This window comes from Micromonospora endolithica (genome assembly GCF_003626595.1).
Taxonomy (GTDB): domain Bacteria; phylum Actinomycetota; class Actinomycetes; order Mycobacteriales; family Micromonosporaceae; genus Micromonospora; species Micromonospora endolithica.
This window is the reverse complement of the sequence record NZ_RBAK01000002.1, coordinates 569,831-626,473: the sequence shown is the minus strand read 5'-3', so window position 1 is coordinate 626,473 and position 56,643 is coordinate 569,831. Positions and strand designations below refer to the sequence as shown.

Annotated in this window: 55 protein-coding genes (2 of these 55 only partly in view); 35 read left to right on the top strand and 20 right to left on the bottom strand. The window is 73.1% G+C overall.

The genetic code is table 11. The features are described from left to right. On the bottom strand, positions 1–204 hold the 5' end (the start) of the coding sequence (locus tag D7223_RS08795) for an ABC transporter ATP-binding protein (RefSeq protein ID WP_120726877.1). The gene continues 699 nt to the left of window position 1, outside the view; the window shows 204 of its 903 coding nt (coding positions 1–204); its start codon is at positions 202–204; the stop codon falls past the left edge of the window. 111 nt (positions 205–315) lie between these two features. On the opposite strand from D7223_RS08795, the gene D7223_RS08790 reads away from it, so the two are divergent. The 4 genes from D7223_RS08790 (at position 316) to D7223_RS08775 (ending at position 4,302) form a co-directional block, all read left to right on the top strand. Beyond that, positions 316–1,551 (top strand): sensor histidine kinase, encoded by a 1,236-nt coding sequence (locus D7223_RS08790; RefSeq protein WP_120726875.1) that lies wholly within the window; start codon positions 316–318, stop codon positions 1,549–1,551. Further along, a complete protein-coding gene (locus D7223_RS08785; protein WP_120726873.1) occupies positions 1,530–2,237 on the top strand; it encodes a response regulator in 708 nt (235 codons plus the stop codon). Before D7223_RS08790 ends, D7223_RS08785 begins: the two co-directional genes overlap by 22 nt. A 69-nt stretch (positions 2,238–2,306) precedes the next feature. Continuing rightward, a complete protein-coding gene (locus tag D7223_RS08780; RefSeq protein ID WP_120726871.1) occupies positions 2,307–3,731 on the top strand; it encodes an ATP-binding protein in 1,425 nt (474 codons plus the stop codon). Positions 3,732–3,876: 145 nt separating this feature from the next. Continuing rightward, positions 3,877–4,302 carry a hypothetical protein gene (locus D7223_RS08775; protein ID WP_238161721.1) on the top strand — a complete coding sequence of 142 codons (426 nt, stop codon included), beginning with the start codon at positions 3,877–3,879 and terminating at the stop codon, positions 4,300–4,302. A gap of 98 nt (positions 4,303–4,400) precedes the next feature. Here D7223_RS08775 and D7223_RS08770 read toward each other — a convergent pair whose 3' ends face one another. Continuing rightward, complete coding sequence (locus D7223_RS08770; RefSeq protein ID WP_120726867.1) at positions 4,401–5,177, bottom strand: D-Ala-D-Ala carboxypeptidase family metallohydrolase; 777 nt, start codon at positions 5,175–5,177, stop codon at positions 4,401–4,403. A 307-nt stretch (positions 5,178–5,484) separates the two neighbouring features. Here D7223_RS08770 and D7223_RS08765 point away from each other — a divergent pair, with 307 nt between their 5' ends. Together D7223_RS08765 and D7223_RS08760 are read left to right on the top strand one after the other, a co-directional pair. Continuing rightward, the gene (locus tag D7223_RS08765) at positions 5,485–6,126 is read left to right on the top strand and encodes a DUF6642 family protein (protein ID WP_120726865.1); all 642 of its coding nucleotides are present in this window, start codon (positions 5,485–5,487) and stop codon (positions 6,124–6,126) included. Positions 6,127–6,236: 110 nt separating this feature from the next. Continuing rightward, positions 6,237–6,701 carry a PPOX class F420-dependent oxidoreductase gene (locus tag D7223_RS08760; protein ID WP_120726863.1) on the top strand — a complete coding sequence of 155 codons (465 nt, stop codon included), beginning with the start codon at positions 6,237–6,239 and terminating at the stop codon, positions 6,699–6,701. Between the two features lie 21 nt (positions 6,702–6,722). Here the strand turns inward: D7223_RS08760 and D7223_RS08755 are convergent, their stop codons facing one another. Together D7223_RS08755 and D7223_RS08750 are read right to left on the bottom strand one after the other, a co-directional pair. Further along, a complete protein-coding gene (locus tag D7223_RS08755) occupies positions 6,723–7,364 on the bottom strand; it encodes an NAD(P)-dependent oxidoreductase (protein WP_120726861.1) in 642 nt (213 codons plus the stop codon). A 59-nt stretch (positions 7,365–7,423) separates the two neighbouring features. Then, positions 7,424–8,656 (bottom strand): serine hydrolase domain-containing protein, encoded by a 1,233-nt coding sequence (locus D7223_RS08750; RefSeq protein ID WP_120726859.1) that lies wholly within the window; start codon positions 8,654–8,656, stop codon positions 7,424–7,426. Between the two features lie 72 nt (positions 8,657–8,728). Between D7223_RS08750 and D7223_RS08745 the strand changes: the two genes are divergently transcribed. The 4 genes from D7223_RS08745 to D7223_RS08730 all read left to right on the top strand — a co-directional run bounded on the left by D7223_RS08745 (position 8,729) and on the right by D7223_RS08730 (position 11,805). Continuing rightward, on the top strand, positions 8,729–9,322 hold the full coding sequence (locus D7223_RS08745; RefSeq protein ID WP_120726857.1) for a pentapeptide repeat-containing protein: 594 nt from the start codon (positions 8,729–8,731) through the stop codon (positions 9,320–9,322). 63 nt (positions 9,323–9,385) lie between these two features. Next, entirely contained in the window at positions 9,386–10,153 is a 768-nt protein-coding gene (heR, locus tag D7223_RS08740; RefSeq protein WP_120726854.1) for a heliorhodopsin HeR, read from the top strand. A 160-nt stretch (positions 10,154–10,313) separates the two neighbouring features. Further along, complete coding sequence (locus D7223_RS08735; protein ID WP_238161718.1) at positions 10,314–11,273, top strand: hypothetical protein; 960 nt, start codon at positions 10,314–10,316, stop codon at positions 11,271–11,273. Between the two features lie 94 nt (positions 11,274–11,367). Next, positions 11,368–11,805 (top strand): nitroreductase family deazaflavin-dependent oxidoreductase, encoded by a 438-nt coding sequence (locus D7223_RS08730; protein WP_120726851.1) that lies wholly within the window; start codon positions 11,368–11,370, stop codon positions 11,803–11,805. 10 nt (positions 11,806–11,815) lie between these two features. Here D7223_RS08730 and D7223_RS08725 read toward each other — a convergent pair whose 3' ends face one another. Beyond that, the gene (locus tag D7223_RS08725) at positions 11,816–12,532 is read right to left on the bottom strand and encodes an MIP/aquaporin family protein (protein ID WP_120726849.1); all 717 of its coding nucleotides are present in this window, start codon (positions 12,530–12,532) and stop codon (positions 11,816–11,818) included. A 321-nt stretch (positions 12,533–12,853) separates the two neighbouring features. Here D7223_RS08725 and D7223_RS08715 point away from each other — a divergent pair, with 321 nt between their 5' ends. Continuing rightward, positions 12,854–13,135 carry an adhesin gene (locus D7223_RS08715; RefSeq protein ID WP_120726845.1) on the top strand — a complete coding sequence of 94 codons (282 nt, stop codon included), beginning with the start codon at positions 12,854–12,856 and terminating at the stop codon, positions 13,133–13,135. A gap of 6 nt (positions 13,136–13,141) precedes the next feature. Here the strand turns inward: D7223_RS08715 and D7223_RS08710 are convergent, their stop codons facing one another. Then, complete coding sequence (locus D7223_RS08710; protein WP_186832269.1) at positions 13,142–14,245, bottom strand: beta family protein; 1,104 nt, start codon at positions 14,243–14,245, stop codon at positions 13,142–13,144. Positions 14,246–14,625: 380 nt separating this feature from the next. Here D7223_RS08710 and D7223_RS08705 point away from each other — a divergent pair, with 380 nt between their 5' ends. Both D7223_RS08705 and D7223_RS08700 read left to right on the top strand, forming a co-directional pair. Continuing rightward, positions 14,626–15,018 carry a cupin domain-containing protein gene (locus D7223_RS08705; protein ID WP_120727133.1) on the top strand — a complete coding sequence of 131 codons (393 nt, stop codon included), beginning with the start codon at positions 14,626–14,628 and terminating at the stop codon, positions 15,016–15,018. Between the two features lie 107 nt (positions 15,019–15,125). Beyond that, the gene (locus tag D7223_RS08700; RefSeq protein WP_120726843.1) at positions 15,126–16,922 is read left to right on the top strand and encodes a glycoside hydrolase family 15 protein; all 1,797 of its coding nucleotides are present in this window, start codon (positions 15,126–15,128) and stop codon (positions 16,920–16,922) included. A 4-nt stretch (positions 16,923–16,926) separates the two neighbouring features. On the opposite strand, the gene D7223_RS08695 is transcribed toward D7223_RS08700, so the two are convergent. After that, positions 16,927–18,120, bottom strand: a complete 1,194-nt coding sequence (locus D7223_RS08695) for a threonine synthase (protein ID WP_120726841.1) — start codon at positions 18,118–18,120, stop codon at positions 16,927–16,929. A gap of 36 nt (positions 18,121–18,156) precedes the next feature. After that, entirely contained in the window at positions 18,157–19,200 is a 1,044-nt protein-coding gene (locus D7223_RS08690; RefSeq protein WP_120726839.1) for a DNA polymerase ligase N-terminal domain-containing protein, read from the bottom strand. A 49-nt stretch (positions 19,201–19,249) separates the two neighbouring features. Between D7223_RS08690 and D7223_RS08685 the strand changes: the two genes are divergently transcribed. Beyond that, positions 19,250–20,038, top strand: coding sequence for an aldo/keto reductase (locus tag D7223_RS08685; RefSeq protein ID WP_120726837.1), 789 nt, complete (start codon positions 19,250–19,252; stop codon positions 20,036–20,038). Positions 20,039–20,042: 4 nt separating this feature from the next. On the opposite strand, the gene D7223_RS08680 is transcribed toward D7223_RS08685, so the two are convergent. Next, a complete protein-coding gene (locus tag D7223_RS08680) occupies positions 20,043–20,558 on the bottom strand; it encodes a GNAT family N-acetyltransferase (RefSeq protein WP_120726835.1) in 516 nt (171 codons plus the stop codon). Between the two features lie 289 nt (positions 20,559–20,847). Between D7223_RS08680 and D7223_RS32995 the strand changes: the two genes are divergently transcribed. Both D7223_RS32995 and D7223_RS08670 read left to right on the top strand, forming a co-directional pair. Then, positions 20,848–21,000: a hypothetical protein gene (locus D7223_RS32995; protein ID WP_186832267.1), complete on the top strand. Its 153-nt coding sequence runs from the start codon at positions 20,848–20,850 to the stop codon at positions 20,998–21,000. Further along, positions 21,000–21,965: a golvesin C-terminal-like domain-containing protein gene (locus D7223_RS08670; protein ID WP_120726831.1), complete on the top strand. Its 966-nt coding sequence runs from the start codon at positions 21,000–21,002 to the stop codon at positions 21,963–21,965. The genes D7223_RS32995 and D7223_RS08670 overlap by 1 nt, the downstream gene beginning before the upstream one ends. Positions 21,966–22,019: 54 nt before the next feature. Here the strand turns inward: D7223_RS08670 and D7223_RS08665 are convergent, their stop codons facing one another. Beyond that, complete coding sequence (locus D7223_RS08665; RefSeq protein ID WP_120726829.1) at positions 22,020–23,162, bottom strand: glycoside hydrolase family 12 protein; 1,143 nt, start codon at positions 23,160–23,162, stop codon at positions 22,020–22,022. Between the two features lie 218 nt (positions 23,163–23,380). On the opposite strand from D7223_RS08665, the gene D7223_RS08660 reads away from it, so the two are divergent. Continuing rightward, positions 23,381–24,487, top strand: coding sequence for an FAD-dependent monooxygenase (locus tag D7223_RS08660; RefSeq protein WP_120726827.1), 1,107 nt, complete (start codon positions 23,381–23,383; stop codon positions 24,485–24,487). Positions 24,488–24,681: 194 nt separating this feature from the next. Then, positions 24,682–26,442, top strand: coding sequence for an aa3-type cytochrome oxidase subunit I (ctaD, locus tag D7223_RS08655; protein ID WP_120726825.1), 1,761 nt, complete (start codon positions 24,682–24,684; stop codon positions 26,440–26,442). 314 nt (positions 26,443–26,756) lie between these two features. Here the strand turns inward: ctaD and D7223_RS08650 are convergent, their stop codons facing one another. The 4 genes from D7223_RS08650 to D7223_RS08635 form a co-directional block, all read right to left on the bottom strand. Further along, positions 26,757–27,968 (bottom strand): MFS transporter, encoded by a 1,212-nt coding sequence (locus tag D7223_RS08650; protein ID WP_120727131.1) that lies wholly within the window; start codon positions 27,966–27,968, stop codon positions 26,757–26,759. Between the two features lie 71 nt (positions 27,969–28,039). Further along, positions 28,040–28,621, bottom strand: a complete 582-nt coding sequence (locus tag D7223_RS08645; protein WP_120726823.1) for an isochorismatase family protein — start codon at positions 28,619–28,621, stop codon at positions 28,040–28,042. Between the two features lie 14 nt (positions 28,622–28,635). Beyond that, the gene (locus D7223_RS08640; RefSeq protein WP_120726821.1) at positions 28,636–29,922 is read right to left on the bottom strand and encodes a nicotinate phosphoribosyltransferase; all 1,287 of its coding nucleotides are present in this window, start codon (positions 29,920–29,922) and stop codon (positions 28,636–28,638) included. Positions 29,923–29,938: 16 nt separating this feature from the next. Continuing rightward, complete coding sequence (locus D7223_RS08635; protein ID WP_120726819.1) at positions 29,939–32,617, bottom strand: LuxR C-terminal-related transcriptional regulator; 2,679 nt, start codon at positions 32,615–32,617, stop codon at positions 29,939–29,941. 198 nt (positions 32,618–32,815) lie between these two features. Here D7223_RS08635 and D7223_RS08630 point away from each other — a divergent pair, with 198 nt between their 5' ends. The 16 genes from D7223_RS08630 (at position 32,816) to D7223_RS08555 (ending at position 48,465) form a co-directional block, all read left to right on the top strand. Beyond that, on the top strand, positions 32,816–34,375 hold the full coding sequence (locus D7223_RS08630; protein WP_120726817.1) for a P-loop NTPase family protein: 1,560 nt from the start codon (positions 32,816–32,818) through the stop codon (positions 34,373–34,375). A 94-nt stretch (positions 34,376–34,469) separates the two neighbouring features. After that, positions 34,470–34,760 (top strand): ATP-dependent Clp protease adapter ClpS, encoded by a 291-nt coding sequence (gene clpS, locus D7223_RS08625; RefSeq protein WP_120726815.1) that lies wholly within the window; start codon positions 34,470–34,472, stop codon positions 34,758–34,760. Beyond that, positions 34,757–35,257, top strand: coding sequence for a DUF2017 domain-containing protein (locus D7223_RS08620; RefSeq protein ID WP_120726813.1), 501 nt, complete (start codon positions 34,757–34,759; stop codon positions 35,255–35,257). The genes clpS and D7223_RS08620 overlap by 4 nt, the downstream gene beginning before the upstream one ends. A gap of 54 nt (positions 35,258–35,311) precedes the next feature. Then, positions 35,312–35,800, top strand: a complete 489-nt coding sequence (locus tag D7223_RS08615) for a M67 family metallopeptidase (RefSeq protein ID WP_120726810.1) — start codon at positions 35,312–35,314, stop codon at positions 35,798–35,800. A 68-nt stretch (positions 35,801–35,868) separates the two neighbouring features. Further along, a complete protein-coding gene (locus tag D7223_RS08610) occupies positions 35,869–36,243 on the top strand; it encodes a MoaD family protein (protein WP_120727129.1) in 375 nt (124 codons plus the stop codon). 11 nt (positions 36,244–36,254) lie between these two features. Continuing rightward, entirely contained in the window at positions 36,255–37,220 is a 966-nt protein-coding gene (locus tag D7223_RS08605) for a PLP-dependent cysteine synthase family protein (RefSeq protein WP_120726808.1), read from the top strand. A gap of 260 nt (positions 37,221–37,480) precedes the next feature. Next, complete coding sequence (locus D7223_RS08600) at positions 37,481–38,227, top strand: MBL fold metallo-hydrolase (protein ID WP_120726806.1); 747 nt, start codon at positions 37,481–37,483, stop codon at positions 38,225–38,227. 90 nt (positions 38,228–38,317) lie between these two features. Next, on the top strand, positions 38,318–39,463 hold the full coding sequence (locus D7223_RS08595; protein ID WP_120727127.1) for a glycosyltransferase family 4 protein: 1,146 nt from the start codon (positions 38,318–38,320) through the stop codon (positions 39,461–39,463). Beyond that, positions 39,460–40,599, top strand: a complete 1,140-nt coding sequence (locus tag D7223_RS08590; RefSeq protein WP_186832266.1) for a glycosyltransferase — start codon at positions 39,460–39,462, stop codon at positions 40,597–40,599. The genes D7223_RS08595 and D7223_RS08590 overlap by 4 nt, the downstream gene beginning before the upstream one ends. Positions 40,600–40,652: 53 nt before the next feature. Next, positions 40,653–41,381, top strand: coding sequence for a ribonuclease PH (gene rph, locus D7223_RS08585; protein ID WP_120726803.1), 729 nt, complete (start codon positions 40,653–40,655; stop codon positions 41,379–41,381). After that, positions 41,378–41,995 carry an RdgB/HAM1 family non-canonical purine NTP pyrophosphatase gene (gene rdgB, locus D7223_RS08580; protein WP_120726801.1) on the top strand — a complete coding sequence of 206 codons (618 nt, stop codon included), beginning with the start codon at positions 41,378–41,380 and terminating at the stop codon, positions 41,993–41,995. The genes rph and rdgB overlap by 4 nt, the downstream gene beginning before the upstream one ends. Before the next feature lie 147 nt (positions 41,996–42,142). Continuing rightward, positions 42,143–43,408: an alginate lyase family protein gene (locus D7223_RS08575; RefSeq protein ID WP_202864605.1), complete on the top strand. Its 1,266-nt coding sequence runs from the start codon at positions 42,143–42,145 to the stop codon at positions 43,406–43,408. Positions 43,409–43,572: 164 nt separating this feature from the next. Continuing rightward, positions 43,573–44,985, top strand: coding sequence for a hypothetical protein (locus D7223_RS08570; RefSeq protein WP_120726794.1), 1,413 nt, complete (start codon positions 43,573–43,575; stop codon positions 44,983–44,985). Further along, entirely contained in the window at positions 44,982–45,938 is a 957-nt protein-coding gene (locus D7223_RS08565) for a glycosyltransferase (protein WP_120726792.1), read from the top strand. Before D7223_RS08570 ends, D7223_RS08565 begins: the two co-directional genes overlap by 4 nt. A gap of 83 nt (positions 45,939–46,021) precedes the next feature. Then, positions 46,022–47,308, top strand: a complete 1,287-nt coding sequence (locus tag D7223_RS08560) for an oligosaccharide flippase family protein (RefSeq protein ID WP_158610845.1) — start codon at positions 46,022–46,024, stop codon at positions 47,306–47,308. A gap of 2 nt (positions 47,309–47,310) precedes the next feature. Beyond that, entirely contained in the window at positions 47,311–48,465 is a 1,155-nt protein-coding gene (locus D7223_RS08555; RefSeq protein ID WP_120726788.1) for a polysaccharide pyruvyl transferase family protein, read from the top strand. 42 nt (positions 48,466–48,507) lie between these two features. Here D7223_RS08555 and hutH read toward each other — a convergent pair whose 3' ends face one another. The 6 genes from hutH to D7223_RS08525 are packed head-to-tail and all read right to left on the bottom strand — an operon-like array spanning position 48,508 to position 56,325. Then, entirely contained in the window at positions 48,508–50,046 is a 1,539-nt protein-coding gene (gene hutH / locus D7223_RS08550; RefSeq protein WP_120726786.1) for a histidine ammonia-lyase, read from the bottom strand. After that, a complete protein-coding gene (hutI, locus tag D7223_RS08545) occupies positions 50,040–51,206 on the bottom strand; it encodes an imidazolonepropionase (protein WP_120726784.1) in 1,167 nt (388 codons plus the stop codon). The genes hutH and hutI overlap by 7 nt, the downstream gene beginning before the upstream one ends. Then, the gene (locus D7223_RS08540; protein ID WP_120727124.1) at positions 51,203–52,555 is read right to left on the bottom strand and encodes a formimidoylglutamate deiminase; all 1,353 of its coding nucleotides are present in this window, start codon (positions 52,553–52,555) and stop codon (positions 51,203–51,205) included. Before D7223_RS08540 ends, hutI begins: the two co-directional genes overlap by 4 nt. Next, positions 52,552–53,751 (bottom strand): allantoate amidohydrolase, encoded by a 1,200-nt coding sequence (locus D7223_RS08535; RefSeq protein ID WP_120726782.1) that lies wholly within the window; start codon positions 53,749–53,751, stop codon positions 52,552–52,554. Before D7223_RS08535 ends, D7223_RS08540 begins: the two co-directional genes overlap by 4 nt. Positions 53,752–53,806: 55 nt before the next feature. Continuing rightward, positions 53,807–55,462: a urocanate hydratase gene (hutU, locus tag D7223_RS08530; protein ID WP_120726780.1), complete on the bottom strand. Its 1,656-nt coding sequence runs from the start codon at positions 55,460–55,462 to the stop codon at positions 53,807–53,809. A gap of 11 nt (positions 55,463–55,473) precedes the next feature. After that, positions 55,474–56,325 (bottom strand): MurR/RpiR family transcriptional regulator, encoded by an 852-nt coding sequence (locus D7223_RS08525; protein WP_120726778.1) that lies wholly within the window; start codon positions 56,323–56,325, stop codon positions 55,474–55,476. A 165-nt stretch (positions 56,326–56,490) separates the two neighbouring features. Here D7223_RS08525 and D7223_RS08520 point away from each other — a divergent pair, with 165 nt between their 5' ends. Then, positions 56,491–56,643, top strand: partial view of a trypsin-like peptidase domain-containing protein gene (locus D7223_RS08520; protein ID WP_158610844.1) — the 5' portion only. Its footprint extends 1,752 nt past the window's final position; only the first 153 of its 1,905 coding nucleotides appear in the window; the start codon lies at positions 56,491–56,493; its stop codon lies beyond the right edge, outside the window.

The window sequence follows — 56,643 nt, the reverse complement described above, 5'->3', positions numbered from 1 at the left end:
CAGCCCCCGGTAGGGCCGGCCGGCCACGGTGGCGGTCCCGGCGGTCGGCGGCGTCAACCCGCAGATCATCCGCATGGTGGTGGACTTGCCGGCGCCGTTGGGCCCGAGGAATCCGGTGACGGTGCCCGGTTCGCAGCGGAACGACACGTCGTCCACGGCGGTGTGCCGTCCGTACCGCTTGGTGAGGTGTTCTGCGGCGATCATGCGGGTCAGCGTGCGCGCGCCACCCGGTCACCGGCAGCGGCCGACGGTCGACGGTGGGTCTCGACTTTGGTAGCTGTCCGGGTCGGTCCGGACCTGCCTAGCATTGGCGGCGTGACCAGCGCGGCAGTACCGGAGCATCCCTGGCTGCTGCCGGGGTCGCTGACGGCGGCGCCGGGCCGGATCCGGCGCACCGCCCGCGACTGGGTGGTGGACATCCTGTTCCTGCTGCTCTCGTTGGGGTGGGTGGCGGCGGCCACCCTCGACGCCGCGTCCCCGGACCCGAGCTTCGCCGCGCCGCTGCCGGAGCGGTGGATGGTGCCGTTGGACGGCGCCGCGGGGTTGCTCTGTTGCGTGCTGCTCTGGTGGCGTCGCCGCTGGCCGGTCGCCCTGACGCTGGCCACCCTGCCGTTGTCCGCGGTCTCGGTGGCGGCGGCGGTGCCGTTGCTGGTGCTCTACTTCACCGTGGTGGTGCACCGCCGGACGGCCGTCGCGCTGGCCGTCACCGCCGCCGGCCTGGTCACCAACTTCGTCTTCGGACTCGCCCGTCCGGACCTGACCATGTCGTACTGGGCGGCGACGGCGTGGGGGGTGGTGATCAGCCTCTGTGTGCTGGCCTGGGGCATGTTCGTGCGGGCCCGCCGGCAGTTGATCGTGTCACTGCGGGAGCGCGCCGAGCGGGCGGAGACCGAGCAGCGGTTGCGGGTGGCGCAGGCCCGGCAGGTCGAGCGCACCCGGATCGCCCGGGAGATGCACGACGTGCTCGCGCACCGGATCTCGCTGCTCAGCCTGCATGCCGGCGCCCTGGAGTTCCGCCCGGACGCACCGCCGGAGGAGGTGGCGCGGGCGGCCGGCGTGATCCGCTCCAGTGCCCACTCGGCGCTGGAGGACCTGCGCGAGGTGATCGGGGTGCTCCGCGCGGAGGTGCCCGCCGAGGCGGCCCCGGACCGCCCCCAGCCCACCCTGGCCGACCTGCCCACACTGCTCGGCGAGTCCCGGTCGGCCGGCGTACGGGTCGAGGCCAGCGACCGGGTGACCGGTGCGGACCGGGTGCCGGCGGCGGTCGGGCGCAGCGCGTACCGGATCGTCCAGGAGGGCCTGACCAACGCCCGTAAGCACGCCGCCGGGGCGCGGGTAGCGGTGGAGCTGTCCGGCGGGCCGGGGGAGGGGCTGCGGGTCGAGGTCCGCAACCGCTGGCCGGTGGGTGGGGCCGGGACGGACATTCCCGGCACCGGCACCGGGCTCGTCGGCGTCGCCGAGCGGGTCAGCCTCGCCGGTGGCCATCTGGAGTACGGGCGGGACGACGCGGGCGACTTCCGCCTCGCCGCGTGGCTGCCGTGGCCGGCGTGACCCCGGCGGTCCCGGACACCCCGCCGGTACGGGTGCTGATCGTGGACGACGACGCGCTGGTCCGGGCCGGACTGTCGATGATCCTCGGCGGGGTGCCGGACGTCCGGGTGGTGGGGGAGGCCGCGGACGGCTCCGAGGTGCCCGAGGCGGTCGCCGCCTGCCGCCCGGACGTGGTGCTGATGGACATCCGGATGCCCCGGCTCGACGGACTGGCCGCCACCGAGGCGCTGCGGGCGACACCGTCCCCGCCGGAGGTGCTGGTGCTGACCACCTTCGACGCCGACGAGCAGGTGCTGCGGGCGCTGCGCGCCGGGGCGGCCGGTTTCCTGCTCAAGGACACCCCGCCGGCCGAGATCGTCCGGGCGGTACGCCGGGTGGCGGCCGGTGAGCCGACCCTCTCCCCGACGGTCACCCGGCGGCTGATCGACCGGGTGACCGCGCCCGGCCCGGCCGGCGGGACGGACCGGCGGCGGGAGCGGGCACTGCGGCTGCTCGGTGGGCTCAGCGAGCGGGAACGGGAGGTCGCGGTCTGCGTGGGTGCCGGGCGTACCAACGCGGAGATCGCCGCCGAGCTGTTCATGAGCGTCGCCACGGTCAAGGCGTACGTGTCCCGGCTGCTGGTCAAGCTCGACCTGAACAACCGGGTCCAGGTCGCCCTGCTGGTGCACGACGCCGACCTGGCCTGACCGTCACCGGCCCTCGTCTCGGATACACTCACTGATGAGTGTTTCACCGATGAGAGTGTGAGGTGACCGGTGGACGGCTTCGTCGGACGGGGACGGGAGCTGTCCCAGCTCGACGCCACGCTGGCGCGCGTGCGCCGGGGCGGCCGGGCCGGCCGGCCGGGCCGCGCGCTGCTCATGCGCGGTCGTCGACGGGTCGGCAAGTCACGGTTGGTCGAGGAGTTCGTCGAACGGGCGGACGTCCCGCACGTGTTCTTCACCGCCTCCGCGCAGCCCACCGTGGCCGCCGACCTCGCCCTCTTCGTCGAGGCGGTGGCCTCGTCGAGCCTGCCCGGAGCGACCCTTTTCGCCGCCCAGCAACCCCGGACCTGGGACGCGGCACTCACCCTGCTCGCCTCCGCGTTGCCGGCGGACCGTCCGAGCGTGGTGGTCCTCGACGAGATGCCGTACCTGATCGCCACCGACCCGGGCTTCGAGGGGACACTCCAGAAGGTCTTCGACCGGGAACTGTCGCGGCGGCCGGTCCTGCTCGTGTGTGTCGGATCGGACCTGGCGATGATGGAGGCCCTCAACGCGTACGGCCGGCCGTTCCACCAGCGGGCCACCGAGATGGTCGTTCCGCCGCTGAGCCCGGCCGACGTCGGCGAGATGCTCGACCTGCCGCCGGCCGACGCCTTCGACGCCCAGCTCGTCACCGGTGGTCTGCCGCTGATCCTCGACGAGTGGCCGACCGGCTCGTCGCTGCGCGACTACCTCGCCGAGGCGGTCACCGATCCGACCTCGGCCCTGATCGTCAGCGGGGAGCGGGCGCTGGCCGCGGAGTTCCCGACCGCCTCCCAGGCCGGTCTGGTGCTCCGGGCGATCGGGTCCGGCGAGCGCACGTTCTCCCTGATCGCCCGCGCCGCCGGGGACCTGCCCCAGGCGTCCCTGACCCGGGCCCTGCGGGCACTGACCGACAAGCGTGTCGTCGAGGTCACCGTGCCGCTGTCCACCCGACCGTCCCGGGAGACCCGGTACGCGGTCGCGGACCCGTACCTCCGCTTCTGGCTGTCGTTCCTCGGTCCGTACCTGCCCGAGATCGAACGTGGTCGCGGTGACCTGACGCTGTCCCGGATCGCGTCGTCGTGGACGAGTTGGCGTGGCCGGGCGGTCGAGCCGCTGGTGCGGGAGGCCCTGCGCAGGTTGCCCGACGGACTGCTGCCGCCGGGCAGCGACGTGGTGGGCGGCTACTGGACGCGGACCAACGACCCGGAGATCGACCTGGTGGGTGCCGATCGTGGGCCGGTGGCGAAGCGGATCACCTTCGTGGGTTCCGTCAAATGGTTGGAGCAACGCCCCTTCGATGCTCACGACCTGGGAGAACTGCTGTCGCACCGGTCCCGGCTACCCGGGGCGGACGACGACGTACCGCTGGTGGCGGTGTCGCGCAGCGGCGTCACCGCCGACGGGGTAAGGGCGCTGACGCCGGGGGATCTGCTGACCGCGTACCGGGATTGAACCTTCCCCGGGTGGGAGCCGTACCACTGCACGAGGATGCGGTGCGGCGCATCAGTCGCACCACTACCGGAGCTGCGGGAGGCCTGCCGTGCGAGTTGGTGAGCAGTCGACGGATCCCATCGATCAGATTCTGGGTGAGGTGCCGGTGCCGACACCGCTGACACCCGAGGACGTCCGGCTCGCGGTCCGGGCGGTCGTCGTGCACGCGGCGGAGGAATGGCCGTCGGGGCCGCTGTGCCGCAACGACGGCGCGTCGTATCCGTGCCGGCTGCACCGCTGGGGTCGGCGCGTGCTCACCGAGCACGGGCTCAACGAGCGTCAGATCGACGCCCTGGTGCGGCACGGCAACCCGTTCGTGCACGTGCCCTTCCCGTTCACGGTCAACGGGCCCGCCCCGGCCCGGACGCCGGCTGCCTATCCGTCGCGTACCGCCGCCGGCGGACACGCGGTCCGCGCGCAGCCGGTGCCCCGGGCGGTCGTGCCCGGCGCCCGGCCGGCGGTCCGGCCCGGCTACCCCGGCCGGCCGGTGGCGCCCCCCGCCGCCGCGCCGCGCTGGCCCCGGGCCAGCTGAGCGGAGGTACGCCCGCTTCGCCGCCCGGGGCGGAGACGACGCCGGCCCGGGCCGAGGTTCCCCCCTCCTGGTCCGGGCCGGCGTCGGTGCGGTGTCGCTCAGCGAACCCCGCAGTCCGGCGCGGACCAGCGGGTGGTGTTGGAGGTGTTGTCCCGGTTGTTCTCCCGCCGGGAGTCCACGTGCACGTGGTCGTCGTGGTCCGGGGCGCCCGGCCCGTAGATCCCGCTGAACCCGCGGCTGCGCGCGTCGCGGGCGACGTCGCACAGCGACCGGGTACCGGAGACCACGTCGGCGGCGTTGCCGTACAGGTGCTGGCTGTCCGACGCGCCGCCGACCTGGCTGTTGCACGCCCGGCTGCGGAAGCCGCTGGTGACGTAGAGGGGCCGCTCGCCCAGGCTCTTGCGCATCGCCTCCAGCTTCCACATGGTGCGCAGGGCGTTCTGCCGGGTCTCGGCGGGGGTGAGCGGCCCGCCGGTCCAGCCACCCCGGCCGCAGCCGTCGTCCATCTCGGTCCAGCTGAAGTGCCGCGGCGTGCAGTCGTTGTCCTGGATCTGGTACAGCTTGGCGAAGGTCTGCGGTCCGGCGACGCCGTCGACGCGGATGCCGTACGCGGACTGGAACCGGCGGACCGCGGCGGCGGTCTTCGGACCGAAGATGCCGTCGTTCTCCACGATGTCGCGGTTGCCGGCCCAGCCGGCGACGCGGAGCTGGAGCTGACGGACGTCGTTGCCGGAGCGCCCCTGGTAGAGGTTGCGGGTCCAGGTGTAGCAGCCGTCGGCGTGGGCCGCTGGCGCGGCGACCACGGTGGCGATCGCGGCACCCGGCAACGCCAGGGCCAATGCGACAACCGCCCGCTTCAAGGTGTGTACGCGCACAGAAGTCCTCCCGATAGGAGAGCGAATGGGGTGGCCTTCGGGACATCAGCCAGGACGTCCCGCCTTTCCCACCCTGGCACTGCGTCGGGCGTTTGGCGGCAATTAACGAGAATTGTCCTCACGAACCGTCGTTCCTGAGTCCCACCTGGGAATTACCCTCTTTTGCGAAACGCCCATTCGCCGCGCAAGCGGGCCAGAAATGCGACAACCCGCCGAAGCTCGCAGTCGACCACACCGAGGGTCATGCTCACGTGCGCCGGCCAGCCGGTAACGTCAGCGCCGGCGGGGTGGACGGGGAGGTGGCGACGTGGCGCGCGGAGGCGTCTTCTGCGTCGAGGGACAGTGGCACCGTGACCTGAACGAGCGCGGGTCGGTCCTGCCCACCCTGGAACTGCTGGAGCGGCTCGGCAAGATCCGTTTCATCCACAAGGACGCCGCCACCCGCGACGAGCTGTTCTATTTCATCGACCGCTGGTTGCTCAAGCAGTACGCCGACTTCCGGGTCGGTTTCTTCGCCATGCACGGCGAGCCCAGCCGCCTCTGCCTCACCGACTGGGAATCGGTGGAACTCGCCGAGGTCGCCGAACTGATGGCCGGGCGCGGCGACGGGCGCCGGCTCTATTTCGGCAGCTGCTCGGTGCTGCGTGCGTCGGACGCCGTCCTCCGGGACTTCCTCGACGCCACCGGAGCCGCCCTGATCTGCGGTTTCACCCGCGAGGTCGACTGGGTCGAATCGGCCGCCTTCGAAACCGTTCTGCTCGACGTGCTGGCCAACGGGCAGCGGCACAACGCCGCCGAACTGCGGATGGGCTCGGCGCACTGGGCACCGCTGGCGTCGTACCTCGGCTTCCGGATCATCTATGCCAACGGCCGGGCCTGGCGACCGCCGGCCCGGCCCCGGGTGCCCGCCCAGCCCACCGCCGCGCGGCCCGCGCCGCGCCCGCGCTGAGTCTGCACCGCGCCCGCGCCGCGCCGGAGCCGCGCCCGCGCCGCGCCGGAGCCGCGCCCGCGCCGCCGGTCCGCCGTGCCGGCGACGGCGTCTCCTGGTAGAACCGACCGATGGCACGCAGCATCGCGACGAACACCCGGGTCGAGCGCAGTGCGCTGACCGAGTTCCTCCGCCCCCGGCACCGGGTCATCCTGATCACCACCCGGGCCGACGGCCGGCCGCAGTCCTCGCCCGTCTCCGCCGGGGTGGACGCCGAGGGACGGCTGGTGATCTCCACCTACCCGGAGCGGGCCAAGGTCGCCAACATCCGCCGCGACCCTCGCGTCTCCGCGTGCGTCCTCTCCGACGACTGGAACGGGCCCTGGGTGCAGGTCGACGGCACCGCCGAGGTGCTGGACCTGCCGGCGGCGCTGGAACCGCTGGTCGACTACTTCCGCAGCATCTCCGGCGAGCACCCGGACTGGGACGAGTACCGGGCGGCGATGGTCCGCCAGGGCAAGGCGCTGATCCGGGTCACCGTCGACGCGTGGGGCCCGATCGCCACCGGCGGCTTCCCGGCCCGCCTCGCCGACTGACGGCACCGGCGGACCCGTCGCTCAGTAGGCCACCGCGAAGCGGGTGTTCTCGAAGCGCGGGGTCTCGATCTCGTCCACCACCGCCACCGCCAGGTCCTCGTACGTCAGCACCGAGCGGCCCTCGTGGTCGGTGACCGGCTCGTCGCCGCCGACCCGGTAGTGCCCGGTGCGCTCACCGGGGTGGAACTCCAGTGGCGGCGGGGAGACGTAGGTCCAGCGCACCCCGTCGGCCGAGGAGCGGTAGTAGTCCAGGGCGGCGGCCTGACCCCGCGCGGCCTCGCGGTACTCCTCGGGGAAGTCCGGCTCGTCCAGGAACCGGGTGCCCTTGCGCGTCAGCAACGTCGACCCGCCGCCGACGTGGACGATCCGGGGCGCCGCCGGCATGTCACGCAGCGCACCGACCAGCGCTCGCGCGGCGTCGAGCCACAGATCGCGCTCGCCGCCGCCGACCGCCACCACCAGCGCGTCCGCGTCCGGCGCGACATCCCGTACGCTCCGCTCGCTGGTGACGTCCCCGGTGACCACCCGCACCCCGGCCGGCAGGTACGAGGTGGCCTCCGGCCGGCGGACCGCCGCGACGACCCGGTGCCCCCGGTCGAAAGCCTCCGCGCAGATCCGCGACCCGGCCGTGCCACCCGCCCCGAAAACCACGATGTTGCCCACGACCTCAGGCTAGGGACCGGGTCCGCCGCGCGCGGTGGGAACGGCGATCCCGAGCGGCCCTAATCGACCAGGGCGGAATAGACCAGCTGGCGTAGCTGCGACCGGATCGGCCACGTGCTCGACGGCAGCAACTGGGTGAAGAACAGCGCGGTGATCTCCTCGGCCGGGTCCACCCAGAAGGCGGTGCTCGCCACCCCGCCCCAGTAGTACTCGCCGACGCTGCTCGGCACCCGGCTCGGGACCGGATCGTCGATCACCGCGAAGCCGAGCCCGAACCCCACGCCCTCCAGCGTGGTCTCGGCGAACCCGCCGGTGGACAGCGTGTCCAGGTCCTGCCCGCCGGGCAGGTGGTTGCGGGTCATGAAGCGGACCGTGCGCGGCCCGAGCAGGCGTACCCCGTCCAGTTCCCCGCCGCGCCGCAGCGCCTGGGTGAAGCGGTGGTAGTCGCCGGCGGTGCTGATCAACCCGCCACCGCCGGAGAGCAGGGCCGGCTTCTCGTACGCCAGCGCCCCCAGCTTGTCGTAGCGGAACGCCCGCCCGGTGCGCGCGTCCGGCGCGTACAGCGCGGCGAGCCGTTCGGCGGCCTCGCCCTCGACGTACCAGTGGGTGTCGGTCATGCCCAGCGGGCGGAGGATCCGGTCGGTGAGGAAGGCGTCCAGGCTCTGGCCGGAAACCACCTCGACCAGCCGGCCGAGCACGTCGGTGGCGACCGAGTAGCCCCACCGGGTGCCCGGCTGGAACAGCAGCGGCAGCTCACCGAACGCCGCGCAGGCGGTGGCCAGGTCGACGTCCGCCGGAGGGTGCAGGTCGTAGCCGGCGGCCCGGTAGAGACCGTCGACCACTGACGTCTGCATGAAGCCGTAGGTGAGGCCGGCGGTGTGGGTGAGCAGGTGCCACACCCGGATCGGTTCGACCGCCGGCACCGTGTAGGGCTTGAGCGTCGACCCCTTGGAGTAGACCCGCAGGTCGGCGAACTCCGGCAGCCAGCGGCTGATCGGGTCGGTCAGCTCGAACCGGCCCTCCTCCCACAGCGTCATCGCCGCGACCGAGGTGACCGGCTTGGTCATCGAGTAGATCCGCCAGAGCGTGTCCGGCTCGACCGGCAGCCCCTTCTCGGCGTCCCGCAGCCCGTACGTCGAGGAGTGGGCGACCTCGCCGCGGCGGGTGACCACGACCTGGAAGCCGGGGAGCCGACCGTCGTCGACGTAGCGGCCGAAGTGGTCGTCGATCCGCCCGAGGCGGGCCGGGTCGAAGCCGATCTGGTCCGGGTCGATGGTGCGTGCAACGCTCACGTCCGCGAACCTACCGGCCGGTACGGCCGGACCGGAAGGGTGGCCGTCGTTACCCGCTCCTAGTCTGGCGACATGCCGGAGCCGACCGAGGGTGCCACCTTCCGCCACGACGACTGGTACGCGGAGGAGTTGATCGACCGGCACTTCGTCGGCTGCGAATTCTTCGACGTGGACCTCACCGAGGCGCTCAGTCGGGGCGCGACCTTCACCGGATGCACCTTCGGCACCACCACGTTCAACGCCTCCCGGCACGTCGACTCGGCCTTCACCCGGTGCGTGTTCCGCCGCTGCTCCTTCTTCGACGCGCAGTTCACCGGCTGCAAGCTGGTCGGCAGCGTCTTCGACCAGTGCGACCTGCGACCGCTGACGGTCGACGGCGGCGACTGGTCGTTCGCGACGTTGACCGGCGCCGACCTGCGGGGGGCCCGGTTCACCGGGGTCCGGATGCGCGAGGTCGACCTGACCGGGGCCGACCTGAGCGGCGCCACGGTCTCCGGCGTGGACCTGTCCGGCGGCCAGTTGCTCCGGGCCGACCTGTCCGGCGCGGACCTGCGCGGCAGTGACCTCACCGCGCTCGACCCGACCGAGGTGCGGCGGGCCGGCGCGCTCATCGACGCCGAACAGGCCGTGGTGCTCGTGCAGACGCTCGGCTTCCGGCTGGGCTGACCCGGTCGGGCGAACGACGCGCGAGCACCGGAAAGAGCAGCTCACAGCGCCTATCGTGCGTTCATGGCCCAGCAGGTGACCGACCGGTCCGACCGCTACCGACGGTTGCGTTGGTTCAACGTGGCGGTGGGTGTCCTGCTGGCCGCCGAGGGGTTGTGGATGTGGGCGGCCAGCAACGGTCTGGAACTGCCGGTCACCGCCTCGTACCTGACCGCCGACCCGGTGACCCTGCGCGCCGGCACCCTGCCGGAGACCGTGTTCCGGATCCCGATCGGCCCGGCGGTGGCGGTGTTCCTGCTGCTGGCCGCCGTCGACCACTTCCTCTGCGCCGCGCCCGGCATCCGGCGCTGGTACGAGGGCAACCTCGACCGCCGGTCCAACTACGCCCGCTGGATCGAGTACTCGGTCAGCGCCTCCATCATGATCGTTCTGATCGGACTGTTCGTCGGCATCCGGGACCTGGCGGCGGTGATCGGTCTGTTCGCGGCGAACACGGCGATGATCCTCTTCGGCCTGCTGATGGAGCGGCAGCAGACGCCGGGACGGGCGGACTGGAGTGCCTTCTGGTTCGGCACGCTGGTCGGGCTGGCGCCCTGGCTCGCCATCGCCGCGTACGTCGCCGAGCCGCCGGAGATCCCCGGCTTCGTGTGGGCGATCATCATCGTGCAGTTCCTGCTGTTCGCCAGCTTCGCGGTGAACATGGCGTTGCAGTACGCGCAGCGCGGACCCTGGCGGGACTACCGGTACGGCGAGGTGTCGTACATCCTGCTGAGCCTCGGGGCGAAGTCGGCGCTGGCATGGCTGATCTATGCCAACGTCCTGCGTAGCTGAGGCGGGGCCGCCGGGACGGTCGCATCTCGTTCGGTAACGAACGGGACACGCCAAACGGTTGCCGGCTGGCGGAAAAGTCCGATCCGTGCCAACGTGAACCCCCTCAGAACGGACGTCACGTTCGCCGGATCGGGCACGGCCGGCGGGGAGTGGAGAGCCGGTGGCGGAGCATGACGTCCCACCCGGAGGCGCTGGAGAGTCGCCCCTCAGCCGGTCGGACCGTACGCCGGGCTCCCGGCTCGGTGCCCCCGCGGTGCCGCCGGGCCGGACCCGCAGTGACCTTCGGAGGTCGGCCCGGATCCGACGTCGCCGCCGACTGGCCCTCGAAGGGCTGATCGTCCTCGTCCTCCTGGCCGGCCTGGTCGTCTACGTCGACGCGCGGTCGGGTTCCGGTCCGGACGACGCCGAAGGCCCCGGGGGTGTCCCGGCCCGGGTCAACCGGCCGAGCGCCTTCCCCGTCGTGGAGGGCCGCGACCCGACCGCCGCGGCCTCGCCGGGTCTGCGCCCGCGGCAACAAGCACCGAGCCCGCCGCCGGCGCCGCCGTCACCCCGCCCGTCGCCGCCCGCGCCACCGGTGCTCACCGTCGGCCGGGCGGAGGTGCCCGCCGAGGTGGACCTGACCGCGGTCGGTTCCCGCGACTGGGTCCACTGGGGACTCCGCGGTGCCGGCGGGGAGGGTGTGGTCCGCAAGCGCGGCGGCTCCGGTGAGATCCGCGACGAGGGCGGTGCCGGCGAGCGGGACGTCTGGACGGTCAGTCAGGAGTTGTTCCGCTGGCGGGACGGCGATCCGGTGAACGCGGCCGACGGCACCGCGAACGGTGTGTACACCTGCGGCGCGGGCAACGGCGTCGCGCTCGCCGTGGCCAGCAGCGGCGAGGTGCGGACCGTGCACCTGTACGCCGGACTGTGGATGGCCCGGGGCCGGCTGGACGCCCGGCTCTCCACCGGCGGCCCGACCCGCACGGTGCGGCTGGAGGATCCGCACACCAGCCGGACGGCCGACTTCACGATCCGTTTCCAGGCCCCACCGGGCGCCCGCCTGGTGCTGACCTGGACGGCCGAGGAGGTCTTCACCGAGGAGTGCGGCGGTGTCGGCCTTCAGGCCGTCGCACTGCGCTGACCGGGACCGGCCCCCGGTCCACGTTCACCGCGCCGGTAGGGGTCGCCGGGAGTAGCGTGATCACGACGTACGGACGCGAGAAGGCGGAGGACCGATGACGGCGAGCGAACAGGTGGTGGACAGCCCCGCGGGCTGGGTGGCCAACCACATCCGACGGTACGTCGAGACCGACGGCGCGGAGGGGCACGAGTGGCGGCCGGGCGTCTTCACGCTGCTGCTGACCACCCGGGGCCGACGGAGCGGCAAGCTGCGGCGGACCGCGCTCATCTACGGTCGCCAGGGCGACGGCTATCTGGTGGTGGCCTCCCAGGGCGGCGACCCGAAGCACCCCGCGTGGTACCTCAACCTGCTGGACGAACCGCTGGTGCGGGTGCAGGTCGGCGCGGACACGTTCACCGCCCGGGCGCGTACCGCCACCGCCGCGGAGAAGCCACGGATGTGGTCGGAGATGGCCCGGATCTGGCCCGCGTACGACGACTACCAGGCGAAGACGGACCGGGAGATACCCGTCGTGGTGCTGGAACGCGCCTGACGCCCGACCGTCACCGGGTGGCCGGGGCCGGCTCCTCGGGCTCGCCCCGGTACCGCCCGCCGTGCCCGGTGACCAGTGGTGCCACCAGGGCGGCGAGCGCCCCGCCGAGCAGCGGGAAGACGATGAAGACCCAGAGTTGCCGCAGCGCCGCGCCACCCTCGAAGATCGCCGGTCCGAAGGACCGGGCCGGGTTGACCGACGTGCCGTCCAGGGTGATGCCCACCAGGTGCGCCGTGGCCAGCGCCAGGCCGATCGCGGTGCCGGCGACCGCCGCGTTCTCGGTGCGGCTGGTGACCACCAGGACGACCAGGACGAACAGGAAGGTCAGGGCGACCTCCAGGACGGCCGCGCCGCCGCGGTTGATGTGCGCTCCGTACCCGTTGGTGCCCAGGGCTCCGGTCTGGTCGACCACGTCACCCCACCGGGTCAGTCCCCAGAGGACGAAGCTCGCCACGGTCGCGCCGGCGAACTGCGCGATCCAGTACGCGACCGCGCCCAGCAGCGAGATCTTCCCGGACAGCAGTACCCCGAGGGTGACCGCCGGATTGAGATGGCTGCCGGAGATCGGACCGAGCGTGTAGACCATCGCGAGCATGGTGAACCCGAACGCCAGGGCCACCACGACCACGCCGCCCTGCACCCGCGCCGCGACCGCGGCGCCCACCCCGAAGAACACCAGCAGCAGGGTGCCCAGGAACTCGACCGCGTAGCGGCGGATGTCGTTCATTCCCCGAGCATAGGGACGCATAACGTCTCTCACCTGGGAAAACGCATCCTCCGCCCCGGGCCGTCTAGCACGCCCGCCGGGGCTCGCGCCGGCGTTTCGGTGAACCACCCTCGACCGGTGTCCGGCCCGGTCGTGAACAGACGGTGCTCTATTTGACGGATGCCGCCGCAGCGGGCAACGTGGGTCGGGACGGGGCCCGTTGTCGGCCCCTGCCTGCGGCGGCGGTGACCGCTCGCCCCTCCCATCGCCTCCGACGTGTGCTCGTCGGCGGGCCGCTCCCGGTCCGCGTCGCGAATCCCAGAATCCACGAGGAGTTCCACCATGCTCACCATGACCGACAACGCCGTGCTGGTCATCCGTGACCTCGCCACCCAGCAGGACGTCGCCGACGACGGCGGGGTGCGTATCGCCGCCGACGCCCAGGCCGGTTCGCTCACCGTCGAACTGGTCGCCGAGCCGGTCGAGGGCGATCACGTGGTCGACAACCAGGGCGCGCGGATCTTCCTCGACTCCGACGCCGCCGAGCTGCTCGGCGACGCCTCGGTGGACGCGTCCGTCGACGAGGAGGGTGTCATCCAGTTCGGCTTCACCGACAAGCAGTAGGGCCGGTCAACCCGCCCGTCGCGCCGCGCCGCCCCGGTGCGGCCGGCCGGGTCGCCCGCGCTGGGGGTGCGCCGGGTCGTCCCGCCAAGGGCCGGACCGGGCCGTGCCGCCCGGCTCCCGCAGGGCGTTCAGGACGTACGCCAGGTGGTGCGACGTGCTCCACGCGACCCAGTTGGCCGGGGACCCGGCACCGGCCGACCGCCGGGCCCGGCGGAGGATCTCGTGGTCACCCCAGGAGTAGCCCGCCCCGGTCGCCGGCCAGTGCGGCGCGGTGACCAAAGTGCGGCACAGGTCGGCGAACCGGTCGTCGCCCCGGCCGCCCCGACGGGACCAGCGGTACACCCACCAGGCCCCGTCGGCGGTGTAGCAGATGGTGGGCAGCCGCTCGGCCGGCTGGTCCCCACCGCGCACCGCCGGGCCGACGCCGTAGTCGCCGTAACCGACGCCCAGGTCGGCGAGGTCCCGCCAGAGCTGCCAGTCCCAGCGGTCGAGGCGTACCGGCTCGTCGGTGGGCAGGCGGGACAGCGTGGCGGGCATCCCGCCGGCCGCCACGCTGACCGAGCGCCACGCGTGCCGGCGGGCCCAGTCCAGCAGTCGTCGGACCCGGGGACCGGTGACCCGCACGTCGGCCGGGCAGCACACGTCGCCGGCGTCGACGAGCAGGTCGCACTGCTCGGGCAGCAGTCGGGTGAGCCGCCAGATCCGCTCCACGGCGGCGGTCGCGGCGTCCGGGCCGGACCGGTCCGCGGCGACCCGCAACCGGACCACCGCGCGGTGGGCGAGGGTCCGTGCCGCCGCACCGTGGGTGACCAGCCGACGGCTGCTCTCGCTGAGTCCGATCACCGGCACCAGCGGTACGCCCCAGCGGGTCAGTTCGGTCTCCGGCCCGTCCGGCAGGGCGGTGACGTCGACCGCCGGGACCAGGCCGTCGGGCAGTCGCCCGAGAATGTCGAGGACGTGCGAGTCCAGTATGGACAGGTTGATGACCGGGGCGAGCAGTGGCGCGACCGCGCCGTCGAGGTGGCTGAGCGCCTCCAGCTCACCCCGTCGGTTGGCGAGGATGGGGCGGTAGACCGGTTCCGCCACCCGGCCCTCGTGGGCGGGCGCCATACCTCAGCCTAGCGACGCTCCGCTGCCCGCGACCGGGACACCGTCGACACCGGTGGCTTCCGTCGCAGGTCAGCGGGTTTTCCGGGCGACCACTGTCCAAGATCGGACAGTTTCCCGGCCGGCCGGGCGGACGGCCGGGATCCGGACACGAGCGCACGGCGCCGCTCGACCGTGGGTCGGAACGTCGCCGCGCTCTGGCCGTCTCCCACCACCGCAGCCGTACGGCGGTACGCCGGCGGGGACCTGGCTCGACCGGGCGACTCCGCCCGGTCGACTTCTCGATCCCCCTTGCCGGGGGATCCAAACCCCGGGCCGGTGGAGAATTCCACCATCTGCGAGTCGCGGCGTGGCGGCGGTCGGCAGCGGGTATGAAGTGCGGCATGGAGCATTTCACGATCGCGACCGTCGCCGAGAAGAGCCCGGACTTCCGGCGGGTGCTGTGGACCGGTGAGCACACCCAGCTGGTGATCATGACCATCCCCCCGGGTGGTGAGATCGGTGAGGAGGTCCACGAGGACATCGACCAGATCCTCACCTTCGTCAGCGGCACCGGCGAAGCCCGGGTGGCCGGCGAGAAGCGCGAGGTCGTCCAGGGCGACCTGGTCGTGGTGCCGGCCGGCACCAAGCACAACTTCGTCAACACCGGCCCGAACCCGCTGGTCCTCTACACCGTCTACGGGCCGCCGGAGCACGCCGACCAGGCGGTGCACCGGACCAAGGAGGAGGCCGACGCGGCGGAGGCCGCGGGCGAGGACGAACCGCCCACCTCGTGAGCCGTCCGGCCGTCGGTCGGATGGGCGGGGCGGCACCCTGATCCGGGACGCGCCCCGCCCACCCGGCCGACCGGCCTGACCCGCGCGGAACCGGGTACCCGAAGCGGGTGGACCAGCCGGCGATCTCCGACTACGGATTCCTCTCCGACTGCCGGTCGGGGGCCCTGGTCGGTCGGGACGGCTCGATCGACTGGTGGTGCCCGGACCGGTTCGACGGCCGGGCCGTGTTCGGCCGGCTGCTCGACCCCGACGCCGGGCACTGGCGGCTGGTGCCGGCCGCGGCCGGTCACGCCGGGCACCGGGTGGAGCGGGCCTACCTGCCGGACACCCTGGTGCTGCGCACCGTGCACCACACCCCGGAGGGCAGCGTCGCGGTGACCGACGCGCTGGCCGCCGAGACCGGTGCCCGGGGGCACGAGCTGGGGATGAACTCCCCGGCGGTGCTGCTGCGTCGGGTGGAGGGGCTCACCGGCCGGGTCCGCATGACGCTGGACTTCGCCCCCCGGCCCGATCACGGCCTGCTCACCCCGTACCTGCACGAGCGGCCGGACGGGTCGGTGCTGGCCGCCGCCGGATCGGTGCTGCTGGAGCTACGGGCCGCCGGGGTGCCGCTGCGCGCCGGCCGAGACCGGGTCGAGGTGGAGTTCGACGTGGCCGCCGGGCAGACCGTCTACTTCTCCGTCGGGTACGGAGCCGCCTACGGCAACCCGCCGGTACGGCTGGACCCGGCCGCCGGGCTCGCCGAGACCGTGCAGGCGTGGCAGGCGTACCGGGAGACCCACGAGTACGACGGGCGCTACCCCGAGGTGGTGCGGCACAGCACGGTGGTGCTGACCGGCCTCACGTACGCCCGCAGCGGCGCGGTCGCCGCGGCGCTGACCACCTCGCTACCGGAGTGGATCGGCGGCGACCGGAACTACGACTACCGCTACTCCTGGCTGCGCGACTTCGCGATGACCATGCGGGCCCTCTGGGTGGCGGCCTGCCCGTCCGAGGCGTCCCGACTCTTCGCCTGGGCCGCCCGGTCCGTCGGGCGGGTCGGCGACGAGCCGGTGCCGGTGCTCTTCGGGCTGGAGGGCGAGCGGGACATCTCCGAGCACGAGTCCACCCACCTGCGCGGGTACGCCGGCAGTCGGCCCGTACGGGTCGGCAACGACGCCTGGCGCCAGCGTCAGCTCGATGTGCCCGGCGAGGTGATCTCGGCGGTGTGGCGGCTCCGCGACTATCTCGGCGACACCCTCGACGAGGAGCTGCGTGAGATGGTGGTCGGCCTCGCCGAGCAGGTCGCCGGCACCTGGCACCTACCGGACCGGGGCATGTGGGAGACCCGGGACACCGAGCGGCACTACCTGTCGTCGAAGGTGCTCTGCTGGGTGGCGCTGGACCGGGCGGTACGCCTCGCGCCCCGGCTCGCCGGCCGGGGCGACCCGGTCCGCTGGGCGGCGATCCGGGACGAGATCCGGGCAACCGTGTTGCGGGAGGGATGGAACGAGGAGGTGGGCGCGTACACCGGGGCGTTCGGGTCCACCGAGCTGGACGCCTCGGCGCTCTTCCTGCCCGTCGTGCACTTCCTGCCCGCGACGGATCCCCGGATGCGCGCCACCATCGCCGTGGTCGAGCGGGAACTGAGCGACGACACCGGACTGGTCCGCCGCTGGAACACCGACCCGGCGGGCTTCCTGCTCTGCTCGTTCTGGCTGGTGGAATGCCTGGTGATGGCGGGTGAACGGGAGCGTGCCGAGGCGCTCTTCGAGCGCGTGACCGGGTACGCCAACGATGTGGGCCTGCTCAGTGAGCAGATCGACCCGCGCACCGGGGCGCAGCTCGGCAACACTCCGCAGGCGCTGTCGCACATCGGTTTGATCAACGCCGCCTGGCGCCTCACCGACCCGACTACGGCGTAGACCGTCAGGCGGGCAGCACCGGCACGGCGCTCACGTCCACCGTCTCCGGATACTTCACCCCGGCGCCGGTGTTGAGCACCACCACCCGCTCGCCGGCCCGGATCCAGCCACCGGCCCGCAGGTGCCGGGCGGCGGTCAGGCAGGCGGCACCCTCCGGGCACAGCAGCAGCCCCTCCCGGGCGGCGAACGCGCGCAGGTCGGCGAGGATCTCCGCGTCGTCCACCGCGAGCGCGGTGCCGGCGGTGGCCCGCAACGCGTCCAGGATCAGTTCGTCGCCCAGCGGGGCGGGCACGGTGATGCCGTACGCCACCGTCCGGGCGTCGGCCCAGGGCTCGGCGCGGGGTTCACCGGCGGCGAACGCGCGGACGATCGGCGCGCAGCCGGTGGACTGCACCGCCACCAGCCGGGGCAGCCGGTCGGAGATCCAACCCAGCTCGCGCATCTCCTGGAGCGCCTTGTGGATGCCGATCAGGCCGACCCCGCCGCCGGTGGGATAGACGATCACGTCGGGCACCCGCCAGGCGAGTTGCTCGAGGATCTCGTACCCCATCGTCTTCTTGCCCTCCAGCCGGTAGGGCTCGCGCAGCGTGCCGGCGTCGAAGATGGTGCCGCCGGACTCGGCGATCAGCTTCTGCACGTGCCGGCCCGCGTCGCTGATCAACCCGTCGACCAGGCGCAGGTCGGCGCCGGCGGCCACGCACTCGCGCCGGCAGATGGTCGGCGCGTCCAGCGGCATCACCACGGTCGCGCCCAGGCCGGCCCGCGCGGCGTAGGTGGCCCAGGCCGCGCCGGCGTTCCCGTTGGTCGGCATGGCGATGCGTTCGATGCCCAGTTCCCGGGCCCGGCTGACCCCGACGGCCGCCCCACGCGCCTTGAACGACCCGGTCGGGGTGAGCCCCTCGTCCTTGACCAGGAGGTCGGAGATGCCGATCTCCGCCCCGTACGCGGGCGCGCGCAGCATCGGCGTCCAGCCCTCGCCCAGCGTGGCCACCGTGCCCGGATCGGCCACCGGCAGCAGCTCCCGGTAGCGCCACAGGTCGGCCGGCCGCAGCGGGAAGCGTTCCGGGGTGACCACCTTGGCCACCGCCGCCAGGTCGTACCGGGCCAGCAGCGGCGAGCCGCACCCGCAGAGGTTCTGCGGTCGGCCGGCGTCGTGCTGCCGGCGGCAGCGGGGGCACTCCAGGTGGGTCAGGTACACGGTGTCCTGCTCCTCGCCGTTGCTCGTCGTGTCCGGTCAACCGCCGTCGACGCTCTGCCACCGCCGGCTGCGCCGACCCGGCTCGTACGCCGAGTCCAGCCGCTTCGCCACGACGCCGGGCAGTCCCTGCTCGCGGGCGGTGCGCAGGGCCTCGGCGCCGGTGCCGGGGAACCACGGCGGAGTCTGCCAGTGCGGTCCGGCGAGCGCCAGACCGTCGAGCAGCTCCCGGCGTTGCGCGTACGGCAGGTCGACGCTGGTCACGCCCTCCAGCCAGAGCAGGTCGACGAGCAGGTACTGGGCGTCGGCGGCGGCCCGCCCGGCGCGCGCGCCCCGCACCCGCCCTCCCCGGTCGATGCGGACCAGGACGCCGTCCAGCACGGCCTCCGTCGGCGCGAGGGCCTCGGCCATGTCCCGCAACCAGGGGTACGCCCCGGTGATCTCCTCGTCGGTGTCCGAGAGCAGCCGCAGCCGTCCGCCGGAGACGTACGCGACCGCCCGCACGCCGTCCCAGCGCAGCTCGTACCCCCACCGGTCCTGGTCCTTCGGCAGTGCGGCGGCGGGAGTGGGGTGCATCGGCCGGACCAGCTCCGGCATGCTCGTCCAGCCCGGCGACGGCGGGTCGGTGCGCCGCACCAGCCAGTCCCGGCCGTCTCGACCCCCGGCGGCGAAGAGGACGTACCGGCCGGAGGTCCGTTCGCCGTCCAGCACGACGATCACCTCGTCGGCACGCCACTTCTCGCACCGGTAGGTGCCCCGGTCGTGCACGACCATCGTCCCGCCGCCGTACTCCCCGCGCGGGATCTCGCCGGCGAAGTCCAGGTATTCCATCGGATGGTCCTCGGTGTGCACGGCGAGGTGGTTACGGCCGGAGTCGCGGGGCAGGCCGCGCGGCACCGCCCAGGAGGCCAGCACGCCGTCGTGCTCCAGTCGCAGATCCCAGTGCAGGCTGCGGGCGTGGTGCTGCTGGATGACGAAGCGTCCGCCGGCCGCGCCGCCGCCCGCCGGGGCGCGCTCGGGCACCGGTTCCGGCGTACGGGCGGCGTCCCGCCTACGCCGGTACTCCTCCAACCGGTCAGCCACCCTCGCATTCTCCGGTGTGCCGGCGGCTATCACGGGTAGAACCGTCGTCATGGATCACGGAGACCAGCCCACCGTCCTGCTCCCCGGCGAGGTGCGGATGCCCCTGCTCGGCTTCGGCACCTGGCAGGCCACCGGCCAGGCCGGGTACGACGCCGTGCTGGCCGCGCTGGACGCCGGCTACCGGCACGTGGACACCGCCACCATGTACGGCAACGAGGAGGAGGTGGGTCGCGCGGTCGCGGAGAGCGGTCTGCGCCGGGAGGACGTCTTCCTCACCACCAAGCTGCCCCCGGACCGGGTGGGGCGGGAGCGGGAGACGATCGAGGCGAGCCTGCGCGCGCTCGGCGTGGACCAGGTGGACCTGTGGCTGGTGCACTGGCCGCCGTCGAACCCGGCGGACACCATCCCGGTCTGGCGGGAGATGCTCGCCGCCCGCGACGAGGGCCTGACCCGGGCGGTCGGGGTGAGCAACTTCAGCACCCCGCAGATCGACGAGCTGATCCAGGCCACCGAGGAGAACCCGGCGGTCAACCAGATTCGCTGGAGCCCGTCGCTGTACGACCGGCAGCGGCACCGGGAACACCGGGACCGGGGCGTCGTGCTGGAGGGCTACAGCCCGTTCAAGACCAGCGACCTGTCCGACCCGGTGCTGACCCGGATCGCCGCCGCGCACGGCGTGTCGCCCGCCCAGGTGGTGCTGCGCTGGCACGTCGACCACGAGACCGTGGTGATCCCGAAGAGCGTGACGCCGGAGCGGATCCGGGCGAACGCCGACATCTTCCAGTTCGCGCTCACCGCCGAGGAGATGCGCGACATCGACGCCCTCGGCGTGTCCTGACCGGTCAAGCGGGGCCGCCGGGCCGGTCGTGCACCCAGGGGAGCAGCGCGTACCGCCGTCCCTTGTCCTCGACGACCATCGCCTCGGCGTCGCCCGGCCGGTAGCCGGCGGAGCGGGCGACGCCGGTACTGGCGGCGTTGTCCGCCTCGATCCAGAGGTGCAGGCGCGGTCGGGCGAGCACCTCGTGGGCGTACGCGGTGAGCAGCCGCACGGCCCGGGCCGCGAGCCCGTGGCCCCGGTACGCCGGGCCCACCGCGTAGCCGATGGAGTCGTCGCGGAGGTTCACCATGATCTCACCGCGCGGCACGTCGTCCTCGGCGGCGGTGATCGCCAGGCAGAGCCGGTCGCCCGCCTTCCGCGCGCGGCGGACCATCTCCAGGTGGGCCCGTGCGGCTTGCGCGTCGAACGGCGCGGCGACGGGGGTACGGAACGCGATCTCCGGATCGTGGAAGAGGCGGACCATCTGCGGCAGGTCGTCCTCGGTCCACGGGCGCAGGGCGACGACGGTGTCCTCCAACATCCTGCACGCGCCTCCCCGGCAGCTTCTCGGCAGCTTCTCGGCCGGCGGTGAGTGACCGAGTGCCCGCGACCGTACCGCGACGGGCCCGGGTCGCGCCGCACTGACCGGCGGCGGGGTCGTCGGGTGGAAAGAGGTCGCCGGAGGGTTGCGTGACGCTCCGTTCGCACGGAGGGTGGGTGGTGGAAACCTTCGCCTTGGTCAATGGCGCCGAAGACTATCGACATAGATGAGCGTGAAGATGTACCGTCACCGCCATCTATCGATGCTCGTCGTCGTCCGGAGGACCGCCATGGCCCCTTCCCGCCCCGCTCGTCTGCGCCGCCGAGGTCTGCTCGGCGTACCGGCCCTGGTGGTCGCCGCGCTCACCGTCGTCGCCCGTCCCGCCCCGGCGAGCGCCGCACCGAAGGCCGAGTGCCTCGCCGACCTTCTCCAGGAGTCCTGATGGCCACCGTTCCCTGGCTGGTGGACGTGCTCCGCGGTGCGGGCGTCCAGGTGGTCGTCGAGGGTGACTGGCTCAACCGGATGCGCCCCGGCGACTTCAACCCCATCGGTGTGCTCTGGCACCACACCGCCGCCACCTCCAGTGCCAGTAACCCGCACCCGGCGTTGAACATCTGCATCAACGGACGGTCGGACCTGCCCGGCCCGCTCTGCCAGGCGCTGGTCGACTACCACGGCGTCTTCCACGTCATCTCCGCCGGCCGGTGCAACCACGCCGGCGCCAGCGGCGGCAGCGGGCCCATCCCGGCCGGCGACGGCAACACCCTGATGATCGGGTGGGAGATCGACTACAACGGGGTCAACCAGGAGATGACGGCGGCGCAGTACAGCGCGTCCGTCGCCGCCACCGCCGCCGTGCTCACCCGGCTGGGCCGGGACGCCAGCCACGCCCGGGGGCACCGGGAGACCAGCACCAGCGGGAAGATCGACCCGTCGTTCATCGACCTCAACACGATGCGCGCCGACGTCGCCGCGAAGATGGCCGGCGGCGGCACGGCCTGGACCCAGGTGGTGGACAACACCACCGCCGGCCGGTTCGCCGCCAGCGCCAACTGGGGCGTCTCGTCGTACTCCGGCCAGCGCTACGGCGGTGACTACCGGTACGCGAACCCGGTCGCCGCCAGCGACGCCGCCTGGTACCGGTTCAACGTCCCGGCGACGGCCAACTACCGGGTCGAGGCGTGGTGGCCGGCCAACTCCGGCTACAACAGTTCCACGCCGTACATCGTCGCCACCACCACCGGCAACCGCACGGTCTACGTCGACCAGCGGGCCAACGGGGGACAGTGGCGCAACCTCGGCACGTTCGCCCTCCCGGCCGGGGACGCGAACCGGGTCGCGGTCAGCCGGTGGAGTTCCGCCGCCGGCCTGGTCATCGCCGACGCGGTGCGCCTGACCCGGGTCTGACCGGGTGGTCCTGGCGCCGCCGGTGGTCGGCGGCGCCAGGACCGTGGTGTCGAATCAGGACCGCGAGCAGGCCACCCCGTTGAGGGTGAAGCTGGTCGGCGAGGAGTACGCCCCGCTCAGCGTCCCCTGGTAGCCGAAGCTCGCCGTGCCGCCGGGGCTGAGCGTGCCGTTCCAATTGATGTTGCGCGCCGTCACCGCCTGGCCGCTCTGGCTCACCGTGGCGTTCCAGGCGTTGGTGACCCGCTGTCCGGAGGGCAGGGAGTACGCCAGCGTCCAGCCGTTGATCGTGCTCGACGAGGTGTTGGTGATCTGCACGTCGGCGGTGAACCCGTTGTTCCAGGAGTTCGGCGTGTACTTCACCGCGCAGGCGCCGCCACCGGTCGGCGGGGGCGTGGTCGGCGGCGGGTTGCTCGGCGGCGGGGTGGTCGGGTTGCCGCCACCGCCGTTGACCGCGGCCGAGAAGTTGGTGACCGCCAGGCCGGTGCCGCCCTGCCAGGGCTCGAAGCCGGCCTGGATGCTGGTCAGGTACCAGCTGTTGGTGATCGCCCCGCGGTTGCGGGTGTCGTTGATGAACGCCAGCAGGTTGAGGTTGGCGCTGCTGATCGCCGACGGGGCCAGGTAGGAGATGACGTTGTTGGCGCCGTTGCTGCCGCGCCACACCTCCCAGCTGCGGCCGTCGATGGTGGCGGTGCCGACCGGGGAGCCGATGGGCTGGATCGGGCCCTGCCGGTTGAGCCAGATCATGATCTCCATCTGGTTCACCCCGTCCCGCTTCGGCGACGGGTCGAGCCAGATGTCGTACGAGGCGTTGTAGGTGGCGCCGCTGACGTACCGGTAGTTGATGCTGCTGGTCGCGCTGCTGATCTGGCTGACCTGGATCGGCAGGTTGGTGCCCGGCGAGCAGTTGGTGTAGTGGCAACCGAGGAAGATCGACGGGTACGCGGTGGGCGCGCCGTTGGTGGGGCTGCTGCCGTTCTGGGTGGTGATCTCGAAGCCGGTGTCGGTCACGTTGATGCACTGCTGGGCGGTGGTGCCCCAGCGGTTGTTCTGCACCACGTAGCGGCCCTGGATGACCGTGGAGCCGTACTGCTCGCAGATCTGGGTGTCGGCGGACGCGGTGCCGCCGAGGGCGACCGCGACGATCGAGCCGGCGGCCAGCAGCCCGGCTGCGGCGATGGCCCGGAGTGTGCGTCTCATGATGCTCCTTGACCTGGCGGGGGTGTGGGGGCGCGGGGTGATCCGGGACGGGAGCGCTCCCACGTGCTACCCACACATTCACATGTTTGAAATCCTTGCGCAAACGGAACGGTGGAGTTGCCTCGCACCGTGCCCGATCGGCCCTGGTGTGCGTCGATTGCGGCGAGTAGTGTCTTGCCTCCAACGCGTGCCGAACCCCTCCGGAGGCGTACACCACCATGGGTGGCTCCCCCCTGCGCATCCTCGTCGTCGGCGCGGGCATCGCCGGCCTGGCCGTGGCCCGGGCCCTGCGCCTGGCGGGCTTCCGGCCCGACGTCACCGAGAAGGCGCCCCCCGGCGAGCTGTCCGACACCGGCCTGTACCTACCGGGCAACGCCGCCCGCGCACTACGCCGGCTGGACCTGGACGGCCCGGTCCGCCCGCTCGGCGAGATCATCCGCCGGCAACGGTTCCTCGACGCCACCGGCGCGCCACTCTGCGAGGTCGACCTGGAGTCGCTCTGGGCGGGGGTGGGGGAGTGCCGGGCGCTACTGCGGGCCGAGCTGCACCGCGTCCTGCTCACCGGGGCCGGCGGTGCGGTCCGGCACGGCGCCGAGGTCCGCACCATCGACCTGCTACCGGGCGCCGTCGGCGTCACGTTCGTCGACGGCACCGCCACCGAGTACGACCTGGTCGTCGGCGCGGACGGGCCACGCTCCTCGGTGCGCGGCCTGGCCGCCCTCGGCGGTCCGTCGCGCCCCACCGGACAGATCGTCTATCGCAGCGTGGTCCGCGAGGGACCGCGCGTCGCGGAGTGGACCGCCCTGCTCGGCCAGCGTGCCGGCTTCCTCGTGGTGCCCGTCGGAGCGGGCCGGCTGCACTGCTACGCCGACGAGACCGGCACCGCCCCGCCCGACGACCCCGTCGCCCGGCTGCGGGAGCTGTTCGGCGACTACGGCGGGCCGGTGCCGGAGGTGCTGGACGCGCTGGAGCAGGTCCACGTGGGGGCCACCGACGAGGTCGAGCTGGGACGCTGGCACCGCGGACGGGTCCTGCTCGTCGGCGACGCCGCGCACGCCACCGCGCCGACCCTGTCCCAGGGAGCGGCGATGGCGCTGGAGGACGCCGTCGTGCTCGCCGAGTCGCTCAAGGCGGCCGGCAGCGTCGACGCGGCGCTGACCGCGTACGAGAGTCGCCGCCGCCCGCGTACCCGATGGGTGCGGGACCGGACCCGCGACCGCAACCGCACCCGCGACGTGCCGCCGGCGCTGCGCGACCCGCTGCTGCGCGGGCGCGGCGGCCGGATCTTCGGCGAGCACTACCGGCTGCTGCTCGGGCCGCTCTGACCCCCGGTCCGCGGACTCGGGGTTCCCGGCGCGACCCGACCCGGGCGGCGACGCCCGGCCTGGCCGAGTGGCGCAGGTTACCCGGACACCCCACGCGGCGGGGCCACCTGCCGGGGACTATCCTCCTTGCGGATGACGGCTCGCCGAAAAACTTGCGCGCGCCGAGCGGGACAACCCAGAACCGGAGGCCACTCGTGACCACCGTCGCACCCAAGCCGGTCGTGACCCGGCCCTGGCCGGTCCGAGCGCCGGTCAAGGGGTCGGCCCTCGCGCGGCTGCTGCGGACCACGGACGCGAAGCAGATCGGGATCATGTACATGGTCACCGCGTTCGCGTTCTTCATGATCGGTGGCCTGATGGCCCTGGTCATGCGGGCCGAGCTGGCCCGACCCGGGCTGCAGTTCCTGTCGCCCGAGCAGTACAACCAGCTGTTCACCATGCACGGCACGATCATGCTGCTGTTCTTCGCGACGCCGATCGTGTTCGCCTTCGCCAACTACGTCGTGCCGCTCCAGATCGGCGCGCCGGACGTGTCGTTCCCGCGACTGAACAGCTTCGCCTACTGGCTGTACCTGTTCGGCGGCACGATGGCCACCCTCGGCTTCATCACCCCCGGCGGCGCGGCCGACTTCGGCTGGTTCGCTTACGCCCCGCTGAGCAGCGTGGAACACTCCCCGGGCGTCGGCGCCAACATGTGGGTCGTCGGCCTGGCCATCTCCGGTCTGGGCACCATCCTCGGCGCGGTCAACATGATCACCACGATCCTGACCCTGCGCGCGCCGGGCATGACCATGTTCCGGATGCCGATCTTCACCTGGAACATCCTGGTCACCAGCCTCCTGGTGATCCTGGTCTTCCCGCTGCTGGCCGCCGCGCTCTTCGCGCTCGCCTCCGACCGCATCCTCGGCTCGCACGTGTACGACCCGGCGACCGGCGGGCCGATGCTCTGGCAGCACCTGTTCTGGTTCTTCGGGCACCCCGAGGTCTACATCGTCGCGCTGCCGTTCTTCGGCATCATCAGCGAGATCATCCCGGTGTTCTCCCGTAAGCCGATCTTCGGCTACAAGGGCCTGGTCTTCGCGACCATCGCCATCGCCGCGCTGTCGATGAGCGTGTGGGCGCACCACATGTTCGCCACCGGCCAGGTGCTGCTGCCGTTCTTCAGCTTCCTGAGCTTCCTGATCGCGGTACCGACCGGTATGAAGTTCTTCAACTGGATCGGCACCATGTGGCGCGGCCAGATCAGCTTCGAGTCGCCGATGCTCTGGTCGATCGGCTTCCTGGTGACGTTCCTCTTCGGCGGCCTGACCGGCGTCCTGCTGGCCAGTCCTCCGCTGGACTTCCACGTCTCCGACTCGTACTTCGTGGTGGCCCACTTCCACTACGTGCTCTTCGGCACGATCGTGTTCGCGGTGTTCGCCGGCATCTACTTCTGGTTCCCGAAGATGTTCGGCCGGATGCTCGACGAGCGGCTGGGCAAGATTCACTTCTGGCTCACCATGATCGGCTTCCACACCACGTTCCTGGTGCAGCACTGGCTGGGCAGTGAGGGCATGCCCCGTCGGTACGCCGACTACCTGCCCAGCGACGGCTTCACCACGCTGAACATGATCTCCACGGTCGGCGCGTTCATCACCGGTATCTCGACCCTGCCGTTCCTCTACAACTGCTGGAAGTCGTACAAGGCCGGCCCGGTCGTCGAGGTCGAGGACCCGTGGGGCCACGGCAACTCGCTGGAGTGGGCGACCAGTTCGCCGCCGCCGCTGCGGAACTTCGACCGGATGCCGCGGATCCGCTCCGAGCGACCGGCCTTCGACTACAAGTTCCCCGAGCTGGCCGCCGGTGGCCAGTCGCTCGCCGGTCCGCCGGAGGGTGGCTCCAAGCCGCTGACCAGCGAGTCCGACGGTGGTGCCAGCTACCAGGAGGACACCGAAAGCGACATCGACCGCCGCTGACGCTCCCGCACCACGTACGACGGGCGCCGCTCCCCTCCGGGGCGCGGCGCCCGTCGCCGTCTCTCCTCCCCGGGGCCCGAGCCCGCGGTCTGTCCGGCGGCGGCGTGCCGCCGCTGCCGGCGGCATGAGATCCGAATGCGATATGTCTGTGCGACATCTCTATTTCACACAGACATGAGGCGCTGGGAACTCGCACGCGTCGGACCGGGTGGGAACGGCGAGTCCCGGCCCCAGACCGGTGACCTCGGCCGGCAGCTCCGCCGCCCGGACCGGCCCGCGCTGATCCGGCGGCCCGGAGCAGGCGATCAGTCCGGTCAGTGGGTGGCGGCGAACTCCGGGGCCTCCGAGGCCGCCGTCGGCGGTTCGACCCGCCGACGGCGGAGCTCCGTGGGGAGGACGGCGAGCGCGATGGCCAGGCCGACGGCACCGGGCACCACGAACCCCCAGAGCGGTGCGGTCCGGTCGATGACCGCCCCGGCCAGGGGCGCGCCGACGGCGATGCCCACGGTGACCGCCGAGCCGTGCATGCCCATCGCCTCGCCGCGAACTCCGGCGGGGGCGAGCCGGCTGACCGCGTCCGAGGTGGCCGCGATGGTGGGCGCGCAGAGGGCGCCGGCCGGGATGAGGGCGAGGCAGAGCAGCCACCAGTGCGACCCGCCCAGCCCGACGGGCACGGTGCACAGGGCCAGCGCGCCCATCAGGACCACCGGTGAGAACGGACGGCGGACCGCCCCGTACGCGAAGCCGCCGACCAGTGACGCGACCGCCCAGACGGCGAGCACCACTCCGGTCCAGCCCATGTCACCGTTCTCCCGCAGCGCGGCGATGACCGCGACGTCGGTGCCGCCGAGTACCAGGGTGGCGGCGGCACTGACCGCGAACACGGCGACGATCCGCGAGGTGAGCCACTGTCGCCGGGCGATCCGGGGCTGCGGGCCGGTGCCCTCGCCGGCCGCCCGTACCGGCGGGTCGAGCAGCCAGAGGATGACCCCGGCGGCGACGATGCCGGCGCCGACCAGGTAGAGGGTGGTGCGGGCGGAGATCATGGCCACGCTGACCGTGGCGAGGGCGGGACCGACCATGAACGACAGCTCGACCGACATCGAGTCCAGCGCGTACGCGGGGCGTCGCTGGTGCGCCGGGACGAGCGCGGCGACGGACTGGCGGATCACCGAGAAGATCGGCAGGGCCAGCGATCCGGCGAGAAAGGCGGCCGGCAGCAGCAGCGGGTACGACAGCAGGGGCGCGGTGGACCAGAAGACGGCCTCCGCGACGGCGGTGAGTACGAGGACGGGCCGCAGACCTCGCCGGTCCACCAGCCGGCCGAGCAGCGGCCCACCGATGGCCGCGCCCACGGTGATCGCCGCGCCGACGAGTCCCGCGGCGCCGTAGCCGCGCCCGAGGTCCTCGACGACGTAGAACGTCAGCGTCACCCCGGTCGCGGTGAGCGGGATGCGGGCGAGCACCGCCACCAGCAGCAGCGAGCGCAGGCCGGGCAGGGCGAGCGCCTCCCGGTAAGGCTTCATGTTCACGTCGGTCCGTACCTCCAATCGACATCCTCGACCGGGGGTACGACCGTCGCCAACGATTTACCGGCTCATGCGGCCCTGATCACAGGCTCCCCGTGGGTGGTGATCCCGGCGCCGTCGAACGCCCGGAGCGCGACGTCGGTGGTGGCCGGCGCCACACCGGCGGTCAGGTCCAGCAGGACGGTGGTGGCGAAGCCCTCCCGGGCGGCGTCCAGCGCGGTGGCGCGTACGCAGTGGTCCGTCGCGATACCGACGACGTCGACCCGGTCCACGCCGTGCCGTCGCAGCCAGTCGGCCAGGCACTCGCCGTCGTCGGCGTGGCCCTCGAAGCCGGAGTACGCGGCGGCGTGCTCACCCTTGTGGAAGATCGCCTCGACCCGGTCGGTGGCCAGGTCGGGGTGGAACTCCGAGCCGGGGGTGCCGACCACGCAGTGCCGGGGCCAGGAGTCGACGAAGTCCGGCGGGTCGCCGAAGTGGGCGCCGGGGTCGACGTGGTAGTCCTTCGTCGCCACCACGTGGTCCCAGCGGTCCGGCTCGGCGGCGAGCAGCCGGGTGATGCCCGCCGCGACGCCGGCCCCGCCGCCGACGGCCAGCGAACCGCCCTCGCAGAAGTCGTTCTGCACGTCCACGATGATCAGCGCATTGCTCACGGGTGCGTCCCTTCCTACTCGGCCGGTACGACGGTGACCGGGATGGCCGGGTCGCCGGCGGAGAGCTTCAGCCCCTCCCAGGGGATGGAGATCAGGCACTGCCGCAGGTGGTCCCGCGACTCGTCCAGCGTCGGCGGCGCGACCGTCTCGCCCCCGACCACGTACGACCGTTGCAGCAGCCGGTCGTGCGGCCGGTGGTCCGGCACGCCCTGCGAGACGACGATCTCCTCGATCGCGGTGCCGGTGGGCTTGTGCCGGCGTACCGCGACCTTCCGGCCGCCGATGGTGGCCTTGTGCTCGGAGCGCTTGACCACCGCCCGCCCCTCGACCTCGACCAGTTTGTAGACCAGCCCGGCGGTCGGCGCGCCGGAGCCGGTGACCACCGAGGTGCCCGCGCCGTACATGTCGACCGGCTCGGCGGCGAGCGACGCGATCGCGTACTCGTCCAGGTCACCCGAGACGATGATCTTCGTCTCGGTGGCACCGAGGGAGTCGAGCAGTTCGCGGGACTGCTGCGCGATCACGGCCAGGTCGCCGGAGTCGATCCGGACCGCGCGCAGGTCGGTGCCGGCCACCGAGATGGCGTTGCGGATGCCCTGGCTGATGTCGTACGTGTCGACCAGCAGCGTGGTGTCCTTGCCCAGCGTGGCGACCTGCGAGGCGAACGCCGCCCGCTCGTCGTCGTGCAGCAGGGTGAACGCGTGCGCCGCGGTGCCCGCCGTGGGGATTCCGTACCGCTGGCCGGCCGCCAGGTTGGAGGTGAACCGGAACCCGGCAAGGTACGCCGCGCGGGCGGCGGCCACCGCGGCCTCCTCGTGGGCGCGCCGCGAACCCATCTCGATCAGGGTCCGTCCCCGGGCGGCGGTGACCATCCGGGCGGCGGCCGCGGCCACCGCGCAGTCGTGGTTAAGCACCGAGAGCACCAGCGTCTCCAGCACCACGCACTCGGCGAAGCCCCCGGACACGGTGAGGATGGGCGAGCCGGGGAAGAACAGGTCGCCCTCGGCGTAACCGTCCACGTCGCCGGTGAAGCGGTAGTCGGCCAGCCAGGCGGCGACCCGCTCGTCGACGACGCCGGTCCGGCGCAGGAAGTCGATCTCCTCCGGCATGAAGCGGAAGTCACGGATCAGCTCGATCAGCCGGCCGGTCCCGGCGACCACCCCGTAGCGCCGCCCGGCCGGCAGCCGGCGGGTGAACACCTCGAAGACGCAACGGCGGTCGGCCGTGCCGTCCCGCAGGGCGGCGCTGATCATCGTCAGCTCGTAGTGGTCGGTCAGCAGCGCGGGGCGAAGGGTGCTCACGTCCCCAGCCTAGAGTTCAGTCCACCGGTCCGCCGTCGTGGCCCGGTATCGCGCGCAGCGCCGCGCGCAGTTCGGTGCGCCCGGTCACCCCGAGCTTGCCGTAGATGCGCTGGAGGTGGTTCTCCACCGTGCGGGCCGACAGGTAGAGGCGTTCGGCGATGACCCGGCTTGTCTCGCCGTCCGCGGCCAGCCGGGCGATCTGCCACTCCCGGTCGGTGAGGGTGGGCGCGCCGGCCCGCAGCGCCGGGGTGCGGACCACATCGCAGCGGCCGAGCAGCCCGGCCAACCGCTCCCGCGCCACCCCGACCAGCGGGGACCGCTGCGTGCGAAGTCGGTGCAGCGCGGCGGCGGTCGCCTCGGCCGCCCAGACCACCAGGTCCAGGCCGGCGAGGTCGTCGGCGACCGCGAGCAGTTCCACGGTGTCGCCGGCCGCCACCGCACGGCCCTGTCGGGCCAGCAGCGGCACCAACGTGCCGTCGACGCGTTCGGAGAGTTCGGTCAGCCGCTGCGCGACGGTGCGCCGGCTGCCGTCGGAGCAGGTCGGGCCGACCGGGGTGGTGGCCCCCTCCAGCCGGACCAGGTCGTGCAGCACGTGTGCCTCGTGTCCGGCGAAGCCGTCCGCGCGCAGCCGGTCGGCCAGCTCGGCGAGGTGCCGGGTCGCGCCGGGCAGGTCGCCGGCGGCGGCCAGCGCCGCACCCCGTGCCTGCTCCAGCCACGGATAGAGCACCGCCATCCCCGGTGCGTGGGTGCGGTCCGCCTCCGCCATCGCCTCCGCCGCCTGCGCCGCGTCACCGCGCAGCGCCGCCGCCTGGGCCCGTTCGGCCTGGGCGAGGCCCGCGTAGACCCGGCTGGTCGCCAGCACCGCGCAGGCGCCGAGGCTGGTCCGCAGCGCCGCGTCGCTCTGCCCCCGCAGCCGCGCCGCGTACGCCTGGAGGATGGCCAGATAGCCGGTGCCGAGCCGGAAGTCGCCGGCGCCGGCGAGGTCGGCGAACTCGTCGGCCGCGATGGCGTCGATGCCGGCCAGGTCGCCGCCGATCGTCAGCCGGGTGCCGCGGGCCAGTTCCAGGGCCAGTTGCAGGTACGGCATGTCGGTACGCCAGCGCGCCGCCTCCGACTGGGTCAGCTCGATGGCCGTGGCGCTACGCCGCAACTGCCCCTGCGCGGCCTGGAGGTGCGCGATCGTGCACCGGGCCAGCTCGCGGGCCGCCACGCTGGCCGCCGGCCGGTCCAGCACCGTGCGGCTCAGCCGCAGGGCCAGCCCGAGGTCCAGCCGGTGCAGCCGCATGATCGCCTCGAAGGCGAGCACCCGGGCCTGGTCGGCGGAGTCGGTCAGCCCGGCGCCGCGGGTCGCGATCTCCTCCACGGTGGACTCCCGGCTGAGCCCCCAGTAGCTGACCATCCCGCGTACCGTCAGCCAACGGCTACGCCGCCGGTCGTCGCGTACGTCGCCGGCGACCGCGTCGAGCACGCCGATCGCCTCCTCCGGCTGGTCGGCGAACATCAGGATGGTGGCCAGCAGCTCCGCGGCGGCGAAGGCACCGCCGGCGTGCAGCGCCGCGCGGGCCAGCCGGGTCGCCAGGGGGACGTCGTAGCGGGTGAACGCCTGAACCGCGGCGTCGAGCAGCATGGCGCCGTCCTGTGCGGTACCCGAGTCGAGCCGCCACACGGCCACCCGCAGCAGGTCGTCCCGGCGCCGGCTGCCGACCTCCTGCAACAGCGCGGCGAGGCGGGCCTGCAGCCGCCGGGTACGGCTGACCGGGCAGTTGCGGCGCATGACCTCGCCGTACAGCGGATGGGCCAGCCGCACGTCGAGCCGCCGGTCGTCGCGGACCACGGTGATCAGGCCCCGCTCCTCGGCGGTCTCGACGTCGTCCGGCTCGACGGCCTTGGCGAGCAGTTGCAGGCCGAGCGGCTCACCGAACGCGACCAGCTCGACCACCGCCCGGACGCCGGGGGTGAGCTGGCCGATCCGGGTGTCGATCAGCTCGGTCAGGCTGGGTGCCAGTTCCAGCCGTCCGTTCCACTTCCACACCCCGTACGTGCTGGTCAGCTCGCCGCTGCCGGCAGCGGCGTGGACCAGTTCGCGCAGCAGCAGCGGGTTGCCCCCGGACAGCCGCCCCAGCCGGTCGGCCGACCCCGCGTCGACCGGCCCGTTCAGGACGGCCGCGAGCAGCCCGGCGGTGTCGGCCGGGCACATCGGGCTCAGCTCCGCGTGGTCCACCAGCCCGTCGGTCCACAGTGCCCGGATCGGCAGCGGCAGCTGCTCGCCGTCGCGCAGGGTGCCGATGACCGTGGAGTTATCCGCCCGCGCGATCAGGTGCACGAACGCGGCCGACGGCGGGTCCAGCAGGTGCGCGTCGTCGATGGCGAGGACGATGCGCCGGCCGGCCGCCTGGTGCTGGACCACGTCGACCGCCCAGCGCAGGATCCCGGCGGGCGACAGGCCGGGCGGCTGGTCCGCCGGGAGCAGCTGGACCAGCCCGCCGAAGGGCAGCGCGGCCGTGGTGGCACTCGCCGCGACCAGCGACACCGCGTACGTCTCCCGGGGCAGGGCGGCGACCACCTCGCGCAGCAGCCGGCTCTTGCCGATGCCGGCGATGCCCGAGAAGAAGAGTCCGCGGCCCTGCGCGCCCGTCGCCGCCGACAGCAGACGGTTCAACTCGTCCGCGCGGCCGACGAACTTCCACCGACTCATCGGCGCAGCATATCGACGGAATTCCGTACGCGCTCCCACCGTCACGCTGTGAAGTTGAGTAACGTGACAGTTACCGGTGAGTACCCGGCGTGTTCGGCCGAGGGGCCGGCGCGACCGTACTCTTCCGGAATCCGGTGCCCGCACCGGATTCTCCACTCGACCGGTTGCCGCCGGTCGTCTCGTACGGGAGGTCACCTGATGAAGCCGGGTCCTCTCCCTGAGGTGGACATGCCGCACGACGCGTCCGGCGCCGACGACGCGGCCCGGTGTCGACCGCTGCCCGCCCGGATCGGGGTCACCCGGTGCGGCCCGGGTGAACCGCTGGCCGTGATCGCCGCCGGTCCGGCCGGCGCCGGCCGGACCGCCCTGCTCGCCGATCTGCTCCTGCTGGATCCGGCGGTGCTCGCCGTGCCCGCCGGCAGTTGGCTGTCGCTGCACCACGGCAGGACGCCCAGCCGGTCGGCGTACGTGCCGGGCTACCGCCAGCCGCACTCGTACGGCACCGACCGCCTCGCCGCCGGTCCCGCCCTGGCCCGTCCGCCCCGCCGGGTCGAGCTGACCGTGTCGGAACCGCTGCTGCGCCACTTCACCCTGGTCGACACGCCGGACACGGTCGCGCTCGGGGTGGCCGGCGGGCAGGTGCTGCTCGACGCGGCGGGCCGGGCCGGCGCGGTGCTGTTCGTGATCGCCGCCAACCAGGTGTTCGCCGCCGCCGACCTGCACCTGCTCGCCGAGTTGGCCGGTTCGTCGGTGCGGGTCTTCTTCGCGGTGACGCCCGGCCCGGAAGGGTGGGCGGCGGCGTCCGACGGCACGTCGGCGACCAGGGACGACGGGGCGTCCGCGCCGCCGGTCGACCCGCCGTCCGGCGATCCGGCCGATCCGGCCGACCCGGTGGCGGTCACCGTCGAGGCGCATCGGGCCGCCCTGCTGTCGGCCGTTCCCGGGCTGGCCGGGGCCCGCTGGTTCCCGGTCCGCGCCGGGGACCCGGCCGACCTGCGTCGGGCCCTGGTCGGCTGGGCCGCCGACGAGGGTCTGCGCCGGGCCAGCGCCGAGCCGCCGGTGCTGCCCGGCTCGCACGGCCGGGTACCGGTGATCCCCGAGCCGGGCAGCTGGTCGGACCGGCTGGACCGGCAGTCCCGCTCCTGCGCCCAGCGGATCCGCCAGCACCTCGCGCTCGAGGTCGCCAACATCCACCTCCGGGTGGTGCAGGAGATCGTCTTCGGGGTCGGCTGCGCCGGCCTGCCGCAGCTGCTCGACCGGGAGACCGAGGCGTTGTCGCTGTTGGCCACCGCGCAGTGCGACCACGCTGTCCGGGGCATCGTCGCCGACGCTGCCGGTGCCGTCTTCGGCACGCCGCTGCCCGAGGGTGTCCGCCGCCGGCTCTCCGCCGCCGTGCGGTGGGCGCTGGTCGACCACCGGGTCGGCGAGGACCTGGACCGGGTGCTCCTCGTCACCAGCACCGGCGGAGTGGCCGGCCTGACCGGCGCGGGCGCGGTGGACGCGATCACGGCCTACCCGGGAGCGCCCCGCGACGAGGTCCTGCCGCCGATGGCGGTGGCCCTGTCCGGCGGCTGCTGGCAGCACTGGCGCAGCCCCGGCAACGCCGACGCCAACGCCGCCCGGGCGTGGTCCCAGCGGGCACTGCGCGAGGTCGAGCTGGAGTTGACCCGGGAGGTCTCCCGCCGGTTCGAGGTCGTCCGCCTCGCGTTGGACGCGGTGCTCTCGGACGCTGTCGAACACGGCATCCTCCTTGCCTGAGGACACCACTGGGATGCCGGACTTCGGGGGCGATCCGGGCAGGCCCGGCGTTCCGGTTCCTCGCTTCGCTGGTTCCGGTGGCACGATGGGGGGCATGGCGGCTCCGCAGGTTGCACCGGTCGAGACGCCGGCCACCGATGAGGTGCCGGCGCCCGACCGGCCATGGGTGACCATCGTGTGGGATGACCCGGTCAACCTCATGACGTATGTGACCTGGGTCTTCCAGAAGCTCTTCGGCTACAGCCGGGAGAGGGCCGAGGAGTTGATGCTCGACGTGCACCACAAGGGCCGCGCGGTGGTCAGCAGCGGTGCCCGGGAGCGGATGGAGCACGACGCCGCGCAGCTGCACGCGTACGGTCTCTGGGCGACGGTGGACCGCTCATGAGCATGTTCCGTCGCCACGGCGACCGTTACGTGGCCGTCTTCGCGGTGGACGAGGTCCGGGTGTTGCGCAAGGTCGCCGCCGAGGTCGTCGGCCTGCTCACCGACGGGTTCGACCACACCGACCCGGTGGTCGGCCGGCTCTTCCCGGACGCCTACCCGGAGGACGGGCCGGGCAGCGCCGAGTTCCGCCGCTACACCGAGGGTGACCTCAAGACCGCCAAGATCGACCAGGCCGGCGCGGTCCTCGCCGCCCTGCCCGACGAGGCCGGCGGGGAGGTGCGTCTGGACGCGGAGGCGGCCGAGGCCTGGCTGCGCGCCCTCAACGACGCCCGGCTGGCGATGGGTGTCCGGCTGGAGATCAAGGACGGCACCGACCTCGGCGCGGAGTTGGACGACGCGGTCGCCGAGGACCCGTCGTCGAGCCGGGTGTTCCAACTGTCGGTCTACGCCTATCTGGGTTACCTCCAGGAATCCCTGCTCAACGCCCTGATCGACTGACGGGTGACCGTCACCACCTCGCCTCACCCGCCGGACACGAGCTAGGCTGGCGACGTGCTGAGCATCGACCGGTCGATCGTCGACGCGATCGTCGCCCACGCTCGTCGGGACCACCCCGACGAGGCGTGCGGGGTGGTCGCCGGTCCCGCCGGCAGCGACACCCCCACCCGGCACATCGCGATGGACAACGCCGCCCGCTCCATGACCTTCTACGAGTTCGACTCGATGGAGCAGCTCCGCGTGTGGCGGGAGATGGACGACCGGGACGAGGAGCCCGTCGTCATCTACCACTCGCACACCGCGACCGAGGCCTACCCGTCCCGCACCGACATCTCCTTCGCCGGCGAGCCGGGCGCGCACTACCTGCTCGTCTCCACCCGCGAGCCGGACAGCGAGGAGATCCGCTCCTTCCGGATCGTCGACGGCGTGGTGACCGAGGAGCCGGTCCGGATCGTGGACGCCGGGGTGGACCCGCACGCCGTGCAGTCGTACATGTTCGGGCAGAGCCCGGCGACGGTCGACTACGAGTGTTCCGGCCGCTGACCTCAGCGCCGCAGCACCCGTCCGCGTCCCGTCACCTTCCGGCACACCCGATCAAGGAGCACCACATCATGGCCATCGAGGTTCGCATCCCCACCATCCTGCGCAGCTACACCGGCGGCGCGAAGGTCGTCGAGGGCACCGGCGACACCCTGGGCGACCTGCTCACCGACCTGGATTCCCGGCACGGCGGGCTCAAGGGCCGCCTGGTCACCGACGCCGGAGCGCTGCACCGCTTCGTGAACGTCTATGTCAACGACGAGGACGTCCGCTTCCTGGGCGCGCTCGACGCCAAGCTCAACGACGGCGACAGCGTGACCATCCTGCCGGCCGTGGCCGGTGGCGCGTTCGGCTTCGCGGCGGCGGCGGCGATCAGCCAGCACCGCGCCGCGACCGCGGCGGTCGCCGGCGGCGTGCGCGGCACGTCGTCGGTCGCCGCCCGCTGAGGGCGGTCACCATGACGCGGTACGACAGCCTGCTCGACGCCTCCGGCGGTACGCCCCTGGTGGGGCTGCCCCGGCTGTCCCCGACGGTGCCCGACGGCGCACCGCCGGTGCGGCTGTGGGCGAAACTGGAGGACCGGAACCCGACCGGCAGCATCAAGGACCGGGCGGCCCTGTTCATGGTCCGGGCGGCCGAGGAGGCCGGCCGCCTCCGGCCGGGTGACACCATCCTCGAACCGACCAGCGGCAACACCGGGATCTCGCTGGCCATGGTGGCCAAGCTGCGCGGCTACCGGCTGGTGTGCGTGATGCCGGAGAACGTCTCGACCGAGCGGGTGCAGCTGCTCCGGATGTACGGCGCGGAGATCATCTTCTCGCCGGCCGCCGGTGGTTCCAACCAGGCGGTCGCCACCGCGAAGCAGATCGCGGCCGAACATCCCGACTGGGTGATGCTCTACCAGTACGGCAACGACGCGAACGCGCGGGCGCACTACGAGACCACCGGTCCGGAACTGCTGCACGACCTGCCGACGATCACCCACTTCGTGGCCGGGCTGGGCACCACCGGCACGCTCATGGGCACCGGTCGCTACCTGCGGGAGAAGGTCGACGGGATCCAGGTCGTGGCGGCCGAGCCCCGCTACGGCGAGCTGGTCTACGGGCTGCGCAACATCGACGAGGGCTACGTCCCGGAGCTCTACGACGCCACCGTGCTGTCCCGGCGCTTCTCCGTCGGCACCCGCGACGCGGTACTGCGTACCCGGCAGCTGGTGGAGGTGGAGGGCATCTTCGCCGGCTTCTCCACCGGGGCGATCCTGCACGCCGCCCTGGCGGTGGCGCACGAGGCGGTCCGCGAGGGCCGCCGGGCGGACGTGGCGTTCGTGGTCTGTGACGGCGGCTGGAAATATCTGTCCACCGGCGCCTACGGCGGCACCCTCGCCGACGCCGAGGACGCCCTGGAGGGCCAGCTCTGGGCCTGACCGGTCGAACGGACGGGGCCGCCGGCACCAGCCGGCGGCCCCGTCCGTGTCCGAGCCGTTCGGCGGGGCGGTAACGGGGCGTGCAGCCCATGGTCACCGGATCCGAAGCGGGTGTCACCTTCGTGACAACTTCCCATGGATGATTCATGCCCCGGCGCGTGCCAGCGTAGGCTGCGCAGCGTGGCGTACGCGTCGGTAGTGATCATCGACAGGGCGACGGCCGGCGCGGACACTACCCAGCGTGACCACGGGACGACCACATGCGGTTGACCGTCCTGGGCTGTGCCGGAAGCTTCCCCGGTCCGGAATCCCCGTGTTCGGCGTACCTGGTCGAGGCCGACGACTTCCGCCTCCTGGTGGACTTCGGTCCCGGTTCCCTGTCGACCCTCCAGCGGTACGCGGGGCTGCACGCCCCCGACGCCATCCTGCTGACCCACCTGCACTGCGACCACATCCTCGACGCGACGTCGTACGTGGTGGTCCGCCGGTACGCCCCGGAGGGCCCCTACCCGCCGCTGCCCGTCTACGCGCCGGCCGGCGCGCCGGACCGCCTCACCGCCGCGTACTGGCAGGAGGACAGGACGGTCGAGGACGTCTACCAGTTCTACGCCCTGCAGCCCGGCACCTTCCCGATCGGCCCGTTCACCGTCACGGTGGACCGGGTCAACCACCCGATCGAGACGTACGGGGTGCGGCTGGAGCACGGCGGTCGGGTGCTCTGCTACTCGTCGGACACCGCGCCCTGCGACGCGCTGCTGCGGCTGGCCCAGGACGCCGACGTCTTCCTCTGCGAGGCGAGCTATCTCGACGGCGTGGACAACCCGCCGGACCTGCACCTGACCGGCCGGGAGGCGGGCGAGGCGGCGACCAAGGCCGGGGTCGGCCGGCTGCTGCTGACCCACCTGGTGGCCGCCTGGGGTAGTGAGGCGCACACGGTCGCCTCGGCCACCGCGGCATACCCGGGCCCGCTGGAAGTGGTCCGGCCCGGCGCCAGCTACGACATCTGACCCGTCCTCGCGCCCGACCTTGCCGCGCTGTTCGCCGGCCGGTCAACGTCCCGTCGTCTCGTGCACCCGTGGCACCTCCACGGTGTGGACATGCGGATCGCCATCGTGACCGAGTCGTTCCCGCCGGACGTCAACGGCGTCGCGCACTCGGTGGTCAGGGCGGCGGAACACCTCGTGGCCCGCGGGCACGAGCCGGTCGTCATCGCGCCGGCTCCGCCCGGTTCCCGCCGGCAGGACGCCGACCGGCACCCGTACCCGGTGATCCGGATTCCCAGCGTTCCCCTGCCGCGCTACCACGGCTTCCGGCTCGGCGTGCCGACGCCGGGGCAACTGACCGGGGCCCTGCTGTCGCACGCGCCCGACGTCGTTCACCTGGCCAGCCCGTTCGTGCTCGGCGCCCGGGCGGCGACGCTCGCGGTGCGGCACGGCCTGCCGACGGTCGCCGTCTACCAGACCGACGTCGCGGCGTACGCCCGCGCCTACCGGGTCGGCTGGGGCGAGGCGGCGGCCTGGCGGCGACTGCGTGAGATCCACAACTCGGCGCAGCGGACCCTGGCCCCCTCCACCCGGGCCGCCGCCGACCTGATCGCCAACGGGGTGCGGCGGATCTGGTTGTGGCGTCGGGGCGTGGACGCCGAGCGGTTCCGACCGACCCGGCGCTGCGCCGACCTGCGGCGTACCCTCGCCCCCGGCGGTGAGCTGCTGGTCGGCTACGTCGGACGGCTCGCCCCGGAGAAGCGGGTCGACCTGCTCGGCCCGATCTCCCGGCTGCCCGGCGTCCGGGTGGTGGTGGCCGGCGACGGTCCGGACCGGCGGCAGCTGGAACGGGCGCTGCCCGACGTCCGTTTCCTCGGCGTACGGCACGGCGACGACCTGGCCCGGCTCTATGCCAGCCTCGACGTCTTCGTGCACACCGGACCGCACGAGACCTTCGGTCAGACCATCCAGGAGGCGCTCGCCTCCGGCGTACCCGTGGTCGCGCCGGCCAGTGGCGGCCCGGTGGACCTGGTCGAGTCCGGGGTGACCGGACTGCTCGTGCCCCCGGACGACGGTGCCGCGCTGGCCGCCGCGGTGGCCGGGCTGAACGCCGACGGGCCGCGTCGGACCGCGTACGGTGTCGCCGCCCGCGCGGCGGTGAGCCGGCGCAGTTGGACGGGGGTGGGCGACGAGCTGATCGGGCACTACCACGCGGTCCGCGCCGGTACCGCGGCGGTGGACCTGCCGGCCGCGTCGTGACCGGGCCCGCCCGCATCGTCCGGGTCGCGAACTTCGTCAACGGGCGCTCCGGTGGCCTGCGTACCGCGTTGCGCCACCTCGGCACCGGCTACCAGGAGGCCGGCCACGACCCGGTCCTGGTGGTGCCCGGCCGGCGGGACCGCGACGAGCGGCACCCCAGCGGTCGGGTGATCACGCTGGCCGGGCCGGAACTGCCCGGCAGCGGCGGCTACCGGCTGCTCGCCGACCGGCGCCGGGTGGCCCGGGTGCTGGCCGAGCTGACGCCGGACCGGTTGGAGGTCTCCGACCGGTCCACGCTGCGGTGGACCGGCGACTGGGCGCGGGCGCACGGGGTGCCGTCGATGATGGTGTCCCACGAGTCGCTCACCGGGCTGCTCGGCCAGTGGCGGGTACCGGACCCGCTGCGGCGCCGGGCGGCCGACCGGCTCAACCGGCGTACCGTCCGGTCGTACGACCGCGTCGTCTGCACCACCGGGTGGGCGGCGGAGGAGTTCGGTCGGCTCGGTGCGCCGGTCGATCTGGTGCCGCTCGGGGTGGACCTCGACACGTTCCACCCGGGCCGGGCGGACCCGGTCCTGCGCGAGCGGTACGCCGACGGCACCGAGGTGCTGCTGGTGCACTGCGCGCGGATGTCGGTGGAGAAGCGACCCGAGCTGGCCGTGGACACCCTCGCCGCGCTGCGCGGAGCGGGTGTGCCGGCGGTGCTGGTGATGGCCGGCGACGGTCCGCTGCGGGCGCGGCTGGCCCGGCGGGCGGCCGGCCTTCCGGTGACGTTCGCCGGTTTCCTGCCCGACCGGGCCGCGGTGGCCGCGCTGCTGGCCACCGCCGACGTGGTGCTCGCTCCCGGACCGGTGGAGACCTTCGGCCTGGCCGGGCTGGAGGCGTTGGCCGGCGGCACGCCGGTGGTGGTGAACGCCGCCAGCGCGCTGCCCGAGGTGGTCGGCGCGGCGGGCGTGGCCGCGTACGGCACGGCCGCCTCGATGGCCGAGGCGGTGCTCCGGCTGCTCGGCCGCCCGGAGACGGACCGCCGGCGCGCCGCGCGTGCCCGCGCCGAGGGGTTCGGCTGGCCGGCCTCGGTCGCCGGCTTCCTGCGCGCCCACCGACTCGACCCGATCGCGCCACCGCCGTCGGGCTGAGCGGTCGGGACACCCCGGCACCGTCCGATCCGGGCACCGCATAGGGTGCAGGGATGGCGCGACCTGACGGGCGGCGGCCCGACCAACTCCGACCGGTGACCCTGACCCGGGGCTGGAGCTCCCACCCGGAGGGCTCGGTGCTCGTCGAGTTCGGCCGCACCCGCGTGCTCTGCACAGCCAGCGTCACCGAGGGCGTGCCCCGCTGGCGCAAGGGCTCCGGGCTGGGCTGGGTGACCGCCGAGTACGCGATGCTGCCCCGCGCCACCAACACCCGCTCCGACCGGGAGAGCGTCAAGGGCCGCGTCGGTGGTCGTACGCACGAGATCTCCCGCCTGATCGGCCGGAGCCTGCGCGCTTCGATCGACCTGAAGGCGCTCGGCGAGAACTCGATCGTGCTGGACTGCGACGTGCTCCAGGCCGACGGCGGCACGCGTACCGCCGCGATCACCGGCGCGTACGTGGCGCTGCACGACGCGGTGACCTGGCTGGCCGCCCGCAAGTCGCTCGCCGGCAAGCCGGAGAACGTGATGCACCGGTCGGTGGCCGCGATCAGCGTGGGCGTCATCCAGGGCGAGCCCCGGCTCGACCTGGACTATGCCGAGGACGTGGCCGCCGAGGTGGACATGAACGTGGTCTGCACCGGGACCGGGGACTTCGTCGAGGTGCAGGGCACCGGCGAGGCCGGGGTGTTCGCCCGCGAACAGCTCGACGCCCTGCTCGACCTGGCCGTCGCCGGCTGCGTGGACCTGGCCGAAGCCCAGCGGAAGGCGCTACTCCCATGAACAAGGTCCTGCTCGCCACCCGTAACCGCAAGAAGCTCATCGAGTTGCAGCGGATCCTCGACGGCGCGCTCGGCGCGCACCGGGTCGCGCTGATCGGGTTGGACGACGTCGAGGAATACCCGGAGCTGCCCGAGAGCGGGCTGACCTTCGGCGAGAACGCGCTGATCAAGGCCCGCGAGGGTTGCCGGCGTACCGGCCTGCCGACCATCGCCGACGACTCCGGGTTGGCCGTCGACGCGCTCAACGGCATGCCGGGTGTGTTCAGCGCCCGCTGGGCCGGTCGGCACGGCGACGACCGGACCAACCTCCAACTGGTGCTGGACCAGATCGCCGACCTGCCGGACGAGCACCGTGGGGCGTCCTTCGTGTGCACGGTCGCACTGGTGCTGCCGGGCGGCAAGGAGCACCTGGTCGACGGCCGGCAGGCCGGTCGGCTGCTGCGCACCCCGCGCGGCGAGGGTGGCTTCGGCTACGACCCGATCTTCCTCGGCGACGCCCAGGACCGCACCAACGCGGAGCTGACCCCGGAGGAGAAGGACGCGATCAGCCACCGTGGCAAGGCACTCCGCGAGATGGCCAAGCTGGTGGCGAAGGTCCTTCCGCCGGCCCCCTGACGGCGTCGCCCGACCTTGGGCGGGCGTTCGCCCGGTCATCGGCCGGACCGTCCGGGCGCGATCATGCGAAGATCAGCGCGGCGACCGTGTAGGGAGCGCCGGTTCCCACCCACCTCGCTGCGTGGTATCCCCGAGAGGACGACGATGGTGCGGGTCCGGATACGCGGCGGCCTCGCGGTGCTGGTGGCCGCGGTGGTGCTGATCGTCAGTGCCGCGTGCCGTGCCACCACGTCGAGTGCCGTGCCGGCCGGGGAGACCGCCGGTGTCTGGGCACCGGAGATCCCCACCGGGCTGCCCCCGGTCGGCACACTGCGGGATGCCCGGAGCGGCTTCGTGCATCCGGGCGTCCTGGTCAGCGGCACCCAGCTCGACTTCGTCATCGGGAAGGTCCAGGCGGGGGAGGAGCCGTGGCTCTCGGCCTGGCTCGCCCTACGGCGTAGTCGGTACGCGGACCTGGGCTGGCATCCCGAGCCGATCGCCGTCGTCGAGTGCGGCTACTACTCGCAGCCGGACAGGGGATGCACCCGTGAGGCGGAGGACGCGGTGGCCGCGTACACCCACGCCCTGCTGTGGGTCTTCACCCGGGACACCCGGTACGCCGAAAAGGCGGTGCAGATCCTGGATGCGTGGGCGCAGGTGCTGCGGCGCCACGCCAACTCGAACGCCCAGCTCCAGGCGGGCTGGTCGGGTGCGACCTTCGTGCGGGCGGCCGAGCTGATCAAACACACCTATCCACAGTGGTCACCGGCGCGGTCGGCGCGGGCCGAGCGCATGTTTCGGAACGTCTTCCTACCGCAGGTGACCAGTTCGCTCAAGGGCTACAAGGCGGGCAACTGGGGCCTGATCATGCTGGACGCGGTGGTGGGCATATCCGTCTTCCTCGACGACCGGGCCTCGTTCTTCCAGGCTCTGGACGTGTGGCGACTGCGCATGCGGGCGTACGTCTACGTCGCCGCCGACGGACCGACGCCGCACGTACCGCCGGACGGCGCGTTCACCAAGCAGCGGCTCGTCGAGTACTGGGGTGGTCAGACCCGTCTCGTCGACGGGATGGCCCAGGAGACCTGCCGCGATCTCCTGCACACGGGTTGGGGACTCGCGGCGGCGGCGCACGTCGCCGAGACGGCCTGGATCCAGGGGGTCGATCTCTACGCTGAGGCGCGCAAGCGGCTGATCCCGGCGCTGGAGTTTCATGCCGACTTCGAAATGGGTGCCCCGGTGCCGCCCTGGCTCTGCGGCGGTCAGCTCCAGACCGGTCTCGATCCGCTGCCGGAGATCGCCTACAACCACTACCGGGTGCGGATGGGGTTCGACCTGCCGGTGACCCGGGAGTTGGTCGAGTCGAGGCGCCCGGCCGGGCCGGCCTTCTTCTACGCCTGGGAGACGCTGACCCACGCCGCCAACCCGCGCTGAGCCGGCCCGCCAACTCGGTCCATCCGCCCGTCGGCGTGAGCCTCAGCTCCCGATCGGCTCGCGTATAGTGCCCCCGACAGAATCAGGCGGGGGAGGAATCGGGACGTGGAAAGCTACCTCGGACACCTGCGGTCGTCCGAGCCGCGACCGCGGGTCTCATAGCGATGAGCCGTTCGGCCCCGTCGTTGAGCGTCGAGTCGGATCCGGCCCGCAGCCCCGAACGGCGACGCCGCCTGGAGTCCCCGGCCTGGGCCCTGGTCGTCGCCGCGCTTGCGGTCGTCGGCCTGAAGTCGCTCTTCGACATTCCGGGCGCCAAGACCGCCCAGGACACGTTCGACCTCGGCTTCGTGGCCAGCACGATCGGTGCCGGGCTCATGGTCGGCGCCTTCCTCCTCGTCCTGCTGATGTCCCGGCGGTTGCCCGGGCGGCTGACCGTCGCGTTGGCGGCACTGCTGTTGCTGGGCGTGCTGTCGGCGGCCAGCCTGCTGCTGGTTCCCACCCGGGCGGGCTTCCTCGACCAGTTCGAGGTCACCGGTCTGCGGGACATCTTCGGTCCGTACGTCGACCCGACACGGGGGATCCTCACCCAGGCCGCGCAGCTCGCCGTCGGGTTCGCGCCGATCACGCTCCTGGCGGTGATGGTCGTCAGGCCGCACTGGTTCACCCTGGAGCGGATCCGTTGGGTCCTGCTGCTCGTGCTGTTCGGTGCCGTGACGCACTCCGGGATCGCGTGGCTACAGGTCGCCGGTGTCGTCGACTACACGTTCTTCTTCAAGCTGCCCGGTGGGAACATCGGCCGCGCCTCGGGCGGGTACTTCCACCCGGCCTCGCTCGGCAGATTGTTGATCTTCGCGGTCTTCATCCTCTACGTCGCCGGAGACCGGCTGCGGATCAGGCCGGCGGCCCGCTTCGCGCTACTGGTCATCCTGGTCGCCACGGCGGTCGTCTCGACGCATCGCCTGACCATTTTCTGCGTGGGAATCATCGTCGCGACCATGGAACTGCGGCGTCTTCCCGGGCTGCTCCGATGGGCCCGCGGCCTCTCCCCACGGGTGACGGTGCCGGCCGGCCTACTGCTGCTCGTCGGCGGGATCGTCCTGCTGATCCGGTGGGGTCCCTTCCTGTGGGAACGGGTCCGCTTCCTGGTAACCCAGATCGGCTCCCTGGACCCGCAGTCGAAGAACTTCATCCGCGGTCGGGGTGAGATCTGGTTCGAGCTCGCGCAGGCCTGGCGCGACGCCCCGCTGGACGTCTGGCTGTTGGGGTTGGGGTTCGAACCGTGGAACTCGCACAGCGACCCGATCCGGGTGTTCGTGGTGTGGGGTCTGCTCGGCCTGGTGAGTATGGCAGCCATCTTCACCGTGCTGTGGCGAACCGCGAGCGAGCGGATGACGTTCCGGGGACAGTGGGCCCTCGCGGTCCTCTACCTCACCGCAGCGGTGTTCGCGGTGACCCAGAAACCCACGTCGTACTCGTACTTCATGTGGTTGTTCCTGTTTTCGCACGTCATGGTCGTCGCGGCGTATCCCCGCGACGAGCCGGTGCCCGACGCCGTCAGAAATGGTAATCCTCGATGACTGCACCCCTTTTCATCTCGTGGAAGCGGTATCAGCGGCGCTCAGACGTCCTCGCCGAAGCGCTCGGCGCGGAGATGGTCTGGCGGCCGCACCGGGCGACCGGGAAGCTGCTCCGTCCCGGCGACTATCTCGCCCACGCCAGGCACGACCTGGCCCGGATCCGGAGCGACCGACCGCCGTACGTCGTGGCTCAGACCCAGCCCCACTTCACCGCGCTCGCGCCACACATGGCCCGGGTGCCGTACGTGGTGGACGCGCACAACGGGCAGTTCCAGTCCTGGTGGCGGCGGGTTCCCGGCACCGAGCAGGTGCTCCGCGGCGCGCGGCTGGTGTTGACGCACAACCGGGCCGCGGACCAGATGGCCCGAGTCGCCTTTCCGGGGCTCCGGACGCTGGTGGTCCACGACCCGCTGCGGCGCATCCCGCCGGCCGCCCCCCGCGGCTGGGTGTTCATCGTGGCGACGGCCGCGCCCGACGAACCGATGGACGTGCTCGTCGAGGCGATCGAGGCGCTGCCGGACGTCGATTTCGCCACCACCGCACCGCTGCACAAGCTCCCCGAGCCGCTGCGCGAACGGGCAGCACGCCTGCCCAACCTCCGGACCCTCGGCTTCCTCGACCTGCCCGACTACGAGGCGGCGCTGGCCGGGGCGCGGGCGGTGGTCGTGCTCACCGACCGGGACGGCTGCCAGCCGAGTGGCGCCTGTGAGGCGCTCAGCGCGGGCCGGCCGTTGGTCCTGTCCCGCACCCGCACCACGGAGGAGTTGTTCGGCAGCTTCGCCACGCTCGTGCCGAACGCGTCCGCACCGCTGGCCGCCGGCATCCGTGCGGCCCTGACGGACGAACCCGAACGGGGCGCGCGGATCTCGGCGGCGCAGCACGCGTGGGTGGCGCGGACGGCGGCCGAACTCGCCGAGCTGAGATCGGCTCTACCCGCTCGGGCGGAACGGTGACAGCTGCCGGAACCACGGTACGGGGACCGCGCCCTGCCCGGGTGCGGAGGGGTTCCGGTGGGTTCAGTCGCAGGCTTCGCCAGTTGGGCCTGCTCGCGATCAGCCAGGTCGGCCTGACCGGTCTGGCCTTCCTGGCCCAGGTGCTGCTGGCCCGAAGCCTGCCCCAGCAGGACTTCGGGGCCTTCATGGCGGTGCTGGCGCTGGTCACCCTGGCCGGTCCCCTCGCGATCTTCGGGGTGGCCGAGTTCTGGCTGCAGCGGTTCGGTCGGGAGGGTCCCCGGGCGGTGCGCTGGGTGGGTCCCTCCGTCGTGCTGGTGCTCGGCTGCTCCGCCGTGCAGGTGCTGGTGCTGTCGGCCTGGGGTCTGCTGGACCGTTCGGATCCGGTACTGGCCGATCTCCGGATCGCCCTCGCCCCGGTGATCCTCGCCCAGGCCGGCATGGCGTTGTCGGTGTCGGTACTGCAACTGCAGGGCCGGTACGGCCGGCTCTCCGCCCTGCAACTCACGCCGCACGCCGGCCGGCTCATGACCGCGGTCGCCGCCACGCTGATCGGCCTGTCCGCGCTGGCGGTCGGTGTCGGGTACGCGCTCGTCGCCGTGCTGACCGTGGGACTGAGCGTCCTGGTGCTGGTCCCCTTCTGGCGACGGCCGACCAGGCTGGAAGGCCACAGCTCGACGGTCGTCCGGCCCGGACGCCCGCCGCGCATGCGGCACCTGGTCGGCGGTGCCACGCCGTTCATGCTGGGCAGCCTCTTCTACCTGCTCGGCATGAACCTCGGTGTGGTGGTCACCGGCGAGTTCCTCAGCGCCCAGGCGGCTGCGGTCGTCGCGGTGCCGATGTCGCTGCTGACCGCGATCTACATCCTGCCCCGGGTCGTCTACCAGCAGTACTTCCTCGCGAAACTGCACCGGTGGTCCCGCTCGGATCGGGACGCCATCCTGATCGCGTACCGTGCCGGAACCGTCGGGATGGTGGCCGTCGGAGTGGTGACCGCGGTGGTGGTGGCCGTCGGCGGGCGGTACGCCATCCCCCTGGTGTTCGGCCCGGCGTACGAGGAGTCCGGCGTCCTGATGGGCCTGCTCGCGCTCGCGATTCCGTTCCGCTTCGGCTCGGCCAGTGTCGCGTCGCTGCTCACCAGCGGCGGGCTGGTCCGCCGCAAGGTCTGGTACCAGGGGCTGGGCTCGGCCGGCTACCTGGTCACGCTGGCCCTGACGATTCCCACGCTCGGCGTGTACGGGGTGGCGCTGACCACCGTCGTCACCGAAGCGATGCTGCTCGTGCTCTTCTGGTCGTCCGCCAGGCGCAACGTGGTCGGGGATGCCCGGCTGCCGCGCTGGTCGGAGATCAGCCGACGGTTGACAAAGGAGTGACAGTGACTTCGGAGTACCGGCGCAACTCGGCCCGGCGGCCGCTCGTCGTGGGCTACTACGGCATGCGCAACGCCGGTGACAACGCGTTCTGCGTCATCGTGGACTGGGCCATGCGGCGCTACTGGGGCACCGAGGAGCCGGTCTTCGCCGCGCCGCCGCTGGTGGACCTGCCGGCTGCCCGGACCACGATGAACCAGTCCCTGTTCGAATCGGCGGATCCGCTGAGTCGGGCCGGCAAGTTGCTCACCAAGGCCACCATGCTGGGCGGAACCTCGATGCTGGTGTTCGGTGGTGGGTCGGTCTTCCGGGACATGGGCCCGTTCAGCGAGAAGAAGATCTTCGCCACCTGGTCCCGGGTGTCCGGCCGGCCGATCGCGGCGGTCGGCGTGTCGGTGGGGCCGTTCGTCTCGGCGGCGGCGGCCAAGCGACTGGGCGAGGTGTTCCAACACGTCGACTACGTCGGGGTCCGGGACAACGCCTCGGTGCAACGGCTGCGCGAGATCGACTACCGGGGCGTCGTCGTGCCGGCCGGCGATCTCGCCGGTCTGCTGCCGGAGGCGCTCGGCGAGGTGGCGGCGGCGCCGGTGCCGCGGTCGCGGCACCGGATCCGGCTGGGCGTCACCCTGCTCGGTTCCGACACCGACCTTCCGGCACCCGAGCAGCGTCGACGCGAGCAGGTGCTGATCTCCGGCATCCGGTCCTTCGTCGAGACCGAGCAGGTCGACGTGACCGTCTTCGTCTTCAACACCCACCCCGTCCGCGGCGATGTCGAAGCGAGCGAGCGTCTCCGGTCGAGCCTGCGGGGTCTGTGCGACGTGCGCGTGGTAACCGCCGACGACGGGGTCCGGGCGATCTTCTCGGAGATGCGCGCCTGCGACGCCGGTCTGCACATGCGAATGCACGGCGCGATCTTCTCGTACGTGGCGGGTGTGCCGTTCGCGCTGGTGCCCTACCACCGCAAGTGCGCCGATTTCCTGGACGAGATCGGGCAGCCGGCCGGCCGGCTGCTTCCGGTGCAGCCGGACGATCCGGTCGAGGTGCACAAGGTGTTGGCCCAGGTCGCCGGCGACGGCGCGCGTCCCCGACTCGAGCTGGCGGAGTTCGCGCACCGCGCCCGGCTCAACTTCGTCACCGCCCCCTGGGCCCGTCCCGTGTGAGCGGATCGCCGCCCGGCTCGGGGGGAGCCGGGCGGCGGCGGGTCAGCCGAGGGGCCCGAGCTCGCTCTCGATCGCGGCGCGCAGGTCCGGGGCCGCGACCACGGCGCGGGCGGCCTCCATCAGCGGGGCGAGGAAGACGTCCGGACCCGGCTGCCCGGCCGCGTCGCCGAGCGCGGCGACGGCCGCCCGGCCGGCCGGGGACGGCTCCAACGGGGCCCGCAGCTGGAGTCCGCGTACGGCGGCCAGCAGTTCCACCGCGAGCAGGCTGGTCAGGTTGTCCAGCACGGTCCGCAGCTTCTTGGTCGCCGCCCACCCCATCGAGACGTGGTCCTCCTGCATGCCGCTGGTGGGCAGCGAGTCCACCGAGGCGGGCGCGGCCAGCCGGCGGTTCTCCGCGACGATGCCGGCCGCCGTGTACTGGGCGATCATCAGGCCGGAGTTGACCCCGGCGTCCGGGGACAGGAACGCCGGCAGGTCTCGGGACCGGGTGACGTCCAGCAGCCGGTCCACCCTGCGCTCGGCGATGGCACCGACCTCGGCGGCGGCGATGGCCAGGAAGTCGGCACCGAACCCCAGCGGGGCGCCGTGGAAGTTTCCGGTCGACTCGACCCGCCCGTCCGGCAGCACCACCGGGTTGTCCACCACCGAGACCAGTTCCCGGTCGGCCACCGTGCGGACGAAGTCCAGGGTGTCCCGGGCCGCGCCGGCGACCTGCGGGGCGCAGCGCATCGAGTACGCGTCCTGCACCGCGTGGGCCAGGTCGTCGCGGTGCGAGTCCATCACCCGGGAGTCCTGGAGCAGCCGGTGGATGTTCGCGGCCGACGCCGACTGCCCCGGGTGCGGCCGGATGGCGTGCAGCTCGGGCAGGAACGGGCGTTCCGAGCCGAGCATCGCCTCGATGGCCAGCGCGGCGGTCACGTCGGCCATGGTGAACAGGTGGGCGGCGTCGTGGATCGCCAGCAGCAGCATGCCGAGCATGCCGTCGGTGCCGTTGATCAGCGCGAGCCCCTCCTTGGCGGCCAGCCCGATCGGCTTCAGGCCGGCCCGGTGCAGCGCGTCGGCGGCGTCGATCCGCTCACCGGCGGGGCCGAGCACCCAGCCCTCGCCCAGCAGCACCAGCGCGCAGTGCGCCAGCGGGGCCAGGTCACCGGACGCGCCGAGTGACCCGTGCTCCGGCACCCACGGGGTGACGTCGTGGTTGAGCAGGTCCACCAGGGCCTCGGCGACCAGCGGGCGTACCCCGGAGCGGCCCAGCGCCAGCGAGCGGACCCGCAGCAGCATCATCGCCCGGACCACCTCGCGCGGCATCGGCGCACCGACCCCGGCGGCGTGCGAGCGGATCAGCGCGTGCTGGAGTTCGGCCCGCCGCTGCGGCGCGACGAAGGTGTTGGCCAGCGCGCCGAAGCCGGTGGACACGCCGTAGACGGGACGGCCGGCGGCCTCGATCCGGTCCACGATGGACCGACTGGTGGCCATCGCCTCGACGGTGGCCGGTTCGAGGGCGACCGTGGCGGCGCCGCGGGCCACGGCGAGCACGTCGGCGGGGGTGATCCCGGTGGGTGTGACGGACACAGTCAGCATTGCGGCACTCCGTTGTGCAGGACCTGGCGGATCAGCGGAACACCCGGCCGGTAGGCGAGGTGCAGGTGGGACGGGGCGTCGAGGATCATCAGGTCGGCCCGGGCCCCGGGCCGCAGCGCGCCGACGTCGTCGCGGCGCAGCGCCCGCGCGCCGCCGGCCGTCGCGGCCCACACGGCCTCCGCCGGGGTCATCCGCATCTCGCGTACGGCGAGGGCGAGGCAGAACGACATCGACGACGTGTACGACGAACCTGGGTTGCAGTCGGTGGCCAGCGCCACGGTGACCCCGGCGTCGAGCAGCCGGCGGGCGTCCGGGTAGGGCGAGCGGGTGGAGAACTCCGCGCCGGGCAGCAGGGTGGCGACCGTCGCCGAGCCGGCGAGCGCGTCGACGTCGGCGTCGGCCAGGTGGGTGCAGTGGTCGACGCTGGCCGCGCCGAGTTCCACCCCCAGCCGCACGCCGGGGCCGGGGCCGAGCTGGTTGGCGTGCAGCCGGACGCCGAGCCCGGCGGCCTGCCCGCAGGCGAGGATCGCGCGGGCGTGGTCGGCGTCGAAGGCGCCCCGCTCGCAGAACACGTCGATCCAGCGCGCGTGCGGCGCGGCGGCGGCCAGCATCGGCCCGCACACCAGGCTCACGTAGTCGTCGGGGCGGTCGGCGTACTCGGTGGGGACGACGTGCGCGCCGAGGAAGGTGGTGTCGGCGCTGAACTCGGCGGCGATCCGCAGCGAGCGGGCCTCGTCGGCGACGGTGAGGCCGTACCCACTCTTGATCTCCATGGTCGTGGTGCCCTGGCGCAGCGCTTCGGTGCGGAGCCGGCCCACGGTGGCCCGCAGTGCGCCGTCGGAGGCGGCGCGGGTGGCGCCGACGGTGGTCCGGATGCCGCCGCCGGTGTACGGCTCGCCGGCCATCCGGGCGGCGAACTCGGCGGCCCGGTCCCCGGCGAACACCAGGTGGGCGTGGCTGTCCACGAAACCGGGCAGCACCGCCGCGCCACCGGCGTCGATGCGCCGGTCCGCGGCCGGCGCGTAGCGGGACGGGCCGACCCAGGCGACGCGGCCCTCCTCGATCAGCACGGCCGCCTGGCGGCGGATCCCGAGCGGGTCGCCGGAGTCGGCGGAGTTGGTGACCAGCTCACCGATGTCGTCCACCAGCAGGCTGCTCACGTCGTCACCGCCGCGACCGCGTCGCGCAGCTCGGTCGGCACGTCCACGTCCACGTGCCGGCCGTCGCGGACCACCACCCGGCCGTCCACCACCACATGGTCGACGTCGGCGGCGGTCGCGGCGAAGAACACCCCGACCGGCGGTATGCCGGCGGTCCGGGCGGAGTCCAGCCGTACCGTCACCAGGTCGGCGCGGTCGCCCACCGCCAGCCGGCCGGCGTCGCCCCAGCCGAGCGCGGCGTGACCGGCGACGGTGGCGGCGGTCAGCAGCTCGACCGCGCTGAAGTGGCCCCGTCGGCGGGTGCGCAGCCGCTCGTCCAGTTCCACCGCGCGGGCCTCCTCGAAGAGGTCGACCACCGCGTGGCTGTCGCTGCCCAGGCTGAGCCGGATCCCGGCGTCGGCCATCCGGCGGGCGGGGCCGATCCCGTCGGCCAGGTCCCGTTCGGTGGTGGGGCAGAGACAGACACCGGTCCGGTGGTCGCCGAGCAGGGTCAGGTCGCCGCTGGTCGGGTGGGTGGCGTGGACGGCGGTGGTGTGCGGCCCGAGCACGCCGTGCTCGGCGAGCAACGCGGTCGGGGTGCACCCGTGCACCGCCCGGCAGGCGTCGTTCTCGGCGGGCTGCTCGGACAGGTGCACGTGCAGGGGCACCCCTCGCCGGTCCGCCCAGCCGGCCACCGTGGCGAGTTGCCCGGCCGGCACCGCGCGCACCGAGTGGATCGCCGCGCCGACGCGGGCGTGCGTGCCGTCCGGGGTGAACGCGTCGACGCGTTCCGCCCAGCGCAGCGCGTTCCCGTCGCCGAACCGCCGTTGCGGTCCGTCCAGCGGCTGACCATCCACGGTGGACGTCAGGTAGGCGGTGTCCAGCAGGGTCAGCCGGACACCGGCGTGCGCGGCTGCCTCGACCAGCGCGGCGCCCATCGCGTTCGCCTCGCCGTACGGCGTCCCGTCCGGCCCGTGGTGCAGGTAGTGGAACTCCCCGACGCAGGTGATCCCGGCCAGCGCCATCTCGGCGTACACCGCCCGGGCCAGCGCCAGGTAGCTGTCCGGGTCCAGCCGGGCGGCGACGGAGTACATCTGGTCCCGCCACGTCCAGAAGTCGCCGCGCCCGCCGTGGGTACGCCCGCGCAACGCCCGGTGGAACGCGTGCGAGTGGGCGTTGGCCAGTCCGGGCAGGGTCAGCCCGGGCAGCCGCACCGCGTCGCCGAGCACGTCCACGCCGGCCGGTGGACGACTGCCCACGGTCAACGGGGTGACCCCGGTGATCCGGCCGCCGTCGGTCTCGATCAGCACGTCCGGGGTGGGCTCGGCGTGCTCCGGCAGCCAGGCGTACTCGGTCAGCCAGCGGGTCATCGGCATGCCAGCTCCTCCAGCACCCGGGCCAGGGCGGTCACCCCGGCCGCGCAGTCGGCGTCGGTGGCGGACTCGGCGGGGGAGTGCGACACCCCGGTCGGGTTGCGCACGAACAGCATCGCGGTCGGCAGGTGCGCGGCCAGCACCCCGGCGTCGTGGCCGGCGCCGGTGGGCAGCACCGGCGCGTCCAGCAGCCTCGCCAGCCGGTCGGCCAGCCCGCCGTCGAACGCCACCAGCGGGGTCGCCGACTCCTGCGTCACGGTCAGCTCGGTCCCGTCCCGCCGGGCCCGCTCGGTCGCCTTGGCGGCCACCGCGTCGACCAGACCGCGCAGCGTCTCCTCCTCGGCCGCCCGGGCGTCCAGCCACCCGGTCACCCGGGACGGGACCGCGTTGGTGGCGTTCGGCTGCACCGACACCCGGCCCACCGTGGCGTGCGCGTCGCGCAGCCGGGCCTCCTTGTTCGCCGCGAGCACGGTGAACGCGTACGTCAACATGGGATCGCGGCGGTCGCCCATCCGGGTCGTACCGGCGTGGTTGCCCTCGCCGCGCACCTCGAACCGCCAGCGCCCGTGCGGCCAGATGGCGCTGGCGACCGCGACCGGCGCGTCGGTGCCGGCGAGCGCGCGACCCTGCTCGACGTGCAGTTCCACGAAGGCCGCGACGCGGGAGAGCAGATCCGTGCGGGCGCCCGCCGGCCGGTCGCCCAGCGCCTCGGCGAAGCTCACCCCGGCCGCGTCGCGCAACCCGGCCGCGCGGTCCACCGCGATCTCCCCGGTGAGCAGCCGAGACCCCAGACAGGGTACGCCGAACCGCGCCCCCTCCTCCTCCACGAACGCGGCCACGATGATCGGCCGGAGCGGCTTCCTGTCCCGGGCGCGCAACTCGTCGACGGCGAGCAGGGCGCTGACGATGCCGAGCGGCCCGTCGTACGCCCCGCCGTGCGGCACCGAGTCGAAGTGGCTGCCGGTCAGCACCGCGTCACCGGCGTCCGGGTCGCCCCAGGTGGCGAACAGGTTGCCGTTGCCGTCCTCGGTGACCGGCATGCCCCGTGCGTCGGCGTGCTCCCGGAACCAGGCGCGCAGCCGCAGTTCCGGCTCGGCCAGTGCGTACCGCAGGTAACCGCCACTGTCGGCGTCGCGCCCGACCGGCGCGATCTCGTCCCACAGCACCCGGAACCGGTGAAGAAGGTCGCTCATGCGGTGCCTCCGTTGTTCGCGACTGCGGGGCTCCGCTTCGCTGCACTCCTCGCGCTCACGGGGACACGTCGGTCATCGGGACGCGGACGCCGGTGCGTGCGGCGACCTCGCGGGCGTCGTCGTAGCCGGCGTCGACGTGCCGGATCACCCCCATCGCCGGGTCGTTGGTCAGCACCCGTTCGATCTTCTGCCCGGCCAGCGCGGTGCCGTCGGCGACACACACCTGCCCGGCGTGGATGGACCGGCCGATGCCCACCCCGCCACCGTGGTGGATGGACACCCAGGAGGCCCCACTGGCCGTGTTGACCAGGGCGTTGAGCAGCGGCCAGTCGGCGATCGCGTCGGAGCCGTCGGCCATCGCCTCGGTCTCCCGGTAGGGACTCGCCACGCTGCCGCAGTCCAGGTGGTCCCGGCCGATCACCACCGGCGCGCTCAGCTCGCCGGAGGCGACCATGTCGTTGAACCGCACCCCGGCTACGTCCCGCTCGCCGTAGCCGAGCCAGCAGATCCGCGCCGGCAGGCCCTGGAACGCCACCCGTTCCCCGGCCATCCGGACCCACCGGGCCAGGGACTCGTTCTCCGGGAACAGCTCCAGGATCGCCCGGTCGGTGGCGGCGATGTCGGCCGGGTCGCCGGAGAGCGCCGCCCAGCGGAACGGCCCCTTGCCCTCGCAGAACAACGGCCGGATGTACGCCGGCACGAAGCCGGGGAAGTCGAACGCGCGGTCGTACCCGCCGAGCCGCGCCTCGCCCCGGATCGAGTTGCCGTAGTCGAACACCTCGGCGCCGGCGTCCAGGAAGCCGACCATCGCCTCGACGTGTTTCGCCATCGACGCCCGCGCCCGGTCGGTGAACTCGGCCGGCTTCGCGGTCGCGTAGTCCCGGGCGTCGGCGATGTCCACCCCCTCCGGCACGTACGACAGCGGGTCGTGGGCGCTGGTCTGGTCGGTGACGATGTCGATCGGCACGCCCCGGCGCAGCAGTTCGGGGAAGACGGCGGCGGCGTTGCCGACCACGCCGACGCTGAGCGCCCGGCGGTCCCGCTTCGCGTCGAGCACCCGCCGCACCGCGTCGTCCAACGAGTCGGCGACCTCGTCCAGGTAGCGGTCGTGCACCCGCCGGTCCAGCCGGGTCCGGTCGACGTCCACGACCAGGCAGACGCCGTCGTTCATGGTGACGGCGAGGGGCTGCGCCCCGCCCATCCCACCGCAGCCGGCGGTCAGCGTCAGCGTCCCGGCGAGCGTGCCACCGAACTTCCGGGCGGCCACCGCCGAGAACGTCTCGTAGGTGCCCTGGAGGATGCCCTGGGTGCCGATGTAGATCCACGACCCGGCGGTCATCTGCCCGTACATGGTCAGCCCGAGCGACTCCAGACGGCGGAACTCCGGCCAGGTCGCCCAGTCGCCGACCAGGTTCGAGTTGGCCAGCAGCACCCGGGGTGCCCACTCGTGGGTCCGCATCACCCCGACCGGCCGGCCGGACTGCACCAGCATCGTCTCGTCGTCGCGCAGGTCGGTCAGCGTCCGCACCAGCGCGTGGTACGACGGCCAGTCCCGCGCCGCCTTCCCGGTCCCGCCGTAGACCACCAGGTCGTCGGGGCGCTCGGCGACCTCCGGGTCGAGGTTGTTCATCAGCATCCGCAGGGCGGCCTCCTGCGGCCAGCCACGGGCGGTGCGTTCGGTGCCGCGCGCGGCGCGGACGGGGTGGGTCATCTGTCTCCTCCTCAACCGAGGAACAACTGTCGACGGGCCGCCGAGGCTTCGAACGCCTCCAGCCGGCGTTGGGTGTCGGCCGGGGCGGCGTCGCAGATCGCCTGGAGCAGCACCATGGCCAGCGTCATCGGGGCGGTGTGCAGGTCGAACACGAGCCGTGCGCCGACCGCGGCGGGCAGCACCACGTCGGCACGCTCGGCGGCCGGGCTGACCGGGGAGTCGGTGATCGCGACGACGGTGAGCCCGGCGTCGCGCGCCTCGGCCAGCGCGTCCAGGGTCTCCCGGGGATAGCGGGGCAGGACGAACGCGAGCAGCGCGGTGGCACCGGCCTCGGCGGCCTGCTCCAGCCGGTCGGCGAGCAGGCTGCCACCGTCGTCGAGGACCCGCACGTCCGGCAGGACCTTGGCGGCGAAGTACGCGAAGTACGCCGCCAGCGGCGCGGCGGCCCGCAGGCCCAGCACCGGCAGCGGCCGGCTGGTGGCGAGCAGCCGGCCGGTGTCGGCGATCCGGGCCCGGTCGGCGAGCTGGCCGGCGAGCCGGTCCAGGTTGCCCATCTCGGCGCGGACCGCCTGCTGGAGTTCGTTGCCGGCGTCGACCGGCCCGCCGGCCGGGCCGGCGGTCAGCTCGCGCAGCCGGCGACGCAGGGCCGGGTAGCCGTCGTGGCCGAGCGCCACCGCGAACCGGGTCACCGACGGCTGGCTGACCCCGGCCAGTTCGGCCACCTCTGCCGCCGACAGGTAGCCCACGGCTGGCGCGTGCTGCACCAGGCAGTGCGCGATGCGGCGCTGGGTGGGGGTGAGCCGGACGCCCTGAAAGAGGTCGAGCACCTGATCGGTGCGGGCCACGACACCTCCTTCATTCATGCCGCGACTCTATGCATGAAAACTTTCACGGGCAAGCGCCTCCACAGTGGCGATCCGGTGCGGCCCGTCCGCTCCCGGCCCCGGAGTCAGGGGCCGATCCCGTGCCGACCGAACGTGAGCGCGACCTATGTAGGATCCGCACGGCGGTCGAGTCGAGGAGTGGGGATGCAGCCTGAGGGCCCGTACCGGTTCACCCACCTGCTGGGCACCTGTCCGGTGGGCAAGGCATGGGCGGCCATCGACCCGCAGGGGCGGTTCCTGACGGTGGCGGTGCTGGAGGCCCCGGCGGCCGGCGACGTCCGGTGGCGAGACGCCTTC

Coding starts and splice junctions, on each gene's coding strand:
- D7223_RS08665 (WP_120726829.1), bottom strand. CDS start 23,162: ATGAGACGCACACTCCGGGCCATCGCCGCAGCCGGGCTGCTGGCCGCC.
- D7223_RS08710 (WP_186832269.1), bottom strand. CDS start 14,245: ATGGCGCCCGCCCACGAGGGCCGGGTGGCGGAACCGGTCTACCGCCCC.
- D7223_RS08760 (WP_120726863.1), top strand. CDS start 6,237: ATGGCACGCAGCATCGCGACGAACACCCGGGTCGAGCGCAGTGCGCTG.
- D7223_RS08525 (WP_120726778.1), bottom strand. CDS start 56,325: ATGAATGAAGGAGGTGTCGTGGCCCGCACCGATCAGGTGCTCGACCTC.
- D7223_RS08600 (WP_120726806.1), top strand. CDS start 37,481: ATGCGGTTGACCGTCCTGGGCTGTGCCGGAAGCTTCCCCGGTCCGGAA.
- D7223_RS08570 (WP_120726794.1), top strand. CDS start 43,573: ATGAGCCGTTCGGCCCCGTCGTTGAGCGTCGAGTCGGATCCGGCCCGC.
- heR (WP_120726854.1), top strand. CDS start 9,386: ATGGCCCAGCAGGTGACCGACCGGTCCGACCGCTACCGACGGTTGCGT.
- D7223_RS08565 (WP_120726792.1), top strand. CDS start 44,982: ATGACTGCACCCCTTTTCATCTCGTGGAAGCGGTATCAGCGGCGCTCA.
- D7223_RS08660 (WP_120726827.1), top strand. CDS start 23,381: ATGGGTGGCTCCCCCCTGCGCATCCTCGTCGTCGGCGCGGGCATCGCC.
- D7223_RS08605 (WP_120726808.1), top strand. CDS start 36,255: ATGACGCGGTACGACAGCCTGCTCGACGCCTCCGGCGGTACGCCCCTG.
- D7223_RS08730 (WP_120726851.1), top strand. CDS start 11,368: ATGACGGCGAGCGAACAGGTGGTGGACAGCCCCGCGGGCTGGGTGGCC.
- D7223_RS08705 (WP_120727133.1), top strand. CDS start 14,626: ATGGAGCATTTCACGATCGCGACCGTCGCCGAGAAGAGCCCGGACTTC.
- D7223_RS08630 (WP_120726817.1), top strand. CDS start 32,816: ATGAAGCCGGGTCCTCTCCCTGAGGTGGACATGCCGCACGACGCGTCC.
- D7223_RS08635 (WP_120726819.1), bottom strand. CDS start 32,617: ATGAGTCGGTGGAAGTTCGTCGGCCGCGCGGACGAGTTGAACCGTCTG.
- D7223_RS08745 (WP_120726857.1), top strand. CDS start 8,729: ATGCCGGAGCCGACCGAGGGTGCCACCTTCCGCCACGACGACTGGTAC.
- D7223_RS08680 (WP_120726835.1), bottom strand. CDS start 20,558: ATGTTGGAGGACACCGTCGTCGCCCTGCGCCCGTGGACCGAGGACGAC.
- D7223_RS08650 (WP_120727131.1), bottom strand. CDS start 27,968: ATGAAGCCTTACCGGGAGGCGCTCGCCCTGCCCGGCCTGCGCTCGCTG.
- clpS (WP_120726815.1), top strand. CDS start 34,470: ATGGCGGCTCCGCAGGTTGCACCGGTCGAGACGCCGGCCACCGATGAG.
- D7223_RS32995 (WP_186832267.1), top strand. CDS start 20,848: ATGGCCCCTTCCCGCCCCGCTCGTCTGCGCCGCCGAGGTCTGCTCGGC.
- D7223_RS08610 (WP_120727129.1), top strand. CDS start 35,869: ATGGCCATCGAGGTTCGCATCCCCACCATCCTGCGCAGCTACACCGGC.
- D7223_RS08670 (WP_120726831.1), top strand. CDS start 21,000: ATGGCCACCGTTCCCTGGCTGGTGGACGTGCTCCGCGGTGCGGGCGTC.
- hutH (WP_120726786.1), bottom strand. CDS start 50,046: ATGCTGACTGTGTCCGTCACACCCACCGGGATCACCCCCGCCGACGTG.
- hutU (WP_120726780.1), bottom strand. CDS start 55,462: ATGACCCACCCCGTCCGCGCCGCGCGCGGCACCGAACGCACCGCCCGT.
- D7223_RS08725 (WP_120726849.1), bottom strand. CDS start 12,532: ATGAACGACATCCGCCGCTACGCGGTCGAGTTCCTGGGCACCCTGCTG.
- rdgB (WP_120726801.1), top strand. CDS start 41,378: ATGAACAAGGTCCTGCTCGCCACCCGTAACCGCAAGAAGCTCATCGAG.
- D7223_RS08685 (WP_120726837.1), top strand. CDS start 19,250: ATGGATCACGGAGACCAGCCCACCGTCCTGCTCCCCGGCGAGGTGCGG.
- D7223_RS08540 (WP_120727124.1), bottom strand. CDS start 52,555: ATGACCCGCTGGCTGACCGAGTACGCCTGGCTGCCGGAGCACGCCGAG.
- rph (WP_120726803.1), top strand. CDS start 40,653: ATGGCGCGACCTGACGGGCGGCGGCCCGACCAACTCCGACCGGTGACC.
- D7223_RS08535 (WP_120726782.1), bottom strand. CDS start 53,751: ATGAGCGACCTTCTTCACCGGTTCCGGGTGCTGTGGGACGAGATCGCG.
- D7223_RS08595 (WP_120727127.1), top strand. CDS start 38,318: ATGCGGATCGCCATCGTGACCGAGTCGTTCCCGCCGGACGTCAACGGC.
- D7223_RS08715 (WP_120726845.1), top strand. CDS start 12,854: ATGCTCACCATGACCGACAACGCCGTGCTGGTCATCCGTGACCTCGCC.
- D7223_RS08620 (WP_120726813.1), top strand. CDS start 34,757: ATGAGCATGTTCCGTCGCCACGGCGACCGTTACGTGGCCGTCTTCGCG.